This is a genomic window from Mesorhizobium sp. (assembly GCF_004962245.1).
Lineage (GTDB): Bacteria > Pseudomonadota > Alphaproteobacteria > Rhizobiales > Rhizobiaceae > Mesorhizobium.
On the sequence record NZ_SUHQ01000007.1, the window covers coordinates 115,343 to 171,674 of the forward strand.

Annotated in this window: 55 protein-coding genes (2 of these 55 cut by a window edge); 37 read left to right on the plus strand and 18 right to left on the minus strand. The window is 63.6% G+C overall.

Translation table 11 applies throughout. The annotated features are described in order from the left end of the window. The 8 genes from E5X88_RS09755 to E5X88_RS09790 all read left to right on the plus strand — a co-directional run. A protein-coding gene (locus tag E5X88_RS09755; protein WP_292160759.1) for a cell division protein FtsQ/DivIB crosses the window boundary here: on the plus strand, positions 1–465 show its 3' portion. Its footprint begins 477 nt before the window's first position; the window shows 465 of its 942 coding nt (coding positions 478–942); its start codon lies beyond the left edge, outside the window; its stop codon occupies positions 463–465. Beyond that, positions 462–1,769, plus strand: a complete 1,308-nt coding sequence (gene ftsA / locus E5X88_RS09760) for a cell division protein FtsA (RefSeq protein WP_292160763.1) — start codon at positions 462–464, stop codon at positions 1,767–1,769. The genes E5X88_RS09755 and ftsA overlap by 4 nt, the downstream gene beginning before the upstream one ends. Before the next feature lie 67 nt (positions 1,770–1,836). Beyond that, complete coding sequence (gene ftsZ / locus E5X88_RS09765) at positions 1,837–3,492, plus strand: cell division protein FtsZ (RefSeq protein ID WP_292160766.1); 1,656 nt, start codon at positions 1,837–1,839, stop codon at positions 3,490–3,492. Positions 3,493–3,771: 279 nt separating this feature from the next. Next, complete coding sequence (lpxC, locus tag E5X88_RS09770; RefSeq protein ID WP_292160768.1) at positions 3,772–4,719, plus strand: UDP-3-O-acyl-N-acetylglucosamine deacetylase; 948 nt, start codon at positions 3,772–3,774, stop codon at positions 4,717–4,719. A gap of 216 nt (positions 4,720–4,935) precedes the next feature. Further along, a complete protein-coding gene (locus E5X88_RS09775; RefSeq protein ID WP_292160771.1) occupies positions 4,936–5,805 on the plus strand; it encodes an outer membrane protein assembly factor BamD in 870 nt (289 codons plus the stop codon). A 14-nt stretch (positions 5,806–5,819) separates the two neighbouring features. After that, positions 5,820–7,493, plus strand: coding sequence for a DNA repair protein RecN (gene recN, locus E5X88_RS09780; RefSeq protein WP_292160772.1), 1,674 nt, complete (start codon positions 5,820–5,822; stop codon positions 7,491–7,493). A gap of 152 nt (positions 7,494–7,645) precedes the next feature. Next, on the plus strand, positions 7,646–9,850 hold the full coding sequence (gene ligA, locus E5X88_RS09785) for an NAD-dependent DNA ligase LigA (protein ID WP_292160774.1): 2,205 nt from the start codon (positions 7,646–7,648) through the stop codon (positions 9,848–9,850). After that, positions 9,850–10,542, plus strand: a complete 693-nt coding sequence (locus tag E5X88_RS09790) for a TIGR02453 family protein (protein ID WP_292160775.1) — start codon at positions 9,850–9,852, stop codon at positions 10,540–10,542. The genes ligA and E5X88_RS09790 overlap by 1 nt, the downstream gene beginning before the upstream one ends. Positions 10,543–10,592: 50 nt before the next feature. Here the strand turns inward: E5X88_RS09790 and E5X88_RS09795 are convergent, their stop codons facing one another. Beyond that, on the minus strand, positions 10,593–11,351 hold the full coding sequence (locus tag E5X88_RS09795; protein ID WP_292160776.1) for an SDR family oxidoreductase: 759 nt from the start codon (positions 11,349–11,351) through the stop codon (positions 10,593–10,595). A 155-nt stretch (positions 11,352–11,506) separates the two neighbouring features. On the opposite strand from E5X88_RS09795, the gene E5X88_RS09800 reads away from it, so the two are divergent. From E5X88_RS09800 to E5X88_RS09850, 11 genes are all read left to right on the plus strand, one after another. Beyond that, positions 11,507–12,916 carry an aldehyde dehydrogenase family protein gene (locus tag E5X88_RS09800; RefSeq protein WP_292160778.1) on the plus strand — a complete coding sequence of 470 codons (1,410 nt, stop codon included), beginning with the start codon at positions 11,507–11,509 and terminating at the stop codon, positions 12,914–12,916. Beyond that, on the plus strand, positions 12,894–13,712 hold the full coding sequence (locus tag E5X88_RS09805) for an N-formylglutamate amidohydrolase (RefSeq protein WP_292160780.1): 819 nt from the start codon (positions 12,894–12,896) through the stop codon (positions 13,710–13,712). The genes E5X88_RS09800 and E5X88_RS09805 overlap by 23 nt, the downstream gene beginning before the upstream one ends. Before the next feature lie 71 nt (positions 13,713–13,783). Then, positions 13,784–14,368, plus strand: a complete 585-nt coding sequence (locus tag E5X88_RS09810) for an XRE family transcriptional regulator (protein ID WP_292160783.1) — start codon at positions 13,784–13,786, stop codon at positions 14,366–14,368. 178 nt (positions 14,369–14,546) lie between these two features. Beyond that, positions 14,547–15,272, plus strand: coding sequence for an ATP-binding cassette domain-containing protein (locus E5X88_RS09815; protein WP_292160786.1), 726 nt, complete (start codon positions 14,547–14,549; stop codon positions 15,270–15,272). A gap of 49 nt (positions 15,273–15,321) precedes the next feature. Then, positions 15,322–16,476 (plus strand): ABC transporter substrate-binding protein, encoded by a 1,155-nt coding sequence (locus tag E5X88_RS09820; RefSeq protein ID WP_292160789.1) that lies wholly within the window; start codon positions 15,322–15,324, stop codon positions 16,474–16,476. 55 nt (positions 16,477–16,531) lie between these two features. Continuing rightward, on the plus strand, positions 16,532–17,236 hold the full coding sequence (locus tag E5X88_RS09825) for an ABC transporter ATP-binding protein (protein ID WP_292160792.1): 705 nt from the start codon (positions 16,532–16,534) through the stop codon (positions 17,234–17,236). A gap of 8 nt (positions 17,237–17,244) precedes the next feature. Next, positions 17,245–18,144, plus strand: a complete 900-nt coding sequence (locus E5X88_RS09830; RefSeq protein ID WP_292160795.1) for a branched-chain amino acid ABC transporter permease — start codon at positions 17,245–17,247, stop codon at positions 18,142–18,144. Between the two features lie 25 nt (positions 18,145–18,169). Then, the gene (locus tag E5X88_RS09835; RefSeq protein WP_292160797.1) at positions 18,170–19,231 is read left to right on the plus strand and encodes a branched-chain amino acid ABC transporter permease; all 1,062 of its coding nucleotides are present in this window, start codon (positions 18,170–18,172) and stop codon (positions 19,229–19,231) included. A gap of 33 nt (positions 19,232–19,264) precedes the next feature. Continuing rightward, entirely contained in the window at positions 19,265–20,659 is a 1,395-nt protein-coding gene (locus E5X88_RS09840; protein WP_292160799.1) for a glutamine synthetase family protein, read from the plus strand. 112 nt (positions 20,660–20,771) lie between these two features. After that, entirely contained in the window at positions 20,772–21,500 is a 729-nt protein-coding gene (locus E5X88_RS09845; protein WP_292160802.1) for an AzlC family ABC transporter permease, read from the plus strand. Then, a complete protein-coding gene (locus E5X88_RS09850; RefSeq protein WP_292160804.1) occupies positions 21,497–21,793 on the plus strand; it encodes an AzlD family protein in 297 nt (98 codons plus the stop codon). Before E5X88_RS09845 ends, E5X88_RS09850 begins: the two co-directional genes overlap by 4 nt. 116 nt (positions 21,794–21,909) lie before the next feature. On the opposite strand, the gene E5X88_RS09855 is transcribed toward E5X88_RS09850, so the two are convergent. Then, on the minus strand, positions 21,910–22,362 hold the full coding sequence (locus E5X88_RS09855; protein ID WP_292160808.1) for a cupin domain-containing protein: 453 nt from the start codon (positions 22,360–22,362) through the stop codon (positions 21,910–21,912). 247 nt (positions 22,363–22,609) lie between these two features. Between E5X88_RS09855 and E5X88_RS09860 the strand changes: the two genes are divergently transcribed. Further along, the gene (locus tag E5X88_RS09860; RefSeq protein ID WP_292160811.1) at positions 22,610–24,025 is read left to right on the plus strand and encodes a winged helix-turn-helix domain-containing protein; all 1,416 of its coding nucleotides are present in this window, start codon (positions 22,610–22,612) and stop codon (positions 24,023–24,025) included. 129 nt (positions 24,026–24,154) lie between these two features. Here E5X88_RS09860 and E5X88_RS09865 read toward each other — a convergent pair whose 3' ends face one another. Continuing rightward, the gene (locus E5X88_RS09865; protein WP_292160814.1) at positions 24,155–25,999 is read right to left on the minus strand and encodes an aminopeptidase P family protein; all 1,845 of its coding nucleotides are present in this window, start codon (positions 25,997–25,999) and stop codon (positions 24,155–24,157) included. 243 nt (positions 26,000–26,242) lie between these two features. Between E5X88_RS09865 and E5X88_RS09870 the strand changes: the two genes are divergently transcribed. Further along, entirely contained in the window at positions 26,243–26,428 is a 186-nt protein-coding gene (locus E5X88_RS09870; protein ID WP_292160817.1) for a hypothetical protein, read from the plus strand. Between the two features lie 35 nt (positions 26,429–26,463). Here E5X88_RS09870 and E5X88_RS09875 read toward each other — a convergent pair whose 3' ends face one another. Both E5X88_RS09875 and E5X88_RS09880 read right to left on the minus strand, forming a co-directional pair. Beyond that, positions 26,464–27,336 (minus strand): 50S ribosomal protein L11 methyltransferase, encoded by an 873-nt coding sequence (locus E5X88_RS09875; protein WP_292161035.1) that lies wholly within the window; start codon positions 27,334–27,336, stop codon positions 26,464–26,466. 66 nt (positions 27,337–27,402) lie between these two features. Continuing rightward, complete coding sequence (locus E5X88_RS09880) at positions 27,403–27,924, minus strand: SCO family protein (RefSeq protein WP_292160820.1); 522 nt, start codon at positions 27,922–27,924, stop codon at positions 27,403–27,405. A 280-nt stretch (positions 27,925–28,204) separates the two neighbouring features. Between E5X88_RS09880 and E5X88_RS09885 the strand changes: the two genes are divergently transcribed. The 3 genes from E5X88_RS09885 to E5X88_RS09895 all read left to right on the plus strand — a co-directional run bounded on the left by E5X88_RS09885 (position 28,205) and on the right by E5X88_RS09895 (position 29,952). Next, entirely contained in the window at positions 28,205–28,726 is a 522-nt protein-coding gene (locus tag E5X88_RS09885; RefSeq protein WP_292160823.1) for a CreA family protein, read from the plus strand. A gap of 70 nt (positions 28,727–28,796) precedes the next feature. Then, entirely contained in the window at positions 28,797–29,438 is a 642-nt protein-coding gene (locus tag E5X88_RS09890) for an antibiotic acetyltransferase (protein WP_292160825.1), read from the plus strand. Between the two features lie 85 nt (positions 29,439–29,523). After that, on the plus strand, positions 29,524–29,952 hold the full coding sequence (locus E5X88_RS09895) for a low affinity iron permease family protein (RefSeq protein ID WP_292161037.1): 429 nt from the start codon (positions 29,524–29,526) through the stop codon (positions 29,950–29,952). A 3-nt stretch (positions 29,953–29,955) separates the two neighbouring features. Here the strand turns inward: E5X88_RS09895 and E5X88_RS09900 are convergent, their stop codons facing one another. After that, entirely contained in the window at positions 29,956–30,822 is an 867-nt protein-coding gene (locus tag E5X88_RS09900; RefSeq protein WP_292160828.1) for an SDR family NAD(P)-dependent oxidoreductase, read from the minus strand. 136 nt (positions 30,823–30,958) lie between these two features. On the opposite strand from E5X88_RS09900, the gene E5X88_RS09905 reads away from it, so the two are divergent. Further along, positions 30,959–31,240, plus strand: coding sequence for a hypothetical protein (locus E5X88_RS09905; protein WP_292160831.1), 282 nt, complete (start codon positions 30,959–30,961; stop codon positions 31,238–31,240). Between the two features lie 15 nt (positions 31,241–31,255). Here the strand turns inward: E5X88_RS09905 and E5X88_RS09910 are convergent, their stop codons facing one another. Continuing rightward, entirely contained in the window at positions 31,256–31,831 is a 576-nt protein-coding gene (locus tag E5X88_RS09910; protein ID WP_292160832.1) for a TMEM175 family protein, read from the minus strand. Between the two features lie 82 nt (positions 31,832–31,913). Next, positions 31,914–32,939: a LacI family DNA-binding transcriptional regulator gene (locus E5X88_RS09915; RefSeq protein ID WP_292160837.1), complete on the minus strand. Its 1,026-nt coding sequence runs from the start codon at positions 32,937–32,939 to the stop codon at positions 31,914–31,916. A gap of 192 nt (positions 32,940–33,131) precedes the next feature. On the opposite strand from E5X88_RS09915, the gene E5X88_RS09920 reads away from it, so the two are divergent. From E5X88_RS09920 to E5X88_RS09940, 5 genes are all read left to right on the plus strand, one after another. After that, positions 33,132–34,169 carry a Gfo/Idh/MocA family oxidoreductase gene (locus tag E5X88_RS09920; protein WP_292161039.1) on the plus strand — a complete coding sequence of 346 codons (1,038 nt, stop codon included), beginning with the start codon at positions 33,132–33,134 and terminating at the stop codon, positions 34,167–34,169. Next, on the plus strand, positions 34,166–35,074 hold the full coding sequence (locus E5X88_RS09925; protein WP_292160840.1) for a sugar phosphate isomerase/epimerase: 909 nt from the start codon (positions 34,166–34,168) through the stop codon (positions 35,072–35,074). Before E5X88_RS09920 ends, E5X88_RS09925 begins: the two co-directional genes overlap by 4 nt. A 102-nt stretch (positions 35,075–35,176) precedes the next feature. Then, entirely contained in the window at positions 35,177–36,190 is a 1,014-nt protein-coding gene (locus tag E5X88_RS09930; protein WP_292160842.1) for a substrate-binding domain-containing protein, read from the plus strand. 64 nt (positions 36,191–36,254) lie between these two features. Beyond that, positions 36,255–37,052: an ATP-binding cassette domain-containing protein gene (locus E5X88_RS09935; protein WP_292160844.1), complete on the plus strand. Its 798-nt coding sequence runs from the start codon at positions 36,255–36,257 to the stop codon at positions 37,050–37,052. Continuing rightward, positions 37,049–38,098 carry an ABC transporter permease gene (locus E5X88_RS09940; RefSeq protein WP_292160847.1) on the plus strand — a complete coding sequence of 350 codons (1,050 nt, stop codon included), beginning with the start codon at positions 37,049–37,051 and terminating at the stop codon, positions 38,096–38,098. Before E5X88_RS09935 ends, E5X88_RS09940 begins: the two co-directional genes overlap by 4 nt. A 9-nt stretch (positions 38,099–38,107) precedes the next feature. Here E5X88_RS09940 and E5X88_RS09945 read toward each other — a convergent pair whose 3' ends face one another. Continuing rightward, positions 38,108–40,774: an ATP-dependent helicase gene (locus tag E5X88_RS09945; protein WP_292160850.1), complete on the minus strand. Its 2,667-nt coding sequence runs from the start codon at positions 40,772–40,774 to the stop codon at positions 38,108–38,110. A gap of 217 nt (positions 40,775–40,991) precedes the next feature. Here E5X88_RS09945 and E5X88_RS09950 point away from each other — a divergent pair, with 217 nt between their 5' ends. Then, on the plus strand, positions 40,992–43,304 hold the full coding sequence (locus E5X88_RS09950) for a glucose/quinate/shikimate family membrane-bound PQQ-dependent dehydrogenase (RefSeq protein ID WP_292160853.1): 2,313 nt from the start codon (positions 40,992–40,994) through the stop codon (positions 43,302–43,304). A gap of 65 nt (positions 43,305–43,369) precedes the next feature. Here the strand turns inward: E5X88_RS09950 and E5X88_RS09955 are convergent, their stop codons facing one another. Beyond that, positions 43,370–43,801, minus strand: a complete 432-nt coding sequence (locus E5X88_RS09955; RefSeq protein ID WP_292160856.1) for a hypothetical protein — start codon at positions 43,799–43,801, stop codon at positions 43,370–43,372. A gap of 22 nt (positions 43,802–43,823) precedes the next feature. Further along, on the minus strand, positions 43,824–43,985 hold the full coding sequence (locus tag E5X88_RS09960; protein ID WP_292160858.1) for a hypothetical protein: 162 nt from the start codon (positions 43,983–43,985) through the stop codon (positions 43,824–43,826). A 322-nt stretch (positions 43,986–44,307) separates the two neighbouring features. On the opposite strand from E5X88_RS09960, the gene E5X88_RS09965 reads away from it, so the two are divergent. Further along, complete coding sequence (locus tag E5X88_RS09965; RefSeq protein ID WP_292160861.1) at positions 44,308–45,213, plus strand: dienelactone hydrolase family protein; 906 nt, start codon at positions 44,308–44,310, stop codon at positions 45,211–45,213. A 16-nt stretch (positions 45,214–45,229) separates the two neighbouring features. Here E5X88_RS09965 and E5X88_RS09970 read toward each other — a convergent pair whose 3' ends face one another. Then, the gene (locus tag E5X88_RS09970) at positions 45,230–46,132 is read right to left on the minus strand and encodes a DMT family transporter (RefSeq protein ID WP_292160864.1); all 903 of its coding nucleotides are present in this window, start codon (positions 46,130–46,132) and stop codon (positions 45,230–45,232) included. An 89-nt stretch (positions 46,133–46,221) separates the two neighbouring features. Between E5X88_RS09970 and E5X88_RS09975 the strand changes: the two genes are divergently transcribed. After that, the gene (locus E5X88_RS09975) at positions 46,222–46,701 is read left to right on the plus strand and encodes an Lrp/AsnC family transcriptional regulator (RefSeq protein ID WP_292161041.1); all 480 of its coding nucleotides are present in this window, start codon (positions 46,222–46,224) and stop codon (positions 46,699–46,701) included. Positions 46,702–46,997: 296 nt separating this feature from the next. Here the strand turns inward: E5X88_RS09975 and E5X88_RS09980 are convergent, their stop codons facing one another. Further along, complete coding sequence (locus E5X88_RS09980) at positions 46,998–47,195, minus strand: hypothetical protein (RefSeq protein WP_023676715.1); 198 nt, start codon at positions 47,193–47,195, stop codon at positions 46,998–47,000. Positions 47,196–47,330: 135 nt separating this feature from the next. Further along, positions 47,331–47,825, minus strand: a complete 495-nt coding sequence (locus E5X88_RS09985; protein ID WP_292160866.1) for a thioesterase family protein — start codon at positions 47,823–47,825, stop codon at positions 47,331–47,333. Between the two features lie 204 nt (positions 47,826–48,029). Here E5X88_RS09985 and E5X88_RS09990 point away from each other — a divergent pair, with 204 nt between their 5' ends. From E5X88_RS09990 to E5X88_RS10000, 3 genes are all read left to right on the plus strand, one after another. Further along, on the plus strand, positions 48,030–49,448 hold the full coding sequence (locus E5X88_RS09990) for an FAD-linked oxidase C-terminal domain-containing protein (protein ID WP_292160869.1): 1,419 nt from the start codon (positions 48,030–48,032) through the stop codon (positions 49,446–49,448). Further along, entirely contained in the window at positions 49,449–50,006 is a 558-nt protein-coding gene (locus E5X88_RS09995) for a hypothetical protein (protein WP_292160871.1), read from the plus strand. It begins immediately after the preceding gene. A 122-nt stretch (positions 50,007–50,128) separates the two neighbouring features. Further along, the gene (locus E5X88_RS10000; RefSeq protein ID WP_292160874.1) at positions 50,129–54,127 is read left to right on the plus strand and encodes an AsmA family protein; all 3,999 of its coding nucleotides are present in this window, start codon (positions 50,129–50,131) and stop codon (positions 54,125–54,127) included. Positions 54,128–54,254: 127 nt separating this feature from the next. Here the strand turns inward: E5X88_RS10000 and E5X88_RS10005 are convergent, their stop codons facing one another. From E5X88_RS10005 to E5X88_RS10020, 4 genes are all read right to left on the minus strand, one after another. Beyond that, complete coding sequence (locus tag E5X88_RS10005) at positions 54,255–54,485, minus strand: ribbon-helix-helix domain-containing protein (protein WP_292161043.1); 231 nt, start codon at positions 54,483–54,485, stop codon at positions 54,255–54,257. Between the two features lie 20 nt (positions 54,486–54,505). Further along, positions 54,506–54,751, minus strand: coding sequence for a DUF4169 family protein (locus E5X88_RS10010; protein WP_292160876.1), 246 nt, complete (start codon positions 54,749–54,751; stop codon positions 54,506–54,508). Between the two features lie 18 nt (positions 54,752–54,769). Next, complete coding sequence (locus tag E5X88_RS10015) at positions 54,770–55,303, minus strand: SspB family protein (protein ID WP_292160879.1); 534 nt, start codon at positions 55,301–55,303, stop codon at positions 54,770–54,772. A 119-nt stretch (positions 55,304–55,422) separates the two neighbouring features. Continuing rightward, a complete protein-coding gene (locus tag E5X88_RS10020) occupies positions 55,423–56,112 on the minus strand; it encodes a TetR/AcrR family transcriptional regulator (protein ID WP_292160882.1) in 690 nt (229 codons plus the stop codon). 168 nt (positions 56,113–56,280) lie between these two features. Here E5X88_RS10020 and E5X88_RS10025 point away from each other — a divergent pair, with 168 nt between their 5' ends. Continuing rightward, positions 56,281–56,332, plus strand: the 5' portion of a protein-coding gene (locus E5X88_RS10025) for a multidrug effflux MFS transporter (RefSeq protein ID WP_292160885.1). 1,154 nt of this gene lie beyond the right edge of the window; 52 of the gene's 1,206 nt are visible here — the first part of the coding sequence; its start codon is at positions 56,281–56,283; its stop codon lies off the right edge, out of view.

The window sequence follows — 56,332 nt, forward strand, 5'->3', positions numbered from 1 at the left end:
CGTGAGCCCTTTGCGCTCTGGCAGCAGGGCAGCGGGCTTTCCGTCATCGAGCGGTCCGGCGCCGTGATCGCGCCGTTCTCCGGCGGCAAGCAGGCATTGCTGCCGCTGATCGTCGGCACCGGCGCGCCGGCCAAAGCGCCGGATTTCCTGGCCAGGATCGAAAAATATCCAGAGCTCGCCGCGCGGGTCAAAGGCTATATCCGCATCGGCGAACGGCGTTGGGATCTGAAGCTGGAGAATGGCATCACGGTCAAGCTTCCCGAGGATGGCGTGGATCAGGCGATCGCCGATCTCGTCAGGATGGACCACGAGAACGGGCTGCTGACGCGCGACATCGCCGCCGTCGACATGCGCCTTTCCGATCGCCTCGTCGTCCAGTTGACGCCGGAAGCGGTGACGCAGCGCGAGGCCGCGCTCAAGGAAAAGCCGAAAATGCCGAAGCGCAAGCCGGAGACGAAGATATGAGCTGGCTTGGCGGCAACAGCGACGCCTCGTCGCGCCGGTCAGGCACCTTGACGGTGCTGGATGTCGGTTCGAGCAAGGTCTGCTGCGTGGTGGCCAAGCTCAAACCGCGCGATGACGGCAAGCTGCTGCGCGGGCGTTCGCATCGCATCCAGGTGATCGGCATCGGCCACCAGAAATCGCAAGGCGTGAAATCGGGCGTCGTCATCGATCTCGACAGGGCCGAGCACGCCATCCGGCTGGCCGTCGATGCCGCCGAGCGCATGGCGGGCCTGACCGTCGATTCACTGATCGTCAACATGACGGCCGGCCGGCTGAAAAGCGAAAGCTTCTCGGCAACCATCAATCTTGGCGGCCATGAAGCCGACGAGGCCGACATCAAGCGCGTGCTTGCGGCCGGCGCCAAGCAGGCGCTCCGGGCCGAGCGCGAGGTGATCCATTCGCTTCCCGTCGGCTTTTCGCTGGACGCCGAGCGCGGCGTGCGCGATCCGCGCGGCATGGTCGGCGACCAGCTCGGCGTCGACATGCATGTGCTGACCGGGGACGCGGCGCCCTTGCGCAATCTGGAGCTCTGCATCAACCGTTCGCACCTGTCGGTCGAGCGCATGGTGGCGACGCCCTATGCCAGCGGGCTTGCAGCACTGGTCGACGACGAACTCGAGATGGGCGCGGCCTGTATCGACATGGGCGGCGGCACCACGACGATTTCGGTCTTTTCGGAAGGCAAGTTCATTCACGGCGACGCCATCGCCATCGGCGGCAACCACGTCACGCTGGACATGGCCAAGGGCCTGTCGACCTCGCTCGACGCTGCCGAGAGGCTGAAAGTGATGCATGGCTCGGCGCTGCCCGGCAGTGCCGACGACCGTGACCTGGTTTCGATACAGCCGATCGGCGAGGATGGCGAGGTGCCGCTGCAGATACCGCGTTCGATGATGACGCGCATCATCCGGGCGCGCATCGACGAGACGCTCGAAATGTTGCGCGACCGGCTGAACAGGTCCGGCTACGGCAACGCGGTGGGCAAGCGCGTCGTGCTGACCGGCGGCGCCAGCCAGCTTTCCGGCCTGCCCGAGGCGGCGCGCCGCATTCTCGGACGCAACGTGCGCATCGGCCGTCCGCTCGGCGTGGCAGGCCTGCCGGAGGCGGCCAAGGGGCCGGCTTTCTCGACGCCGGTCGGGCTTCTGATCTATCCGCAGATGGCGAGCTTCGAGAGCCATCCGGCGAAAGGAATTTCTGGTCTCAGGATGACCGGAACGGGCGGAAAACTGCATCGAATGAGTCAGTGGTTGAGAGACAGTTTTTAAATTGACGGGGACAGCCCCATAGGCGGCCGCAGCGGCGAAGCGGCGGGAAAGGCAAAGGACGGAGACAATGACCATCAATCTGCAAAAGCCGGACATCACCGAGCTCAAGCCGCGTATCACCGTGTTCGGTGTCGGCGGCGGCGGCGGCAATGCCGTCAACAACATGATCACCGCGGGCTTGCGCGGCGTCGAGTTCGTCGTCGCCAATACCGACGCGCAGGCGCTGACCATGTCCAAGGCGGACCGGCTGATCCAGCTCGGCGCACATGTCACCGAGGGCCTGGGTGCGGGATCGCAGCCGGAAGTCGGGCGCGCGGCCGCGGAGGAATGCATCGACGAGATCGTCGATCATCTCTCCAACACCCATATGTGCTTCGTCACTGCCGGCATGGGCGGCGGCACCGGCACAGGGGCCGCGCCGGTCGTTGCACGTGCCGCTCGTGAGAAGGGGATTCTCACCGTCGGCGTCGTCACCAAGCCGTTCCATTTCGAGGGCCAGCGCCGCATGAAGACGGCGGATATGGGCATCGAGGAATTGCAGAAATGCGTCGACACCCTCATCGTCATCCCCAACCAGAACCTGTTCCGGCTGGCCAATGACAAGACGACCTTCGCCGACGCTTTCGCCATGGCCGACCAGGTGCTCTATTCCGGCGTCGCCTGCATCACCGACCTGATGGTCAAGGAAGGGCTGATCAACCTCGACTTCGCCGACGTCCGCTCGGTGATGCGCGAGATGGGCAAGGCGATGATGGGGACGGGCGAGGCTTCCGGCGAGGGCCGCGCCATGGCCGCCGCCGAAGCCGCGATCGCCAACCCGCTGCTCGACGAGACTTCGATGAAGGGCGCCAAGGGCCTGCTGATCTCGATCACCGGCGGCCGCGACCTGACCCTGTTCGAAGTCGACGAGGCGGCGACCCGCATTCGCGAGGAAGTCGACCAGGAAGCCAACATCATCCTGGGTGCAACGTTCGACGAAGATCTCGAAGGCGTCATTCGCGTCTCGGTGGTCGCCACCGGCATCGACAAATCGGCGGCTGAAATCGCCGCCGCGCCGATCGCCATCCGCACGGCTCCGCCAAAGCCGGTCAGCCGCCCGGCCGCTCCGGTCGCGGAAAGCCGTCCGGCGCCTGTCCAGCAGGGGAGCTACGAGCCGCGCGCCGTCGATCCCGTAGCCGAGGCGATCCAGCTTGCCGAGGCCAATGCCGCGGCGATGACGCGTCCCGCGCCGGCTGCCCAGGCGGAAGATTTCCGTCCGCAGAGCAAGATCTTCCAGGCGCCGCCGGCCCAGCCGCAGCCGATCGTGCAGCAAGCGATGCAGCCCGCGCCGCAGCGTGAAGTGCTTCAGCCGGTCGCCGCGGCACCCCAGCGCATGCCGCGCGTCGAGGACTTCCCGCCGGTGGTGAAAGCCGAAGTGGAAGCCAAGGGCCGTCCGGCCGCCGACCACGAGAACAGCGGACCGATGGGACTGCTCAAGCGCCTGACGAACGGCCTCACCCGCCGCGAAGAGGAACCTGCACGGCTGCAGCCGGCGCAGCCGCGCGAGCCGAAACTGCGCCAGGCGGCGCCCGAAGTGCGTCGCCTCGCCAGCCAGGATCCGCAGCTTTACGCGCCGCGCCGTGGCCAGTTGGACGACCAGGGCCGGCTGACGCCGCAGAGCAGGGCTGTCCAGGAAGACGATCAGCTGGAGATCCCGGCATTCCTGCGCCGTCAAGCCAATTGATCTGTTAACGGGCCGTAATAATTGTTAACAGGCAGACAAGAGATTGTTTGCCTGTTAACGCAAAAAGTTCTTTTAAAACAGGATATTACGTGACCCTTCGTGCATCTGGAGGCGGTTACAGAGAGTAAGAAACCGTGATTTGGAGTCTCCTTGCCGGATCACTATCTTCGCCTCCGACCAACGTCGGTTTGCCGGGATTCGGGGGAAGTGACCTCTGCCAGCCGATCAAATCAAGAGCCGTGCCCTTTGGGCTGATAAAGCGGACTTGGGCAGTGGGCTATGGGGTTTGTCTTGCAGGACTATCAGACGACACTTAAATCGCGTGCGACGCTGACGGGTACCGGCGTTCACAGCGGCAAACCCGTTACCGTCCATTTCCTGCCGGCAGACGCTGATACGGGTGTCGTGTTTCAGCTTTCGAGTGGAAGCGAGGGCCGTGAGTTCCGCGCGCTTGTTTCCGAAGTCGGCGCCACCGATCTGTGCACCATGCTCGGCGATCCCGCGGGTGAGCATATCGCCACCGTCGAGCATCTGATGGCTACGCTTTTCGGGCTCGGCATCGACAATATCGTCATCGAGATCGACGGCCACGAGGTTCCGATCCTTGACGGCAGCGCCATGGCGTTCGTGGAGGCCATCGACCAGGCGGGCGTCGATACGCTGCCGGTCAAGCGCCGCTACATCCGGGTGATCAAGCCGGTTCGCATCGAGAACGGTGCCTCTTGGGCGGAATTCAGGCCCTATGACGGCACGCGCTTCGAGATCGAGATCGATTTCGAAAGCCCGGCGATCGGCCGTCAACTTTTCGCATCCGATATGAACGCCGACATTTTTCGCCGCGACATCGCGCGCGCCCGCACCTTTGGTTTCATGAAGGACGTCGAGCGGCTGTGGGCGGCCGGCTATGCGCTTGGCTCCTCGCTGGAAAACTCCCTGGTGATCGGCGACGACAACCGCGTCATCAACGTGGGCGGCTTGCGCTATCCCAACGAGTTCGTGCGCCACAAGACGATGGACGCCATGGGCGATTTGGCGCTGGCCGGCGCCCGGTTCATTGGCTGCTTCCGTTCCTATCGCGGCGGCCACAGGCTGAACGCGGCAGCGCTGCGCCGCCTTCTGTCGGACCGTTCGGCGTTCGAGATCGTCGAGACGACACGCCGCGAGCGCGGTCGTACCGCCGAGATGAGCGCCGTCTATGCGCCCGTTTACGCGCCTTGGATGATCTGATTCTTAACGTTTTTCGGGCTTTATAGCCGCCGGCCTGTGTTGCAGGAATGCATCATTGGCCGGCGAAATCAGGCAAGTGTGCAGGCTGCGCCAGGCCGCCACAAAAATGTGCGATTGGCCGGAGATAGCGTTGCCGGGCATGGCGGTTATGGTTTATGGCTGCTGCCCCAGAGCGAAATGACGACTGAAATGACGCCGAAAGGGCGGAATCCAATCATGTTTTTCAAGCGAGTTGGTCAATCGGAAGCGCCGCAGCGGGCTGTTTTCCTGGCGCTTTCGGTGGTTGTTCCATCGCTGTTCCTGTCGGCCTGCATGTCATCCGAGAAGGATGTCGACCTGTCGACCTATGTCGAGCAGACCGAGCCGGCCGACGTTCTCTACAATCAGGGCCTTGCCAATCTGAATGCCGGGCGCCTGCAGGAGGCGAGCCGCAAATTCGGTGCGGTCGACCGCCAGCATCCCTATTCGGAATACGCCCGCAAATCGATGGTGATGGGCGCCTTCGCCGACTATCGCCAGGGCAACTACAGCGAGGCGATCGGTTCAGCCAAGCGCTATCTCACGCTCTATCCGACGACCGACGACGCCGCCTATGCCCAGTACATCATCGGGCTCAGCTACTACCGGCAGATCAAGGACGTCACCCAGGACCAGAAGGAAGCGCGTCAGACCGTGCAGACGATGCAGGATCTGGTGACGCGCTGGCCCGATTCGGAATATGTCGACGACGCCAAGGAAAAGATCCGCTTCGCCAACGACCAGCTCGCCGGCAAGGAGATGCAGATCGGCCGCTACTATCTCGAGCGGCGTGAATACATCGCCTCCGTCAAGCGGTTCCGCACTGTCGTGGAGACCTATTCCAACACACGCCATGTCGAGGAGGCCCTTGCCCGTCTGACCGAAAGTTACTACGCGATGGGGCTGACCTCGGAAGCGCAGACTGCCGCGGCTGTGCTCGGCACCAACTACCCCGACAGCGTGTGGTACAAGGATTCCTACAAGCTCCTGCAGACTGGTGGGCTCGAGCCGCGCGAGAGTGCCGGGTCGTGGATCTCCAAGGCCGGGAAGCTGATCACCGGCGCCTGAAGCGGCGCGTCGCCATGCTTTCCAGACTGTCGATCCGCGATATCGTTCTGATCGAGAAGCTGGACATCGACTTTTCGTCCGGCCTTTCGGTGCTGACCGGCGAAACCGGCGCTGGAAAATCCATCCTGCTCGACGCGCTGTCGCTGGCGCTTGGCGCCCGCGGCGACGCTTCGCTGGTGCGGCATGGCGCGGCACAGGGCCAGGTCATCGCCGTGTTCGACGTGCCGCGCAACCATCCTGCCCGCATGCTGCTTGCCGACAACGCCATCGAGGACGATGGCGACATCATCCTGCGCCGCGTGCAGACGGCGGATGGCCGTACCCGCGTCTTCGTCAACGACCAGCCTTCCAGCGTGACGCTGATGCGCGATGTCGGCCACGCGCTGGTCGAGATTCACGGCCAGCATGATGAGCGCGCCTTGGTCGATCCCGGCGCCCATCGCGAATTGCTGGACAGCTTCGGCGGTCATCTCGGCGCTGTCCGGGCGACCGGCGAGGCATGGCGGCACTGGCGGGCCTGCGAGCAGGAATTTTCGCGACACCGCGCCAAGGTGGAAGCGGCGGCCCGCGAGGCCGACTATCTGCGCGCCGCGGTCGCCGAATTGACGAAACTCGACCCCCAGCCCGGCGAGGAAGCCGACCTAGCCGAATTGCGTGCCTCGATGATGCGGGCGGAGAAGATCGCCTCGGAAATCCATGAGGCGCAAGATGTGCTCTCGGGCCCGTCCTCGCCCTTGCCGCAACTCGCCAGCCTGTTGCGGCGGCTGCAGCGCAAGGCGACCGAGGCGCCCGGCCTGCTCGAGGACGTGGTCAAATCGCTCGATGAGGCGATGCTGTCGCTCGACGCGGCGCAATCGGGCGTGGACGCGGCACTTCGCGCCACCGAATATGATCCGCAGCGGCTGGAACAGGCCGAGGAGCGGCTGTTTTCGTTGCGCGCCGCCGCACGCAAGCACAGCGTGGCGGTCGACGACCTGGCGCAATTGCGCGACACCATGGCGGCCGATCTCGCCGATCTCGACGCCGGCGAGGAGCGCCTGCACGGGCTGGAAAAGCAGGCCGCCGCCGCGCGCGAAGCCTATGACATTTCCGCGGCGCAACTTTCGTCGCTTCGCCATGCGGCGGCGGTCGGATTGACCAAGGCGGTGATGGCCGAATTGCCGGCGCTGAAGCTCGAACGGGCCGCGTTCATCGTCGAGATGGCAAGTGAGGCCGAGAGCCGTATGGAAGAGGGCATCGATCAGGTCGAGTTCTGGGTGCGCACCAATCCCGGCACAAGACCGGGCCCGATGATGAAAGTAGCCTCCGGTGGCGAGCTTTCGCGGTTCCTGCTGGCACTGAAGGTGGCGCTGGCTGACCGCGGCTCGGCGCCGACTTTGGTCTTCGATGAGATCGACACCGGCGTTGGCGGCGCGGTGGCGGACGCCATCGGCCAAAGGCTGGCGCGGCTGTCGAAGGGTGTGCAGGTGCTTTCGGTTACGCACGCGCCGCAAGTGGCGGCACGGGCGGCGACACATTTCCTGATCTCCAAATCCGGCGGCACTGATCGCGTCGCGACCGGCATTGCCGAGATGGACCGGGCGGCGCGCCAGGAAGAGATCGCGCGGATGCTTGCCGGGGCGACCATCACCGACGAGGCGCGTGCGGCGGCCGAGCGGCTGCTGCGGGAGAACACCGCAGCGGCTTAGGAACAAGCCGTCCGACGCCGAAACCCGGCCTTTCGGACAGAGTCAGGATATGGCTCCATCCTGCTGTTCAGGATTGATTTTCCCGTGCCCGGTCTCTCCCTCATGAGAGAATCCTGTTCTATTGTGTCGCTCCACCGTGAAGGGAGCAGTGCATGGCCGAAAAACCAGTCGATTCGCTCAGCGAAAGCGAGGCCGCAAGCGAATTGAAGCGGCTGGCGGCGGAGATCGCCGAGCACGACCGGCGCTACCACACCGAGGATGCACCGATAATCACGGACGCGGAGTATGACGCGCTGACGCGGCGCAACCTCGCCATCGAACAGCGCTTCCCCGCCTTGGTGCTAGAGGATTCGCCGTCGCGCCGCGTGGGCGCGCCACCGGCGGAAGGCTTTGCCAAGGTGCGCCATGCGGTGCCGATGCTCAGCCTCGCCAAGGCCTATACCGACCAGGACGTCACCGACTTCATCGAGCGCGGCCGGCGATTCTTTGACCGCGACAAGGATCTGGACATCGCCTTCACGGCTGAGCCGAAGATCGACGGGCTGTCGGCGTCCCTGCGTTATGAAGGCGGTGTGTTCGTGCAAGGCGCAACGCGCGGCGACGGCACCGTCGGTGAGGACATCACTGCCAATCTCCGGACAATCGCCGACATCCCCAAGCGCCTGAAAGGCTCAGGCTGGCCTGATATCATCGAGATACGCGGCGAGGTCTACATGACCTATGCGGAATTCGAGGCGTTGAAGGAACGGTCGGCGGCGGTCGGCGGCCAGGATTACGTCAATCCGCGCAACACGGCGGCCGGGTCGCTCCGCCAGAAGGATCCGTCCGTTACCGCCAGCCGCAACCTCAAATTCTTTGCCTACGCGTGGGGTTACACGACGCAGGACCCCGCTCCGACCCAGTATGATTCGGTACAGAAGTTCAAGGAGTGGGGGTTCAAGGTCAGTCCGCTGATGGTGCGAGCAAAATCGGCCGAGGATCTGGTCGCACACTACCACCTGGTCGAGGCCCAGCGCTCGTCGCTTGGCTACGACATCGACGGCGTCGTCTACAAGGTAGATCAGCTGGAACTGCAGCGCAGATGGGGTTTCGTCACCGGCGAACCACGCTGGGCCATCGCCCACAAATTTCCAGCCGAACAGGCGATGACGACCGTGCTCAGGATCGACATTCAGGTCGGCCGCACCGGCACGCTGGCGCCTGTTGCGCGGCTTGCGCCGGTCACGGTTGGCGGCGTGGTGGTCGAAAATGTCACGCTCCACAACGAAGACTACATCAAGGGTCTGGACAGCAACGGCCAGCCGATCCGCGACGGCATCGATGTACGTATCGGCGACACAGTGGTCATCCAGCGGGCAGGCGACGTCATTCCGCAGATCGTCAGCGTTGTCATCGACAAGCGTCCGCCCGATGCCGTGCCTTACGAATTCCCGCACACCTGTCCGATCTGTGGCTCACCGGCGACACGCGAGATCAACGAGAAGACTGGCAAGGAAGATTCCCGCCGACGCTGTACCGGCGAACTGATCTGCCCCGCGCAGGCCGTGGAAGGATTGCGCCACTTTGTGTCACGCGGCGCCATGGATATCGAAGGCCTGGGCGCTGAAAACATAGACCTGTTCTTCAATGCTGGATTGATCAAGACAGCCGCCGATATCTTCACTCTCAGGGATCGCCGTCCCGCCGTCACCAAGGCGCTGGCGGAGCGGCGCGAGGAGCAGGCTAGGCAGCGCGAGGCCGCATCGGGCAAGACGCGCAAGAATGTGCGCAGTGTCGAGGAGCGCAATTACGAAGGCCTCGACAAGCTTTTCGCTGCCATCGACGCCCGTCGCGAACCGGAACTCGATCGCTTCATCTTCGCGCTGGGCATCCGCCATATCGGCGAAACGACGGCTGCAGTGCTTGCCCGAACCTTCTCGACCATCGAGGAGTTGATCCGCGTCGGCAAGGAGACAGCGGCGGCGGACGATCCACACACCGTTTTTCCATCGGTCAACGGTATCGGCGACACGGTGATAGGCGCGCTGCGCGATTTCTTCGGCAATGAGCGCAACGACGACGTGCTTGAAGCGCTGCTCGCGCAAGTCCACCCGAAGCCGTACATCGTCAACGTCTCAGCCGACAGCGTGGTCGCCGGCAAGACAATCGTATTCACGGGCACGCTGGAAAAGATGACACGCTCCGAAGCGAAGGCGATGGCCGAACGTCTCGGCGCGAAGGTCGCCGGCTCGGTTTCGGCGAAGACCGATCTGGTCGTGGCCGGACCGGGTGCGGGATCCAAACTGAAGCTTGCCACCGAACTCGACATCGAGGTGATCGACGAAGACGCTTGGTTGCAGCGGATCGGCAAGGCGTAATGGCCGGCGTATTCAACGGCTTCGGCCAAAAGGCCATTCCCTTCCTCAAGGCGCTCGATTTCCATCAAAGCCGGGAATGGTTCCAGGAAAACCGCGACCTCTTCGAACGCGAGCTGCGCGACCCCTTCGGCGATCTGGTCGAAACCCTCTCCGTGCGCTTCGCGGCAGCGGGGCTGGGCTTGCGCGGCGATCGCAAGAAGTCGCTGTTCCGGATCAATCGCGACGTGCGGTTCGCCAAGGACAAACGGCCCTACAACCGGCACCTGTCGGCAATCCTTTCGCCCGACGGCACCAAGATGGAGCAGGGTGTCTTCTTCGTTTATATCGGGCTCGAGCGCTGTTTTGCCGGCGTTGCCTGGTGGCAGCCGGGGCCGGCGCTGTTGCTGGCGATGCGCCAGACCATCGCCACGCGACCAGGCGAATTCCGCACCCTGATCGCGACGCTGAAGAAAGCCGGCCTCGAACTCGACACGGAAGGGTGCATGAAGCGCGCGCCGCGCGGCTTCGAGCATGTCACGGAGGCCGATCTCGCCCAAGCTATCCGCAACCGGCATTTCGCTGTCCGCCACACTATCGATCCGGCCGGGATCCACACGCCGGCCCTGGTGGACGAACTTGTCGATTTCACCATGCGCGCCAAGCCGCTGCTCGACTGGGGCAGGGCGATCGAGGGCAAGGTCCCCAAGGATTAGGGGTCGGTCGCGTGCGGTCCCGATCCGTGACGCGATTCGGATACAACAGGCTACATCCGCATCAAAAGCCCACCGTCGACGGCAAGTTCGATTCCGGTGATGTAGCTCGCCGCGTCGGAGAGCAGGAAGAGCGCGGCGTTGGCCATGTCCTGCGGGGTCCCGATCCGCCCGAGCGGTGCGTAATTCGCAGCAGCCGTTCGCTTCTCCTCGGTGTCCCAGCGTGCCTGCAGCGGCGTCAGCGCCATGCCCGGACAGATGGCGTTCGAGCGGATGCGGTCGCCGGCAAGCTGCATGGCCAGTGATTTGGAGAGGGCGCAGACGCCCGCCTTCGACGCCTGGTAAGCATCCTGCGGGTTCGGGTCGCCGCGATACCACTGGATGGTCGAGAAATGGACCATGGCGCCGCCGCGCCCGCCCGCGCGCATGTGGGGAACGACCGACCGCGCCGTGTGCACGAAGGACTTCAGGTTGATGTTGAAGACTTCGTCCCAGACGTCGAGATCCATGTCGAGAGCCGACCTGTCGCGGCCGAACCACAACACGCCGGCGACATTGGCAAGATAGTCGATGCCGCCGCGCTCGCGGCCCGCCGTGCCGATGACCTGTTCGACGAAAGCGGCGTCGGTGAGATCGCCCTGTGCGAAAGTGAGCCTGTCGTCATAGGAGGCGAGGGACGCCGGACGCGCTTTCACGTCGATGGCGGTAACGGATGCGCCCGCTTCGAGCAGGGCAATCGCGATCGCCTCGCCCATGCCGCCGCCAGCGCCTGCGACGACCGCATGCCTGCCAGTGAAATCGTAAACGACCATATGACCCTCATGTGCTTTCCGCAAACGCGCGATTGCCGGACAATAGGGGCGGACCAAAAATCCATCAAGCGGTATTAGAAAAAATTTGCCAAAATGGAAAATACCGATATCGTGCCGTGAACGACGACCTCTCATGTCAGATGGATTGCAAGACCATGAACCTGCGTTCCGACGTCCGGACGTTCTCCGTGACTTCTCCTGTCGACGGCTCGACCTACGCGACGCGCGCCTATACGGACGGCGCCGCGATCGAAGCGGCGCTCAGCCGTGCTCGCGCCGCGCTGCGGCCCTGGCGGCGGACGCCGCTTGCCGACAGGCTGGCAATCCTTTTGCGCTTCGGCGAAGAGATGAAGGCTCGAGCGGCGCCGCTGGCCGAGATGGTCGCATGGCAGATAGGCCGGCCGCTGTGGCAGGCCGACGAGACACCGCGCCTTGCGCTGGTCGGGCAGTTGCTCGCCGACATCGCTCCCGAAGCGCTGGCTGATGTGCCGTATCCCTCGGACGAGACTATCCGCCGCTATGCCAGGCCAATGGCCAGCGGCCTACACCTGTCGATCTGTGCCTGGAACTACCCGACCGCCATGATTGGCTACCTGGTCACCGCGCCGCTCGCGGCCGGCAATGTCGTGATCTTCAAACATTCGCCGCAGACGCCGCTCATCGCCGAATTGGCCGAAGAGGCCTTCCGCGCCGCCGGTGGTCCCGAAGGCGTGTTCCAAAGCCTGCATCTCGACCATGGGGATGCCGAGCGTCTGATCGCGTCGGGCGCGTTCAATGCAATGAACTTCATCGGCTCGGTCAATGGCGGCCGGCGCGTCCACGCCGCCGCCGCGGGCACTTTCACCCAGGTTCATCTCGAGCTCGGCGGCAAGGATCCGACCTATGTCCGCGCCGATGCCGACCTCGAAGCGGCGATACCGCAGATCGCCGAAGGGACTTATTCCAATGCCGGCCAGTCGTGCTGCTCGGTCGAGCGCATCTATGTCGACCAGGCGATTCACGACCGCTTCGTCGAGGCCTTCGTCGCCGAGACGGCGAAATGGACGATCGGCCATCCGATCGGCGAGAAGCCGATGATCGGACCGGTGGTGCGGGCGGCGGCCGCCGACACGATCCGCGATCTTACCGACGGGGCGGTGCGGGCAGGGGCCAGACGCCTGATGCCGCAAGACGGCATGCTCAGGGCATCGGACCTTGGAGCCGCCTATGTCGCGCCGGAAGTGCTGGTCGGCGTCGATCACGGCATGCAGATCATGCGCGACGAACTGTTCGGTCCGGTGGCATGCATCCAGTCCGTCGCCAATGATGACCAGGCGATCAGCCTGATGAACGACAGCGACTTCGGCCTGAGCGCCAGCATCTGGACGCAAGATATCGATCGCGGCATTGCCCTGCTCGACGAGGTCGAGGCTGGTACAGTCTATCTCAATCGCTGCGACCATGCCGATCTGCATCTGCCGTGGGGCGGCGTGAAGAACTCCGGCCTGGGCCGCACCAATGGCCGTGCCGGTCTCGTCGAGGCGACAGCCGCGAAGGCTTACCATGTCCGCTCCGTTATCGGTTAGTTCGGGTCTGAAAGGGCCTGACGATGCCGCCATCGCGGCGCTCGCCGCCGCTGCCGTCGAGCGGCTGCGGCCGGGCGTGGCAAGCCCATACCTGCTGATCGCCGAACACGCCGGCAACCTTGTGCCGCAGCCGTGGCATGATCTGGGACTCGCGCCGCCATTCCTCGATACCCATTTCGCCGTCGATCTCGGCATCGATGCCCTGACACGTCGGCTCTCGCAGACGTTGCGGGCGCCAGCCGTGATCGCGCACTACTCGCGTCTCTTTCTCGACTACAACCGGCCGGCCGGCGAGTGGGACTACATGCGCCCGGATCTCGGCGGCATTCCCGTGCCCGGCAACCTGGCCGTCGACGCGGCGGACCGCAGACTGCGCGACCTCATCGCCTGGGCGCCGCTCGAACAGGCAATCACCGAAGAGGCCGTGGGGCGGCAGGCGCTCGTCTCGGTGCATTCCTTCACCCCGGTCATGGGCGGCCAGTGGCGTGGCGTCGAGATCGGCGTGCTCTGGCGAGAACCATCGCCTTTCGTCACAGCGGTTCTCGAAACCCTCGGCACGCTTGGCGCCGCAGCCGGATTGAGGATCGGCGACAATGAGCCCTACGATTGGCGTCAGGCCGTCGGTTATACGTTGAACCGGCACGGACTGGAGCGCGGCAGGGACTGCCTCTATCTCGAAGTTCGCAACGACCTGCTTTCCAATCCGGAAAAATTCGAACGCGTCAGTCAAACCCTGGAGAATGTCTTTGCCGCTGTTGCGAGGTCACCATGGCCGGATCCCACGGTAATCGCCTAAAAGCTGGACGCTCCCACGCTGCATCGCTAGAGCTTGTCGAATTGGAAACACGACAGCCAAGGGCATGGGCGATGCAGGGCAATGTGGGCAGCAAGATCAGGGATGCGCGCAAGGAGCATAACATCACGCTGCGCGATCTCAGCGAACGGTCCGGCCTTTCGGTTTCGCAGCTGTCCAAACTCGAAAACGGCAAAGCTCGGCTGACGGTCGACGTCGCCTTGATGATCGCGGGCGTGCTGCACGTTCCGGTGGCATCCTTCCTGTTCAGCCCGAAACCGGGCATGCAGGCGCGGCGGTCGATAACGCGTGCTGGCAGCGGCGTCCTCCATGAGGGAAACGCCATGCAGTTCGAGGTCCTGTGCAGCGATTTTCGCGACAAGACCAATATTTTCTGGCGCGTCACGCTGATGGCGAGAAGCTTCGAGGAGAATGGCGGCTGGCGCAGCCATTCGGGTGAGGAATTCATCCATGTGCTGAGCGGCAGCCTCGAACTGCACACAATCCACTATGATCCGACGGTGCTGCAGCCGGGCGACAGCATTTTGTTCGACGGCGAAATGCAGCACGCCTATGTCGCGCTGGGCGAGGAGCCTGTCGTCATGCTGATGTCGAACACGGTTCCCCGCGACGGGCTTCCTGCCGGCGCCGGGATCTGACCTTTGTCTGCCCGCGTCGCCGGCAAACGCAGGCGTTCCGGCAGCGGTTTCCCGGCGGCCCATCAATATTTTTCTAAAATGGAAAAAAATACTTGTTATGGAAAAGTCGGAGGTCTAGCATCTTCCTGACCGGCCGATAGGAGAAAACAGCCATCGGCAGGAATGGGAGATGTGACCGATGCTGTCGGTTGAGGCGGTCAGCAAGACTTTTGGCGGCGTTCAGGCCCTGCGTAACGCCTCGCTGTCGTGTGCGGCCGGTGAAATCCTCGGCCTGATCGGTCCCAATGGCGCCGGAAAATCCACCCTGGTCAACGCCATCTCCGGTGTCCTCAAGCCCGATGCGGGTCGTGTCAGGCTGGAAGGCAAGGATATCACTGGGCGCGGTCCTGAGTTCTGCGCTCGTGCCGGCATCGGCCGCACATTCCAGACCATCCGACTCTTCAAGGATTTGACGGTCCGGCAGAATGTGGAGGTCGCACACATCACGTGCCGCGCCGTGCGCCCGGACGTGGCTGAACGCATCGACATTGACCGGCTGCTTGCCCAGTATGAGCTGGACGGCGTAGCCCATGCACTGGCAGGCACGCTTTCCTACGGCAGCCAGCGCCGGCTCGAAATCGCGCGTGCCCTGGCGCTAGGCCCGGCCCTGCTGCTGCTCGACGAGCCGGCGGCCGGCCTCAACGAGAACGAGTCGGAAGTGCTTGCCATCGCCATCGAAGGCATTCGCCAGGACGTCGGCTGCGCGACCATCGTCATCGATCACGACCTGCGGTTCATAAACCGCCTTTGCGACCGGCTCTGCGTCATGGATCAGGGACAGGTGATCATGTCGGGAGAAACGAGCGAAGTCTGGCGCGACCCACGCGTGGTCGAGGTCTATGTCGGGCAATCGCAGCCGGCATGACCGACAGGATTTGTGCAGGAACAACAAGAGAGAAATGGAGGGGTTCGAAATGAGAAGACTGACATTGGGTGCCGCCGTTTTGACGGCTGGATTGCTACAGGCAGCACATGCCGGGGCAGGAGACCTCAAGATCGGTCTTGCCGTCGCCATGACCGGCACCTATGCGCCCTACAGCGAAGCCGAAGGCGCGCGCTGCATGGCCGATAAATTGAACAAGGCGGCCGGCGCCGGGGATCCCAAGATCGAATTGATGATCGAGGACAACCGTTCCGATCCGCAGCTCTCGGTGTCGCTCGGCCAGAAGTTCCTCGATGCCGGGGCGCAGATCATCACTGGTGTCCCCTTTCCCGACGCTCTGATCCCGACCGCGCAGATTGCCGAGCCTTATGGTGCGACGGTCTTTTCGGCGCCGAACACCCAGGTTGAAATGCAGCAGGCCGGCCTCGATAATTTCATTGCCGGCGCGGTGCCCGATCCGATCAATGCGGCGGCCACCGCCAATGCTCTCTACGGGAAGGGGGCGCGGACGGCGGCACTGCTCGTCTCGCCCGACGCCGGTTCCTATTCGGAAAAGCTGCCGGAATGGTTTGGCGAGGTTTTCGAACATCTCGGTGGCAAAGTCGTCTCGAAGCTCAATTATTCCTGGGGGACGACCGACTGGTCGCCGCAAATCGCCAGCATCAAGGCGCTGCCCGAAAAGCCGGACGCCATCCATGTCTGCGGCGTGCTGCCCGATGTCGGCATTCTTGTGCGCCAGTTGCGCGCCAACGGTTATGATGGCTGGGTCGTGGGTTGCGATGCTTTCGACGACAAGTCGCTGGAGGGAACCGTCGGCGATCCGGCCGCGCTGGAAAAGGTAATGTTCGCGACCCATGGTGCAACCGGCGTGGATGGCCCGATCGACCATTTCCTGGCGCAGTGCAAGGCCGATGGCTACAAGATCAACGGCATATTCGACGCGCTTGGCGCCGATATGGTGCAGATAAGTTTCGAGGCGGCGAAGAAGGCCGGCACCATCGAGCCCGCCGCATTGCGCGAGGCCGTCCGGGCCCCCGGCGGGTATCCGGGCACGACCGCGCCGATTATCTCTTTCGCCGAAAAGAAGGGCTATCCCATCAAGGCCGTGCCGGTGATGGGGTTCTCGAACGGCAAGCGCGTCCTGATCACCGATGCGCCGCCAACTTTCGTCCCGGCATTGAATTGATCGGTGAAGCTGTTTCGATGACGCATCGAGCGACAATTCCAGTCCGGGCCGGTTCGTGCTGAAGGTCGAGAATCTCAGCGTGCGCTACGGCGCGGTCGCTGCCGTGCGTGACCTGTCGCTATCGGTAGGGCAGGGCGAGCTTATCGCCCTGCTTGGCCCGAACGGCGCAGGCAAGAGCTCGACCATCAACGCCCTGACAGGCCTTGTCACACCGGCAGCAGGGCGCATCGTCCTCGATGGGGTAGACATCTCGCGAAGCCGTACGGAGGACCGCATTCGCGGTGGCCTGACGTCGACGCCGGAAGGCCGCCACATCTTCGCCAATCTGACAGTTGCCGAGAATCTGCGGCTAGGCGCGGCGATCCGGCGCGACGCCAAGGGCGTGCGTCAGGACATCGACCGTTTCCTGGCGCTGTTTCCAGTGCTTTCGGAGCGTTATTCTCAGGCTGCCGGAACGCTTTCCGGCGGCGAGCAGCAGATGTTGGCCATCTCGAGATCGCTGATGTCGCGGCCGAAGCTTCTCTTGCTGGACGAACCGTCGCTTGGTCTTGCCCCCAAGATCGTTATCCAGATCTTCGATTTCATCGGCCAGCTCAAGGCGGAGGGGCTGACGCTGCTGTTGGTCGAACAGAACGCCAGGCAGGCGTTGCGCTTTGCCGACCGCGTCTATGTCATGAGTTCGGGCACCCTTCGCTTTGACGGACCGCCGACCGGTCTTGCCGACGAGCACGGCCTCCTCAATCTCTACATCGGCGGGTAAGCAGCGACATGGACTACGTTCTGCAGCAACTTCTGAACGCGCTGGCTTTCGGAGCGGAATATTCGCTGGTGGCGCTTGGCCTGGCGGTGGTCTTTTCGATCATGGGGCTGGTGAACTTCGCCCATGGCGAGATCATCGGCGTTTCGGCCTATAGTGTGTTTCTTGCCGCGGCGCTCGGGCTGACGTCGCCAATCGTCGCGGTTCTGCTTGCCATCGCGGCCGCGGCGCTGGCTGCGGTCATCTTCGAGCGCGTAGCGTTCCGACCGGTTCGCTATGCCCCGACGACGACCGGCCTGCTGACCGCTTTCGGCGTCAGCATCGTCGTGCAGAACCTGTTCATGCTGCTGATCTCGCCGAAGCCGCAATCGGTCTCGATCCTCAATGGCCTCAACCAGATGTGGTTCTTCGGCCCCTTTGCGGTATCGTCGCTCCAGGTCATGGAACTTGTCGTCGCCGGTCTCACCATACTGGCGCTGGTGCTTTTCCTCAATCGTTCGACGCTTGGCCTGGCCATACGCGCCGCGTCGCGGGATTTCGCAACCGTGCGCCTGATGGGCATCAGGGCAAATCGCGTGATTGCCACCGCCTTTGCCATTTCAGGCGCGTTGGCCGGTATCGCAGCCGTCTTCATCATCGCACGACGCGGCAGCGTCTCACCCGATCTCGGCTTCAGCCTGGTGCTGAAGGCTTTCGTCGCCTGCGTCATCGGGGGCTTCGGCTCGCTTCCCGGAGCGGCGGCCGGCGGAATGCTGCTCGGCTTCATCGAAGTCGGGCTGCTCGTCGCTCTGCCGCAGGAATATGGGGGCTTCAAGGACGCGCTCTCCTACGTGATCATCGTGACGCTCCTCGTCTACCGTCCGGAAGGTCTGCTCGGCCAGCGAGTGGAACTCGGCGACAAGGAGATCTGAGGTGTCGCACAGCGTGGAAAAAATCATGTCCCCGGCCGCCGGCCGGGTTGTGCAGCCTGACCGGCTCCTTGTCCGTTCCCTCGTCGGCGGGCTGGTTACGTCGCTGCCCGTCCTGGTGCTTGGATTGCTCGTCCTGAATCTTGCGCCGACCTACTACACCTATCTGGCGCTGGCAGCCTTCGTTAATCTGATCGTGGTCGTCGGCCTTCAGGTCTTCATGGGCAACAGCAACATTGCCAATCTTGGTCACAGCGCCTTTGTTGGCCTCGGTGCCTACGGGGTGGCAGTCCTGTCGACACCGCTGGCGATGAAGAAGCTGTCGATTCCCCATGCGCCGTTCGGGTTCGCTACCCTGCAACTCGATCCATTTTCGGCGGCGCTTGTCGCGTTGCTTGCCGTCGGCATTGTTGCCGCCGTCAGCGGCAAGGTCATCAGCCGCCTTTCGGGCGTTGCTGCAACGATCGTCAGCCTGGCCCTGCTCATCATCGTCCATTCGGTCTTTCTGAACTGGACGGACCTGTTCAAGGGCAATCAGGCCTTCTTTGGAATTCCCAAGGTCGTTGGCTTGCCCTGGATGATGGTGCTGTCGGTCGTGGTGATCGTGCTGGCGCGCCTGTTCAAGGACAGCCGCTGGGGCCTGCAGCTCAGGGCCAGTGCCCAGAGTCCGCAAGCCGCCGCCGCCCTCGGCATCGATGCCCGGCGCCTGCGCCTGATGGCCTGGATACTGTCCGCGCTGATATGCGGCCTGGCGGGTGTCCTCTATGCCTATTTCGCCGGCACGATCAGCCCGAAGCTCTTCTATTTCCAGCAGATATTCATCACGCTGGCCATGCTCATCCTGGGCGGCATGGCGACCGTGACCGGCGCGGTCACTGGCGTGATCGTCCTGTCGGTCGGGCTCGAATTCATTCGCAGCATCGAATCCGGCGTGACCATCGCCGGCATTCAATTACCCCAGCTCCTCGGCTTGTCCGGCGTGGCACTGGGTGTCGTGATCGTCCTTTGCATGGCATTTCGGCCAGGCGGCATCAGCGGACGCTACGAGTTGGACGAGCAGCTTTCGAGGCTTTTGAGGCGCAGCGCCTGATAGGTACCTGATTTTTTTTGGCGGAGGTTTGAAGTGCAGTTTGAGGAAAAGGTCGCGGAGTATGCGCCCAAACTGGAAGCGTTGCAGAGCAAGCTGGCATCCGACGGCGTCGAGTTCATCGAGGTCCACACCGTGGACACGTCCGGCGCCTTCCGCTCGAAGATCGCCCCGCTCAAACTGTCGGGCTACGGCGAGGCCATCAACGCCATTCTCTACTGTGTCACCCATGGCGATGGCCAGCCGATGGGCGACGTCGCCTTCGCCTCGGCAAGCGCCAATGAGGAGAACGGGTTTCCCAACATCAAGGGTATCATTGATCCCGCGACCGTCGTCCAGCACGGCTGGAAGCCGAAATTCGCCTCCGCCATCACCCGCGCCTACATGCTCGACGGCGCGGTCTGCCCGTTCGATCCGCGTGGTGTTCTGGCCGAGGTCGAGGAGCGGGTGAATGCGCTCGGCTACGAAGCGCGCTTCGCGCTCGAATATGAGTTCGGCATCTTTCACGCCGACCACGATTTGATGCGCGCCGGGCGTTATCGCGAGCTGAAGCCCTGGGGCCATTCGTTGGTCAACTACGATCTGGTTCGCAGCGGCGAGTATCAGGATTTCGCCGCCGAATTCATCACCCGCATGAAGAGCATCGGCATCGGCGTCGCCTCGCTGGTCACTGAATACGGCTTTGGCATGTATGAATACGCGCTGACGCCGAAGACGGCGCTTCAGGCTGCCGACGACGCCATGCGCGCCAAGCTGCACCTGCGCGAACTCTGCGCCGAGCGCGGGCTTGTCGCCACCTTCATGACGCGCTTCCAACCGCCGGGAAAGGAAAGCGCCTGCGGCGCGCATCATCATGTCAGCCTGTGGCGCGACGGCAAGCCGGCTTTCGCGGCCGGGCCAAACCGGCTGACTCCCGTTGCCGAGAAATTCCTCGCCGGCGTGCTGAACAGGATGCAGGAGACGCATCTCTTGTTTCGGCCGACGGTCAATTTCTACCGCCGCTTCGATCGTGGCGCCTGGTCACCGGAAGATGTCGCCTGGGGTTTTGAGAACCGGACCGCGCCGATCCGCGTCATCACCACGCCCAATGATGGCGCCTGCCGGCTGGAGCATCGCGCGCCTGGAGCCGACATCAATCCCTACTTGTCAATCGCGGCTGTCCTTGCTGCGGGATGTGAGGGGATCGAAAAGGACCTGCCGCTCGAGGCGCCGGTAACATCGAACCTGGCCAATCTCGACAAGCCCAAGCTGCCGCGCACGCTCAACGCATCGATCGAGGCCTTCGCCGGTTCCGATTTCTGCGCGCAAGCATTCGGCGAAGCTTTCCGGGACAACTACGCCGAGAGCCGGCGCGCCGAGCAGGCGGCGTTCGACGCCTGGCAGGCGTCGCATATCACCGACTTCGAATGGCAGCGCTATTTCGTCAGCTGAGGCGTGCGCCGGTGTCGTCGGGATCATTTCCGCTGATCGTTGGCTCAAGCGAATTGGTGTGACAAGGCAGGCGGCTCTCCCTACATACGGCCCATCCCGCAAAGGAGAGTCGATGTCGGCGGAAGCAATCTCCGAAAACCGCGCGAAGAGCGATTTCTGGCAAGGCGTGCGGCTCAGCGTGCCCATCGTGGTGGCGTCGGCGCCGTTTGCGCTGCTGTTCGGGACGATTGCCGTCGACAACGGCTTTTCCGTGCTTGAAGCCTTCCTGATGAGTGCCATGGTCTTCGGCGGCGCCAGCCAGATGGTCGGCATCGAATTGTTCGGGCAGCACGTCGCGCCATGGCTGATCGTGCTGTCGATCTTCGCCGTGAATTTCCGCCATGTGCTTTATTCCGCCGGTATCGGCCGGCGCATCGCGCACTGGCCTCTGGTCCAGCAAGCGATAGGCTATTTCGTGCTTACCGATCCGCAGTTCGCGATGGCTGAGCGCAAGGCGGAGGCCGGCGAGACGGTCGGCTTCGCCTGGTATATGGGGCTTGGCCTGCCGGTCTATGTGTTCTGGGTGGTCGAAAGCGCGCTCGGCGCGGTGTTCGGTAAGCTCATACCTGACACGCATGCGCTGGGCATCGATTTCCTGTTGCCGATCTATTTTCTCGGCCTGGTCATGGGCTTTCGCAAACGGCCGTTGTGGCTGCCGGTGGTCGTCGCAAGTGCTGCCGCCTCGATCATCGCCTACAAGACAGTCGGATCGCCATGGCACGTTTCCATCGGCGCCGTGGCTGGCGTGTTGCTGGCGGTCATCCTGCCGCCGCACCACAGCGGCGTGGAGACACGGCGATGAGCACGACCTTGTGGATCATCATCGCCGGTGCGATCGCGACCTATCTGACCCGCGTCGGCGGGCATCTGGTGATCTCGCGCTTCGAAAACATCCATCCGCGCGTCGAGGCCGGGCTGAACGCCGTGCCGGCGGCGGTGCTGACCACGCTGGTAGCGCCTGCGGCACTTGGCGCCGGACCGGCGGAATGGGCGGCATTGATCGTCGCCGCGCTGGTCTCGCTGCGCGGCGGGCTGATGACGATGTTCCTGGCCGGCGCCGCCGTGCTGATCCTGGCGCGGCAGTTCGTCGGGTAATCTGACCGGCTGAGCACGCCGCGCTCGGACTTTCCATCTAGAAAATCGTGACAACAGGCACGTCGCCAAAGCGCCAGGTGCGGACTCGCACGAAATGTTCCTGCGAGGTCGCCTTTCTACGGTATCCTCCCGTCCATCTCCGGGAACAGAATGACGCTTTCCTGTGCAGTCGGTTCGTTGCGGGCGCCGATAAAGGTGGCCGGCGTGCTTGCCCGGTTCACGGCAACGTGGAGCACATTGGCCGGAATATAGAGATAGTCGCCGGGATGCACGACGTCGCGAAATTGCAGTTCATCGCCACTCCACATCTCCAGTTCGTCTCCGCTCAGCATATAAAATGCCGTTTCGTGGCGGGCGTGAACGTGGGCCTTGGTCCGTTTCCCCGGCGGGATTGAGGCGACGCCAAGCCAAAGGTCCTTGGCTCCGACAGTCTCCGAGCTGATTCCCGGCAAATAGTCCGATCCCTGTTCGGCCCGATAAGCCTCGCCACCCCTGACGATTACAGCCTTTCCATCGCTGGGCGCAGCACTGTCTGCTGCTGCCGGTTGCTTCAACATTTCGACCTCCATTTGTGTTAGTCTGTACAAACGGCCAAAATGACCGCAGGTCCGGCCGAAGTCTTTAAAGGGAGGCGAAAAGTTCCGAATTCTTCCGAAGTCGGTAAGCGGAATGTCCCAGCACCGCGATGCTTAGCGTTCGGCCCGTTCGTACTCGACATGCTGCGCGGGGCGCTTGTTCGCGAGGGTCGGCCAGTTGCGCTCGGGCAAAAAAGGCTTGTTGTTGCTTCAAGCCCTGCTGGAGGCGCCCACTCAAGCTTTGAGCAAGACGGCACTCATGGAAGCGGCTTGGTCCGATGCCGTTGTCGAGGAAAGCAATCTCACTGTGCAGATCGCCGCCATGCGCAAGCTGCTCGGGCCACAGCCGGACGGCGGCGCGTGGATCGCCACGGTTCCTCGCACCGGGTATCGTTTTGCCGGCAGCGTTCGCGTACTGGACAGTGCTGCAGACGGCGAGCTTCCCAGCCAGCCGACGAGTCTTCCCGAAAGACCGTCCATCGCGGTCTTGCCGTTCGCCAATGTAAGCGGCGACAGGGAGCAGGCCTATCTGGCTGACGGCATCACTGAGGACATCATCACAGCGCTGACGAGGTTCCGGTGGTTTCGGGTGATCGGGCGCGGTTCCAGCTTCGTCTACAAGGACAAGCCCGTCGACTCCAAACAGGTGGCCCGCGAGCTTGGCGTCCGTTATGTGCTGGAAGGCAGCGTGCGCCGGTCCGGCCATCACATCCGGGTCTCGACGCAACTGGTCGATGCGGCCTCGGCCAATCAGATCTGGGCCGAACGATACGAGATGGAACTGACGGAGGCGTTCGCCGTCCAGGATGCAATAGCCGAGCGGGTGGCTGGGGCGATCGAGCCCGAACTGCTCAAGACGGAGTCGCTTCCAGCCGCTGCCCGCAGCAGCGGAAATGCGACGGCCTGGGACCTGGTGCGGCAAGGTACCTGGCATTTTCATCACGTCGGCCAGCAGACGCACTTGAGTGCCCGCAAGCTATTCCGGGAGGCATGCAGGCTCGACCCTGAACTCGCCGAGGCCCATCTCTGGCTCGGCCGCGTCAGCGCCGGCATCGTCGCTTACGGCTGGAGCGACAAACTGGCACAGGATATCCGGGAAGGCCTGGATGCAGCCCTGAAGGCGATTAGGCTCGACGAGAAGAACCCCTATTCGCATTACGCGCTGGCCATCTGCAGCATCTACGCCAATGCGCCGGAGCAGGCCATTCTTGCCGCGGAAAGGGTGATCGAGATCAGCCCAAGCTTCGCCCTTGGCCATCTGGTGTTGGGAATGGGGCAGTTTTTTCGCGGCAGCGCATCCGAAGCGATAGCGCCGCTCGAACACGGCCTTATGTTGAACCCTCACGATCCTCAGAACTTCGTCTGGTTCAATGTTCTGGCGCTCGCCTATCTGTTTGCAGGACAGACAAACGAGGCGCTTGCCGCAGCCGTCAAGGCGCGCAAGATCGCTCCGGCATGGCGGCCTACTCAAGAAACACTCGCCTGCTGCTACGTTTCGCTCGGCCGCCTGCCGGAGGCCGAATCGTGCGTCGAGCTGATGCGGGACATGGAGAATCCTGCAGGCGATGCCTTGGCGCCGCTCAGGCTGCGCAATCCACATTGGGCAGACGAGATAGCGCATCTGCTGCTGGAATGCGGGAGGGCAGCGCCGAACTGAAGCGATTGCCCTGGGCCTAGCACATTTGTTCTTGCTTTGTGCTCTCATGGTGCTGATTTGCGCCGATGACCCGCCGCCGAGGCGGGTTTTTGTGTGCTCCCCCAATCTCAACGAAGGTCGCCACCGCCGCTACTGCTTGAGGTCGTGCGGCAGCGGTGCGGTTGCCTGTTCCAGCCAGGCCAGTGTCTCGCCGTCGAGCATCGGTCCGATCTCGGCCAGCACGCGCGCGTGGTATGTGTCGAGCCAGTGCAGTTCGTCGCGGGTCAAAAGGTCGGACCGCACCAGCCTGGTGTCGATCGGCGCCAGCGTCAGCGTCTCGAAGCCGTGCATGGCGATGTCGCCGCCCTCGATCGGCTCAGCCGGTGTCACCAGGACCAGGTTCTCGATGCGGATGCCGTAAGAGCCTTCCTTGTAGTAGCCGGGTTCGTTGGAGACGATCATGCCGGCGAGCAGCTTTTCAGTGCCGGTCTTGGCGATGCGCTGCGGCCCCTCGTGCACGGCCAGATAGGAGCCGACCCCGTGGCCGGTGCCATGGGCGAAATCGCAACCGTGTTTCCACAGCGCCAGCCGCGCCACGGCATCGATCTCGGAGCCGCGCGTGCCCGGGGGAAAGCGCAGCATGGAAATGCCGATCATGCCCTTCAACACCAGCGTGAAGCGTTCGCGCATTTCCTCTGTCGGCTGGCCGATCGGCACGGTGCGGGTGATGTCGGTGGTGCCGTCCTGGTACTGTCCGCCGGAATCGAGCAGGAACAGCTCGCCATCCCCGAGTTTTCGGCTGGTGGCGCGGGAGACGCGATAGTGCATGATGGCGCCGTTCGGACCGGCGCCCGAGATGGTGTCGAAGGATACGTCGCGCAGCGGCATCTGCGTTTCCTCGCCGGTGCTGCGGCGGCACTTCTCGAGCTTGGTGACGACGGCGATTTCGTCGAGCTTGCCGGGCCTTTGGCGGTCGAGCCAGCAGAGGAGCTTGGCAATGGCGGCGCCGTCGCGGCGATGCGCGGCGCGGGCGCCGTTGATCTCGGCCTGGTTTTTCGTTGCGCGTGGAATGCGGGCGGGATCGGGCGCTGATATGACGGTGCCGCCATTGTCCTCGACCAGCATTCTGAGCTTCTCCGCCGCCAGCACCGGATCCAGTGCGATTCTTGCGCCGCCCTTGGCCAATGCGGCGATCGCTGCTTCGAATTCACCGGGGTCGTGCAATTCGGCGAGCTGCGTCAGATAGGCCGCGACGGTGCGCGAAAATTTACGCTGGTCCATGAAAAGCAGGTGCGATCCATCGGCGGCGAGCACGGCGAAGCCGAGTGCCAGCGGCGTATGCGGCACGTCGCCGCCGCGGATGTCGAAGGCCCAGGCGATCGAGGATGGGTCGGTCAGCACGGCATGGGTGGCGCCATCCTTGCCGATGGCCGACGCCAGCCGCGCCAGCTTGTCCTTGGCCAGTTCGCCGGCAAAGGCGATCGGATGGAGCTCGACCGGTGCCAGTGGCGGTTCGGGCTGGTCCTCCCAGATGGCGTCGATCGGATTCTTCTCGAGCGGCACCAGTGTCGCTCCCGATTTTTCGGCCGACGCCTTCAGCGCTTTCACGTCGCCGATCGTCTGCAGCCAGGGGTCGAAACCAAGCCGCACGCCCTTGCCGAGATTGTCCTTGATCCAGGTGGCGGGCGGATTGTCGACCAGGCTTTCGATCGAAAAGATGTCGAGATCGACCTCCTGGCGCACCTGCAGCGTGTAACGCCCGTCGACGAACATGAAGGCGCGCTCGCCAAGCACGATGGCGACGCCGGCCGAGCCGCTGAAGCCGGTCAGCCATTTCAGCCGCGCCGAGCGGTCGGCGACATATTCGCCCTGATGCTCGTCGGCACGAGGCACGATGAAGCCATCCAGCCCGTTGGCCGCCAGCCATTGGCGCAGCAGCGCCACACGCGGCTTGCCGACGGCGGGATCCCCGGCGGAATCAAAGGTCTGGAACATGGGGCCTCCTCGGATGCTGGTGTGACCGTAGCGCATGAGTCCGATTTTTGGAAAGGATCACGCGCAAATCAAAGCGCTGCGGTTTTTATGCCAATGGGATGTGCGGTGCCTGCTGAACGCGGTCCAGCAGCATCGCTTTTGCGCATAGACGCCATGCAGAAACAGCGATTTTCAAACCGGCCAGCAGGGCCTACCTTTTTGGCGTGGAGGAACGAGTCTTATTGCCCTGCAAAGGAGACCATCATGTCCACGATTTCAGCCAGACGCGGATTTTTCAGAAGCGCCATGAACGCTCTTATCGAATCGCGCCAGCGCGAAGCGAGCCGATATGTGAGCGGCGTTCTGCTCGGCTTTGACGACAAAACGTTGAAAGCGCACGGCTACGATCGCGAAGAACTGAAGAAGACGGCAAGGTCGCCCTACGTCTGAGCGAACTTGCGGCTTGCGTTTGAAGGCGCTGCGCGTCACCGCTTGAGGTGAATCGTCACCCAGCCCTCGCGATGCAAGGTCCTGATGTGGCGGAACTGCTGGCCGACATAGGCCGAGACCACCGCGTCGCGCTGCCGGTCGAGAATGCCCGACAGCACGATCGAACCACCCAGGACGGTATGCTTGGCCATTTCGGGCGCGAGCCGCATCAGCGGCCGCGCCAGTATGTTGGCGACGATGAGGTCGAAGGGGCCCCGCACGGCAAAGATCGGACTGTGGAAGCCCGGCGCCGTCACCGTTTCGACGAGTGCCTTGACGTGGTTGAGCCGCGCATTGGCGGCGGCGACCTTTATGGCGACCGGATCGATGTCGGTCGCCAGCACCGGGATATGCGCGAGCTTGGCCAGTGCAATGGCCAGCACCGCGCTGCCGGTGCCGAGGTCGAGCGCGTTGCACGGGCGCTCGCGCCGCACGACCTGTTCCAGCATCTCAAGGCAGCCGGCGGTGGTGCCGTGATGGCCGGTGCCGAAGGCGAGGCCCGCTTCGATCTCGATGGCGAGTTCGCCGCTGTGGCGCTTCCTGCGGTCATGCGCGCCGTGAACGAAGAAACGGCCGGCGCGCACCGGCTTCAGTCCCTCCAGCGAGCGCGTCACCCAGTCGATATCAGGCAGGGCCTCCCGCGCGATCGGCCTCGACAAGTCAAGCCCGGCGAGAATGTCTCTCACGCGCGCCTCGACGGCATCGACGTCGCCGTCGGCATAGAGCGACACTTCGTGGATGTCGCGATCCTCGTCGACCTCCAGCACGGCGATCGGCAGGCCCTCGTCCTCGAAGGCCGTGTCGAACGCCGCGAAGATACGGTCGGCCTCGATCTTGCCGGTGGTGAAATAAAGCCGCGTCTGGGTCATCAAAGGATGGTCTTGTTTGAGCATGATCTTATCCGAAAACCGGTTCCCACTTTTCGGGATCATGCATCAACCTTCCGCCGCCAGCCGCTTGAGCTTGGCGATGGCGGCGTCCGGGCTTTCGCCATAGGCGATGGTGCCGGCGAAATCGCCCCTGGCGTTGAGCAGCAGCACCGAAGCGGTGTGGTCCATCGTGTAGTCGCCGTCGCCCGTATCGACCTTCTTCGAGTAGATGCCGAAGGATTTGGCCATGGCGTGGACTTTGTCCGGATCGCCTGTGATGCCGAGGATGCGGTCGGAGAAATTGCTGATATAGGCGTTCATCACTTCGGGCGTGTCGCGCTCCGGGTCGACCGAGACGAAATAGGCGCGCAGGTTCTTGCCGTCGTCCCCCATCGTCTTCAGCCAGCCCGCCAGTTCGAACAGCGTGGTCGGGCACACTTCCGGGCAATGGGTGAAGCCGAAGAAGACGACGCTGGGCTGGCCGCGAAACGCGGCCTCGGTGACCGGAGCGCCCTTTTGGTCGACCAGCGTGAACGGCGCGCCGAACGGCTCGCCGCTGTAGAAAGGCCTATACGACCAGATGGTCATTGCACCGATCCCAACAGCCATCGCCACGAGGATGCCGACAAGGATAAAGCGCATTACAGGGGAGGCATCGCTGTACATCTAGCGTGCTGCTTTTGAACTGAAGACCAATGAAAAATCTGGGCCTGAAAACGACGACATGCTGAATGCTACTCCGATCTAACTACGGGCAACCATAGTGCTCAAGAGCGCTCACGCAAAGATGCCGCGTTGCCGCAACCGGGGTTATCAAGCGCGGCTGCCGCGACATTGGCTTGTAACCAACCCGCTCCTATCCCACCTGATGTCGGCAAAACTCGAACCGCAGGAGGCTTCCTTGCTAAAACTGATCGGCGGCGCTTTGGCCGCATGCCTTGTCGTCGGTGCCGGTGCGGCTGTCGCCCAGGAGGTCGGCAAGGTCGGCGTCGACTGGCTCGGCAACGACATTATCGTCGAGGCGATCAAGGACCCGAAGGTCGAAGGCGTGACCTGCCACGTCTCCTATTTCGACCGCGGCGTGATCGACCGCCTGCAGAAGGGCAACTGGTTCGAGGATCCGTCCGATTCCTCGATCTCCTGCCGCCAGACCGGGCCGATCACCATCGGCGACATCGACATGAGCGAGGCCGGCGAGGAGGTGTTCAAGCAAGGCATTAGCCTGATCTGGAAGAAGCAGGTGGTGAACCGCATCTACGACAAAGCCAATGAGACCCTGATCTATCTGTCGCATTCGCGCCAGGTGCAGGACGGTTCGGCGAAAATGTCGGTCACCACCGTACCGCTCTACGGCCAGAACGTTGTGTGGACCAACGGCAAGCCCAAATAAGCTCTGGCAACAGTTCACGGACGATTGGTCCCGCTTGCGGGACCAATCGCTCGGGCGTAAAGCCGCCGGCATGGATCGTCCCGAAAATCTCGTCGCCAAGGATTCCGAGCCGCGCATTCATCCGACCGCGGAATTGAAGGGGTGCAAGCTTGGGCGCTACGCCTCGATCGGCGAAAGGGTCATCCTGCGCGAGGTGTCGGTCGGCGACTTCTCCTATTTCGAGCGCCACGCCGAGGCGATCTACACGACAACAGGCAAGTTCTGTTCTATCGCCGCCAACAGCCGCATCAACGCACTGGAGCATCCGGTGGAACGGCTGACCCAGCACAAGGTCAGCTACCGGCCGAACGAGTATTTTCGCTGGCTGGGCGTCGACGCGGCGTTCCGGGAGCGGCGGCGGGCGCAAACCGTCAGCATTGGCCACGATGTCTGGATCGGCCATGGCGCGGTAATCATGCCTGATGTAACCATCGGCAATGGCGCGATCGTCGGCGCCAACGCGGTGGTGACGCGCGATGTGCCGTCCTATGCCATCGTCGCCGGCGTTCCGGCCAGCCCGCTGCGGCAGCGTTTCGCCGCGGATGTTGCCGCGCGAATCGAACGTCTCGCCTGGTGGGACTGGCCGGTCGAAAAACTGGCCAGGGCCATTCCCGACATGCAGGCAATGCCGATCGAGGCCTTTCTCGATCGTTGGGAAAACGACAGCCCGTGATTTTTTGCGGCCGCGTGCACGTCTGTGTCGGTGAAATCCGTCCATTCAGGGAACCTGGAGCGGTGGCCGGATGTTTCTACCTGCCATGATCGAGAAGCATTTCACGAAGATCGCCAACTACGTCGCCCATCTCGCCGGTCTGCCGTCGACATTTGCCATCTGCTGCCTGATCATCACAGCCTGGGCGATAAGCGGGCCGATTTTCGGCTTTTCGGACACCTGGCAGCTCATCATCAACACCGGCACCACGATCGTCACCTTTCTGATGGTATTCCTCATCCAGAACACCCAGAACCGTGATGGCGCGGCGATCCAGACGAAACTCGACGAGCTGATCCGGGCCGGCAAAGCCCACAACACCTTTATCGGCATCGAGCACCTGACCGAATCCGAGGTCGAGGAGATTCGCGCCAAGTGCGAAGAAGCGGCGAAGCGCCATGACCGGAAGATCGCGGAGAATGCCGTCAGGAAAGCCGCGGCGCGAAAACGCGGATCGAAGACGCGCGCGGCGTGAGCGTCAGCTTTCCATGAACGCCGCGAAAGCCTCCTTATGGTCCGGGTGCCAGCGCGACAGAGCAGGGCGGTTTTCGATGATGTCGCCGATCGCCCAGGCCATGCGCTTTTCGTCCATAGGCCGCGTCGCCTCGTTGTCGGGACACAGGATGTAGAAATCGCCACGCACCAGCGCGGCCAGCATGAAGTCGACCACCTGCTCGCCGGTCCACGCGCCGGGGGGCTTTTCGGTCGCACCCTCGGTCAAGCCGGTAAAAGTGAACCCCGGAATGAGCAGATGCGCCGCGACCTTTGCGCCGGGCTCGTTGCGCAGCGCGTGTGCCAGGCCTTCGGTGAAGGTCTTCACGCCGGCCTTGGAAACGTTGTAGGCGAGGTTGCCGGGCGGCGTGGTGATGCCTTGCTTGGAGCCGGTGTTGACGATCAGGCCCGGCCCTCCGGCCGCCAGCATGCGTGGCGCGAAGGCCTCGACGCCATGGACGACGCCCCAGAAATTGATATCCAGCAGCCGCTTCCAGGCGTCGCGGTTCTCCCAGGGCTTGCCGGGATTGTTGCCGACGCCGGCATTGTTCATCAGCAGTGACACGCTGCCGAAGGTGCCGAATGCCTTTTCGGCCAGCCGGTCGACTTCGTCGGCCTTCGCGACGTCGGTGGCGACAGCGAGCACCGCGCTGTCACCGGTGATCGCCGCGACGGCGCGGCCAGCCTCATCGAGCCGCGCGCCGCCAATGTCGGCTAGTACGATTTTCAGGCCCATTGCCGCCAGCCGCTTGGCCGCGGCAAGGCCGATGCCGCTGGCGCCGCCGGTGATGACGGCGACATTGCCGGAGGTAAGCGCGGGCAAGGCGGTCTGGATTTCGACGTCGGCGGTCATGGGCGTAGTGTCCTCGTTCAAGCTGCGCCGAACTTAGCGCGGAGAGGGGCTCGCGCAAGCCCGCTTCGGCGTCCCCGGGTTGACCGCATCGGCAGGCGCTGCGCATGCTGTCCGCCTAAGCAAGGAGATTTACCGATTGACCGACTGGATCGAGATCCTGAAAGAACAGACCGCCACCGGCGACCAGATGAGCCGCGACGTGTCGCAAATGCTCGCCAATCCCGACATCAACGAAACGCAGGTGAAGACGCTGTTTTCGGCGCTCGAAAAACAGGCGGAGTTCGTCGAGAAGCTGCGCATGGCGCTGGAAAAATTCGGTCATGATTTTTCGGTGATCAAGGCTGCCGAGCGGCTGGAGGAGCGCTATGCCGACCTCGCGGCCTCGGTGGCGGAAAAGCTGAAGGCGATGCGAGGATAGGGAGGATAGGAGAGCCTATTTTCCGATCTGCCTCTCGAATCTTCTGTCCGGTACGAACCAGATCATGGCGACCAGGACATAGATTGCTACACCGATCCATTGATTGACGAAGGTCAGCAGGACGGCGGCGATGTAGAGGACCACCGAGATCTTTCCCTTGCGGTCGGTGCCCAGCGCTCTGTGGAAGGCAGTTTCGTTGCTATGCAGCCGGTGCAGCGTGACGACCAGAATGAAGTAGGCGACCGCGCAAAGCCCCAGGACGACACCGTAAACGGCGACAGGTATCGGCGCGAAATGGTTCTCGCCCATAAAGGCAGTGGTGACGGGCATCAGCGACAACCAGAACAGCAGATGCAGATTGGCCCACAGCACGCGGCCATCGACCCGCTGCACTGTGTGGAACATGTTGTGCAAATTGTTCCAGTAGATGCCGACATAGATGAAGGACAGCACGTAGCTGAGGAAGATCGGCCATAGAGGTTCCAGGGCGGAAAAATCCTCGCCATGCGGCACCTTCAGTTCCAGCACCATGATGGTGATGATGATGGCCATGACGCCATCGGTGAATGCCTCGACCCTGCCTTTGCCCATGGTTTCTCCCGCTGCGCCTCACCCAATCGAGGGCATCTTTTTGCTCTAGACCCCACAGGTGGAGAAGGCAAATACGCCACGATCAATCACTGTCGCGCGCGATCAGCTCCAGCGGCCAGACCTCACGGATGATCCGCGCGCCTTCGGTGCCGGCGAAGGCCGGGATCGAGGCCAGCAGCATTTCGGCCAGCCGGCGTCCCATCGGTTCCAGGGGAGGGCGGAAGGCGGTCAGCGCCGGTGAAAAATAGCGGCACAGCGGCGTGTCGACGATGACGATCACCGCAATATCGTGACCGGGCTTGATGCCCATCTCGGCCAGCGCCTTGCAGCCGCCGAGCGCCATGGCGTCATTGTTGAAGATGATGGCGGTCGGCGGGTCTTTGGAGCGCATCACCTGCGGCGTCACTTCGTAGCCGCCGGCCTCGTTGATGAAGCCTTCCGCGATCAGCCCGGGGTCGACCTCGATGCCGTGCCGCCGCAGGGCCTTGCGATAGCCGGCCAGGAACAGATAGCCGAAATTGAGGTTGAGGGACGGGCGGATGGCGGCGATGCGGCGGTGACCGCGCGCCACCAGACGGTCGACCGCCTCGGCTCCGGCCTTTTCGAAATCGAGATCGAGCGACGGATAGGATTTGCCGCCGGAGCGGCTGCGGCCGAGCGTGGCGAAGGGGAAGCCGACCCTGGTCAGATAATCGATGCGCTCGTCCTCGCGTCGCGTCCAGGCCAGCACCACGGCGTCGGCCCGGCGTGTCTCGACGACACGGCGCAGGCGCTCCTGCTGATAGTCGCCCGGCGCGCCCATCACCACGATCAGGTCGAGCCCGCTTTCGGCGAGTTTCGCCTGCAGTCCCGTCAGGAACGGGATGAAGAAGGGCTCGCCATATTGCTGGTCGCCGGGATGCGGCTGCAGCATGAAGGCGATCGAATGGGTCGAGCCGCGCCTTAGGCTGCGGCCGGACTGGTTCGGCGAATAGTTCAGCTTTGCCGCCGCGTCGAGCACGCGCTGGCGCGTATCGGCATTGACATCGGCGCGGCCGTTGAGCGCGCGCGACACGGTGCCGATCGAAATGTTCAGGTGACGCGCTAGGTCGTGGATGCTGGACGCCAAAGGACGGTTCTCCCCCTTGCTTGGCTAGCACCGGCAGCCGCACAGGCCAAGGATAAAGACGATTTTTCGCGAGCGGCCAATTGACATTCTATCCCATCGGGTGTGTTGTCGTAAACGTTTACGGAAAAACGTTTACGGCGATGCCGAAAATGCCGTGACTTCGGTCTGGAGGGGCCGAACGGGAGGAGTTGGATAATGGATGTCGTCCTGGTCGGCTGCGGTGCGATGAGCAAGCAGTGGCTCGACGCCGCAAGGCAGGTCGAAGGGCTCAGGATTGCCGGCCTTGTCGATCTCGACGTGGAAAGGGCGAAGGCGAGGGCGCGCGAATACGAACTCTCCGGCGCCGTCATCGGAACCAGCCTCGACGCGGTGCTCGACCAGACCAAACCCCAGGCCGTGTTCGATGTGGTGGTCCCCGCCGCCAGGCGCGATGTCGCGCTTTCCGCCTTTGCGCATCACTGTCATCTGTTGACCGAAAAGCCGCTGGCCGACAGTCCGGACAATGCGCGCGCCATCGTCGAAGCCGCGCGCCGTGCCGGGCGCATTCACGCCGTTGTCCAGAACCGCCGCTACGTCGCCAATGTCAGGCGCATCAGGCGCTTTCTCGACTCGGGAGCCATCGGGAAGCCAACCAGCATTCATGCCGACTTCTTCATCGCCCCGCATTTCGGCGGCTTTCGCGAGGAAATGGCCCATGTCCTGCTGCTCGACATGGCGATCCACACTTTCGACGCCGCCCGCTACATGGTCGGCGGCGAGCCGGTGAGCGTCTATTGCCAGGAATGGGAACCGACGAATTCCTGGTACCGGCAGGGGTCGTCGGCCAGTGCTGCCTTCGATCTCGGCGGCGGGAAGGTCTTCACCTATGCCGGCTCCTGGTGCGCAAATGGCTTCCGCACCAGCTGGGAAGGCAGCTGGCGCATCGTCGCCGAGCGCGGCAGCCTGCTCTGGGACGGCCATGACGATCTGAAGGCTGAGCTCGCGCTGTCCGTCCGGGACGGGCTTTTCGACAAAACCGAGCCGGTGGACGTGCCGCCGCTCGATCCGGTGGATCGCGTCGACGGCCATCTCGGCATCATCAGGGATTTCATGCACGCCATCGAGACCGGCACCGAGCCGGAAACGCGCGGCACCGACAATATCAAGAGCCTGGCCATGGTCTTTGGCGCCATCGAAAGCGCCGAGACCGGGCGCCGGGTGGCGATCGCAGCGCTTGAGGACGCACAATGATGCCAAACCCGCTTCTCGATATCAGGATCGGCACCATGGTGCGGGCCAACCTCGACGACCCGGCCGCCTATATCAAGGCGATCCTGCCGCTTGGCTTCGAGAGCATCCAGCCCTTCTTCTGGCAGACGCTGGGCGGCAAGGATCTGCCAAGGCTCGCCGGCCAGATCCGCGACGCCATTGGCGATGCCGACGTCGTCGTCTCCTCGCTCGGCGTGTTCGGCAATCCGCTGGAGAGCGGCGATGTCGATCAGGGCGTGCTCAAGGCCTGGGAGACGGTCATCGACAATGCGCATCTGTTCGGCGCTTCCACGGTCAGCGGCTTCACCGGCCGCATCCGCGGCAAGCCGCTGCCCGACAGCCTGCCGCGCTTCCGCGAGGTCTGGGGACCGCTGGCCAAACGCGCCGCCGACAAGGGCGTGCGCATCGCCTTCGAGAATTGCGCCATGGACGGCAACTGGGCCAGCGGCGACTGGAACATCGCCCACAATCCCGACGCCTGGGAACTGATGTTCAACGAACTGCCCGATGAAAATCTCGGCCTGGAATGGGAGCCCTGCCACCAGCTTGTCTATCTGATCGACCCGATCCCGCAGATCCGCAAATGGGCGCCGCGCATCTTCCATGTCCACGGCAAGGACGCGACGGTGCGCTGGGACGTGATCCGCGAGCACGGTGTGTTCGGCCGCCTGCCATTCGTGCAGATGCGCACGCCGGGCTTCGGCGACAGCGACTGGACGCGGGTGATCAGCGAATTGCGGCTCGCCGGCTATCACGGCGCCATCGACATCGAGGGCTGGCACGACCCGGTCTATCGCGGCGATCTCGAGATCACCGGGCAGGTGCGGGCGCTGGACTATCTCAAGCAATGCCGGGGAGGTGCCAGCTACTTGCCGAATCCGGCTTAATGGATCGGCTGGCGGGAGGAGCCGGCCAGCGAGGCATTGCGGCGGAAAGCCGAAGCATTCGAAACCCCCTCGGCTTGCGAGGGAACAAAGGGAGGAACGTGCATGAGCATCGCGATGAGAACGACAGTTCTGCGCTCGACCGTCGTGGCCGCCGCCACGGCGCTCGCCGCCGCAATCTCCACCTTGCCGGCGCAGGCGCTCGACGCGCAATGGTGCAAGGACGTCCATATCCGCTTCTTCGTCGGCGGCGCCGAGGGCGATGCCTTCGGCACCATCGTCTACAATGGCGCCAAGCAGGCGGCGGCCGACCTCGGACCCAAGGTCGACTACATCTTTTCCCAGTGGGACGTCGAGAAGATGGTGCAGCAATTGCGCGAAGCCGTCGCCGTGAAGCCCAACGGCATCGCCATGATGGGTCATCCGGGCGACGCTTCGATCATGCCGCTGGCCGAACAGGCGCACAAGGACGGCATCAAGATGATGTACCAGAACGTGCCGGTGCCGAAAGTGGTGGAAGCGTTCGGCGGCGGCTATGTCGGCGCCCAGCAGGAGCAGCAGGGCCGCGCGCTCGGCGCCGAGGCGTTCAAGCTGGCCGGGCTCAAGGCCGGCGACAAGGCGATCATGATCGGCCCGTTCGAGAACGAGAACCGCGGTGCGCGCGAGCGTGGCACGGTGGCAGCATTGAAGGAGGCGGGTGTCGAGGTCATCCAGCTCTCCTCGCCGCCGAGCGGCGAATGGGCTTCCGACCCCAATCTGGCCATTCCGGTGATCACTGCAGCACTGCTCAACAACCCTGATGTCAAGGCGGTCGGCTATCCCGGCGGGCAGATGTTGGGCAATGTTCCGACTTACATGCAGGCGGCGGGCAGGAAGCCGGGCGATATCTTCAATTTCGGCTTCGACACCAGCCCGCAGATCGTCGAAGGCTTCAAGGGCGGCTGGGTGCAACTGACGGCCGACCAGCAGCCGTTCCTGCAAGGCTATCTGCCGATCCTCAGCCTCTGCCAGCAGGCGGTGCTGGGCCTGGCGCCGATGAATGTCGACACCGGCGCCGGTTTCGTCACGCCTGACAATTACGAGATCGTCGCCGAGCTCGCCAAGCAGGCGCTGCGCTGACCTGTAACCACGGCATGCCGGCCGGGCAGGCCCGGCCGGCAGCCGGAACCAAGCGAGGACAGTCATGGCCGAACGCCTCATCGAACTGCGCGACATCAGCAAGTCCTATGGCCAGGTCTATGCGCTGGGCGGGGTCAATCTCAGCGTCGACCGTGGCGAGGTGGTCGGCCTCATCGGCGACAACGGCGCCGGCAAGTCGACGCTGATCAAGATCCTGTCCGGCGTAGTCAAGCCGACCAGCGGTGAGATCCTCATCCGCGGCAAGCCGGTAACCGGATGGAGTGCCGCGCGCTCGCGCGACGCCGGCATCGAGACGGTGTTCCAGGACCGGGCGCTGGCCGTGCAGCAGACGATCGTGCGCAACATCTTCATGGGCCGCGAGCTCACCGGCTTTATGGGCTGGCTGAAGGTCGGCAAGGAGATCGAGGAGGCGAGCCGGCTGATGCGTGAGATCGGCTTCACCTCGAAAGTGTTCACGCCGCAGTCGATCGTCGGCCAGCTCTCGGGCGGCGAACGCCAGGGCGTCGCGATCGCGCGCGCCATCTACAAGCAGGCCGATCTGATCATTCTCGACGAGCCGACGACGGCACTGTCGCTGACCGAAACCGCCAAGGTCTTCCATTTCGTGCGCCAGGTGCGGGCCAGCGGCCGCTCGATCCTGTTCATTGGCCACAACATCCACCACGTCTTCGACATTGCCGACCGCTTTGTGGTGCTCGATCGCGGCAAGGTCGCGCTCACCGCTGACCGCAGTGAGGTCAAGTCGGCCGAAGACCTGATCAACTTCATGGAAGACGTGGCACATCCCGGCGGATTGCCCGGGTTGCACGACGCAAACGATGCGGGGAGGGCGGTGCGATGAGCAAGACCATGGAACCCGATTTGCAGAGCCCGCTCGGCGGCGCGCATGGCGAAGCCGCCGGGAAAGAGTGGAAACACCCGTCCGACAATTGGCTGCGCGGTTTCATTCTCGACAATCGCGCCGCACTCGGCACGCTTGTCGTGTTCGTCGTCATGATGGCGGTGTTCATGATCGCCAACCCGGTGGTCTTCACCACCTGGTACCTCTACAGTTCGGTGCTGACCACGCTGCCGGTGGCGCTGTTCGTGGTGGTGCCGCTGGTGTTCGTCGTCACCTGCGGAGAGATCGACCTGTCGTTTCCGGCGACGATGGGCTTTGCCTCCTGGGTGTTCGCGCTGGTCGTGCAGGCCGGCTACGATCCGTTCCTCGGCATCGCCGCCGCCATTGCAACGGGCACGCTGCTCGGTTTCCTGGTCGGATCGCTGGTCGTCTATGGCGGGCTGTCGTCGCTGATCGCCACGCTCGGCATGAATTTCCTGCTGCGCGGGCTGATTCAAATCATCAACGAGGGCAAGTCGACCGCGCTCACCAGCCTCGCCGACAGCTGGGCCTACAAGATCTTCTCCAGCCAGATCTATGGCATCCCGGTGCAGATCTTCTGGGCCATCGGCTTCGTCGTGCTGTCGGCGCTGCTCTACAACAGGCATCGTTTCGGCGCGCAGGTGAAGGTGGTCGGCGACAATCCCGACAGTGCCCAGCAGATGGGCATCGACGTCAAGCGCGTGCGGGTCAAGGTGTTCGTCTTCGTCGGCATTGGTGCTGCGATCGCCGGCACGTTTTCGGTGATGATCAACTTCACCTGGTGGCCGACGGCCGGCGATGGCTATCTGCTGCCGGTGCTGGCATCGGTGTTCGTCGGCGGCACGCCAACCTGGGGCGGCATCGGCACTGTGGTTGGCGGCGCGATCGGTGCGGTTACCGTGTCCTTCATCCAGACCGGTGTTGTGGCGGCAGGCCTGAGCGGCTTCTACGTCCAGTTCTTCAACGGGCTGATCATCATCCTGTCGCTGCTCGGCCACAAATGGAACCAGGCGCGGTATCGGTGAGAGGGTTGCTCACACTCCGGTGACAAACCCGTCCAGCACGCGTTTCTGGCCGGCCTTGTCGAAGTCGATGGTCAGCTTGTTGCCGTCGATGGCGGCAATGTTGCCGTTGCCGAATTTCTGGTGGAAGACGCGGTCGCCGACGCTGAAGGCGGACGGCGTGTCGGCGACGGATTTGGCGACCAGCTCGCCCTCGATGGTGCGGCCCTTGATGGACGTGCGACCGGCACCGTAGCCGGAGTCGGTCTCGCCATAGCCGATGCGCTCGACCTGGTGGCCGGAGCGCGAGCCCCAGTTGCGGTCGGTCGCTTCGGTGCGGTTGGCTTGCGCACGCTGCCAGCCCGGCGTCGCATAGGTGCTGGAGAAGGCGCCGGATTTCTCAGTGCCGACATTGTCAAAGCGCGAAGCGCCATAGGGGTTCTGCCTTCCTGCCCCCTGGCCGCCGCGACCGGGGGCAAAGGAACCGCCGCCATAGGCATTGCCATAGCCGCCGTAGGAGTTGCCGCTCTCAGCGACTTCGACATGGGCTTCCGGCAGTTCGTCGAGGAAGCGCGATGGAATGGTCGATTGCCATAGGCCGTGGATGCGGCGGTTGGAGACGAACCACAAATGCAGGCTCTTCTTGGCGCGGGTCAGGCCGACATAGGCAAGGCGGCGTTCTTCCTCCAGACCGGAGCGGCCGCCCTCGTCGAGCGCGCGCTGGTGCGGAAAAAGACCTTCCTCCCAGCCAGGGAGAAAAACGGTCTCGAATTCGAGACCCTTGGCCGAATGCAGCGTCATGATGTTGACGGCGTCGAGCTCGGCGTTCTGCTCGGCATCCATCACGAGTGCTACATGTTCGAGGAAGGAGCGCAGCGACTCGTACTCCTCCATGGAACGGATCAGTTCTTTCAGGTTCTCCAGCCGGCCGGGGGCCTCCACCGAGCGGTCGTTCTTCCACATGTCGGTGTAGCCGCTCTCCTCCAGGATGGTCTCGGCGAGCTCGGTATGCGGCGTTGTCTCCAGTGCCTTTTGCCAGCGCTCGAAATTGGCGGCGACTTCGCGCAGCGCTGCGCGCGGCTTCGGCTTCAGCTCGTCGCTCTCGGCAAGTTTTTCTGCAGCCTCCAGCATCGGGATGCGCAGCGCCCTGGCGGTGTCATGGATCTGGCGGATGGTGGCTTCGCCCAACCCGCGCTTCGGCACGTTGACGATGCGCTCGAAGGCGAGGTCGTCCGCGCCTTGCGCGACGACGCGGAAGAAGGCCAGCGCGTCGCGGATTTCGAGGCGCTCGTAGAAGCGCGGGCCGCCGATGACGCGGTAGTTGAGGCCGAGCGTGACGAAACGGTCCTCGAATTCGCGCATCTGGAAGGACGCGCGCACCAGAATGGCCATATCGTTGAGATTATGCTTCTGCCGCTGGTAGGCCTCGATGGTCTCGCCGACGGCGCGGGCCTCCTCCTCGGAATCCCAGGCGGCGTGGACATGCACCTTCTCGTCGTCCTCGGCGACTTTTTCGGTGAACAGCGTCTTGCCGAAACGGCCTTCGTTGTGGGCGATGAGGTGGGAGGCGGTGCCGAGAATGTGCGCGGTGGAGCGATAGTTGCGCTCCAGCCGGATGATGGTGGCGCCGGGGAAATCCTTGTCGAAGCGCAGGATGTTGTCGACCTCGGCCCCGCGCCAGCCATAGATCGACTGGTCGTCGTCGCCGACGCAGCAGATGTTGACTTTGTTTTCGCTCACGGGCTGTTCCGCGCCTGCCGGCGCGGGCCCTCCGCGGGGGCCTCGCAACGGCTCGGACGGACGGTCGTCCTTGCGGCCGTCGGCCGATTGGAGATTCGTTGCCGAAGGCTTGCGGCCGGCCTCCGGCCGCTGCGCCAGTAGCCGCAGCCACATGTACTGCGCGGTGTTGGTGTCCTGGTACTCGTCGACGAGGATGTATTTGAAGCGCTTGTGGTATTCCTTCAGCACATCCGGATAGGCGCGGAAGATGCGGATCGGATGGCACAGGAGATCGCCGAAGTCGCAGGCGTTCAGCGTCTTCAACCGCTCCTGATAGGCCTTGTAGAGCTCGCGGCCCTTGCCGTTGGCGAAGCTGCGGGCATCGCCCTCGGGGATGTCGGCGGGGCCAAGCCCCTTGTTCTTCCAGCCGTCGATCATCTGCGCGAATTGCTTGGCCGGCCAGCGCTTGTCGTCCAGACCTTCGGCCTGGATGAGTTGCTTGATCAGGCGCACGACGTCGTCGGTGTCGAGAATGGTGAAATCGGATTTGAGCCCGGCAAGCTCGGCGTGCCTGCGCAGCAGCTTCACACCAATTGAGTGAAAGGTGCCGAGCCACGGCATGCCCTCGACATTGCCATCACCGATCAAAAGGCCGATGCGCTGCTTCATTTCGCGCGCGGCCTTGTTGGTGAAGGTGACGGCGAGAATCTGCGAGGGGAAAGCCTTGCCGGTGGCGAGGATGTGGGCGATGCGGGTGGTCAAGACGCGTGTCTTGCCGGTGCCGGCGCCGGCCAGCACCAGAACCGGGCCCTCGGTGGTTTCCACCGCCAGCCGCTGTTCGGGGTTGAGGCCGTTCAGGTAGTCGGGCGCATTGTTGTGGCCGCTGCGGGCAGCCATGGCGCGCGCGGCGATGCCGGACGGGGCCGTGGGCCGCGCATTCGGTTCGTCAAAAAAGGGCATGTCTTCCGAAAAGCCGGACATTATCCCCGAATGTAGTGATTCGGGGACGAAAGGCCAGAAGTGTCTCCGTTTTGTTCTCGATCCAGGCCGCGACTGACAAATCCGGTAGAACACAACCTATAGCGCCGGGCCTGCTTGACAGGCCCCGCGGCCCGGAGAAAGTTGCGGTGGGGTAGGAACGCAATGCGGGGTTGCCCATAGACGCGTCGCGGAGCGCATCAGTCGAAGGAGTATCGTCTTGGCTGTCGTCATCACCTCCCTCATCCTTCTTCTCATTGGCCTGGTGCTCGGCGGCGGTGGCATCCGGCTCGCGATGCTGGGCGGCAGCTGGTACTATGTTATTGTCGGCATCGCCTTCCTCGTCGCCGCCTGGCTGCTCTACAGGCGCAAGTCGATGGCGCTGTGGCTCTACGCGGCGATCGTCATCGGCACGCTTTGCTGGGCGGTCTGGGAAGCCGGCTTCGACTGGTGGGAGCTCGGCCCGCGCGGCGGCATCATCGTGCTGCTGGCACTGTGGATGCTGACGCCGTGGGCGCGGCGGGGCCTCACGGGTCCGGACGGCCGGGCGCCGCTCATCCTCGCGGTGCTGGCATCGATCGGCGTTGCCGGTTATTCGATGACAGCCGATCCGAAGGACATTGCCGGACAACTCAACGCCGACAAGATCACGCCGACCGCCGATCTCGGCGGCAATGTGCCCGCCGGCGAATGGCACTATTACGGCCGCACTGAATACGGCCAGCGCTATTCGCCGCTCGACCAGATCACCGTCGATAACGTCGCCAATTTGCAGCCGGCCTGGACCTACCGCACCGGCGACGTGAAGGGGCCGGACGACGTCGGCGAGACGACCTATCAGGTGACCCCGCTGAAGGTCGCCGATACGCTCTACATCTGCACGCCGCATAATTTCGCCATCGCCATCGACGCCGCGACCGGTGAGGAGAAGTGGCGCTACGATCCACAGGTCAAGCTGGATAAGGACCGCCAGCACCAGACCTGCCGCGGCGTGTCCTACTATGCCGACGCCAAGATCGCCGCCAGCCAACCTTGTGCTGTGCGTATCTATCTGCCGACATCCGACGCGCGATTGATTGCGCTCGACGCCGCGAACGGGCAGGTTTGCCCCGCCTTCGCCGAGGGCGGCACGCTGAACCTGCTCGCCAACATGCCCTATCCGAAATCGGGCTATTACTATTCGACCTCGGCGCCGCTGATCGTTGGCGGCAAGATCATCGTCGGCGGCGCGGTCAATGACAATTATTCGACGGAGGAACCGTCCGGCGTCATTCGTGCCTTCGACGTCGACACCGGCGCTTTGGTGTGGAACTGGGATTCCGGCAATCCGGACGAGACAACGCCACTGGCGCCGGGTCAGACCTATACCCACAACTCCCCCAACATGTGGTCGACGGCGAGTGCCGACGAGAAGCTCGGCCTGCTCTACGTGCCCCTTGGCAACCAGACGCCGGACCAGCTCGGCGCCGGGCGTAGCGCCAATGTCGAGAAATTCTCCTCCTCAATCACCGCGCTCGATCTCGCCACCGGACAATTGCGCTGGGTGCGGCAGACGGTGCATCACGATCTGTGGGACATGGACGTGCCGGCGCAGCCGACCCTGGTCGACATCACCACGCCCAGCGGCGTGGTGCCGGCGCTGGTCGGGCCGACCAAGCAGGGCGACCTCTACGTGCTCGACCGGCGCAGCGGCGAGCCGATCGTCCCGGTCAACGAAGTCCCGGCGCCGGGAGGCGCGATCGAGGGCGACCACACATCGCCGACGCAACCGGATTCGGACCTGAGCTTCAATCCAAAGCCGCTGACCGGCGCCGACATGTGGGGCATCACCATGTTCGACCAGCTGGCCTGCCGGATCGAATTCCAGGGCCTTCGCTACGAGGGTCGCTATACGCCGCCTTCGGTTCAGGGCTCGCTGATCTATCCCGGCAATTTCGGCACCTTCAACTGGGGTGGCGTCGCCGTCGATCCGGTGAGGCAGGTGATGTTCGGCATGCCGACCTATCTGGCGTTCAAGTCGCAGCTCATCCCGCGCGATCAGGTGCCGCCGCCGGACGAGGGGCGCGGCAGCGAGCAGGGCTTGAACCGCAACGAGGGCGCGCCCTATGCGGTGGTGATGGGACCGTTCCTGTCGCCGCTCGGCATTCCCTGCCAGGCGCCACCCTGGGGCTATGTGGCAGGCGCCGATCTCAGGACCGGCAAGATCGTCTACAGGCATAGAAACGGCACCGTCTACGACATGACGCCGCTGCCGCTGCCGTTCAAGGTCGGCGTGCCGGGCATCGGTGGGCCGATGATCACGGCCGGTGGCGTCGCGTTCCTGGGCGCCGCCGTCGACGACTACTTTCGCGCCTATGATCTGACGACCGGCAGGCAGCTCTGGCAGGCCCGGCTGCCGGCCGGCGGTCAGTCGACGCCGATGACCTACACGGTCGCCGACGGACGCCAGTTCGTGGTCATCGTCGCCGGCGGCCATGGCTCGGTCGGCACCAAGCCGGGGGACTATGTGATGGCTTATACGCTGCCGAAGTAGGGCACCTACAAATTCTTGTTTTATGCATGTCGTCCCAAAACCTGCGCACTTTTGGGCGACATGCATTAAAGCCCGAGATGGCCTTTCAGGCTGGGCACCGACGCAAGCACCTCATTGGTCAGCTGAGGACCGGCTGCGGTTTCGGCCTGCTGGATCAGCGTCGTGCCGGCCTGACGGACCTGCGCCATGTTGAGGCCGGACGATTCGAGCGCCGCGACGCCGTTGACCAGCGCGCCGGTCTTTGCGCCGAGAACGCCGCCGAGCGCGCCCTGCAGCGACGACAGGAGGCCGCCACCCGAGGCCGCGCCGGGAGCCATGACGTCATATTTCTGGGCCAGGGCGTCGGCGCCCGGGATCCTGGCGAAGAAGCTGGACAGGGTCGTGCCTTCCGCTTCGTGCTCGAGCACCGAGAAAATCGTGCCGACAACCTTTTCCGCTGCCGCCTGGTCGAGGCCGGCCTCCTGGGAGACGGCGTTGACGATATCCTGGACGTTCATGGTCTTCCGCTCGGCCCTGGTTTCAGCCGTTGGTTTTCGAGCGGCTGCCGGCAGGCCGGTGCTGGTTGCTGCGGACCTTGACCGTCGATCGCCTGGTGGCAGTGAGGGCGGCGAACCGCAACGCCAGCAGGGCGGCGCCGACAAGCGTGAACGCGGTTATGAGGATCGGAGTGGGGAAGGTCATGGGCGTTGTTCCTTCTTGTCAGGACCAGCCAGGGTAGGCGAGACCGGCAGCTTATATTGCGGCAGGACCATCAAGAACCATCGATTGCAAAATATGATGAAAGCTTGGTGCATTGGCGTCACGGCGTTCGTGCAGAGACCAGCAGGTAGGCCTTGGCGCCGGTGCCGAAATGACCGGCAACGAGCCGGCAGACGATGTGACGCCGAGGCTGGAGACCGACCGAATTTGCGGAGCGCGCTGCTCACTCATCCGTGACTGGACCATGCGGGCTTCTACCCTATCTTGCGCGGCGGGGGTGTTTCCCGAAGCCGAGGAGAGCGCCATGACAAAATCGACCCCTGCCAGCCCGGCCGTCACGAGACCTACCATCACCCAGGCGATGATCGATGCCTATGACGAATACACGCATCTGACGTTCGACCGGCGGCGCTTCATGGAACAGTTGACCAGGCTTGCCGGATCAGGCGCGGCGGCCGCCGCAATCGCACCGCTGCTGGCAGCGAATTCGGTCCAGGCGGCGATCGTCGCCGAGGACGATTCACGCGTGACGGGCGAGGACATCAGCTATCCCGGCAGCGGTGGCGAGATGAAGGGCTATCTGGTCAAGCCTGCCGGCCAGTCCGGCAAGCTCGGCACCGTCATCGTCGTGCATGAGAACAGGGGGCTCAACCCGCATATACGCGATGTGGCGCGCCGCGTTGCGCTGGAAGGATTCGTGGCGCTTGCCCCGGACTTCCTGTCGCCGCTCGGCGGCACGCCGGCCGACGAAGACAAGGCGCGTGACCAGTTTTCCAAGCTCGATCCGGCACAGACCGTTGCCAATGCGGTCGCAACGGTCGCTTTTCTCAAAGGATACGAGGATGGCAATGGCAAGGTCGGGGCGGTCGGCTTCTGCTGGGGCGGCGGCACCGTGAACACACTGGCTGCCAACGCGCCGGATCTGGCCGCCGCTGTCGCCTATTACGGGATGCAGCCGAAGGCCGAGGATGTGCCGAAGATCAAGGCGGCGCTGCTGCTGCATTATGCCGGGCTCGACACCCGCATCAATGCCGGTATCGACGCTTTCAAGAAAGAACTCGATGCAGCCAAGGTCGATTACACGGTCTATGTCTACGAAGGCGCCAATCATGCCTTCAACAATGACACGTCCGCGGCCCGCTACGACAAGAACGCCGCGGATCTCGCCTGGGGACGGACGAGCATCTTCCTCAGGCAGAAGCTGGCCTGATCAGTCGTTCACCGATCTATGGCGCCGGTCTGTGAAAAGCGACGCCGGCCACCACCAGCGCGATGCCGAGGCAATCGGTAGGGCTGGGAATCTGGCGGAGCACAACGACGCCGATCAGCGTGGCGGTGACCGGCAGCAACGACAGCATCAGCGCGTAGCTCGATCGCGGCAGCCGCGACATGGCAAGCTGGTCGCAGATGTAGGGGATGACCGACGAGCAGATGCCGACGCCAATGGCGGCGACGAGCAGCGGCGGCGCCGAGAAAGCTGGCAGCGCATCGGTGAAACCGATCGGCAGCACGATGAGGAAGGCGACCGCCATGGCGGCACCCAGGCCGGCAATGCCGTCGCTGGCACCGGCACGGGCGACGCGATGGCCAAGCACGATGTAGCCAACGAACAGCGCGCCGTTGAGAAAGGCCCAGAACAGGCCGATCGGGTCGCTTGACCATTTGACATCGATCAAAAGCAAGGTGCCGATGACGGCGACGGCAAGGGCCGCGAGATTGCGCGGGCTTCTGACGCCGACAAGCGCGACACCGATGGTGCCGACGAATTCGATCGCCGCAACCAGCGAGATCGGCAAGCGGTCGAGCGCCAGGTAGAAGGAGCAATTCATCACGCCGAGGCAGGCACCAAAGGCGAGAAGCAGCCGTCGCGTCGGCCGGTCGGCGCGGACGAAAACCGTCCACGGCCGGGTCATTGGCGCGAAGACGAGGGCGGCCGTGACGATGCGCAGCCATGCCATGCCGAGCACGCCGACATGCGGGAAGAGCAGCACGGCGAAGGCCGGCCCGAGATAGTGGAACACGGCGCTGACACCGAACCAGACATGGGGCGGCAGCGAGGTCGCCAGCTTGCCAAATGCCGGGCCGGCGAGGGCCGGGATTGCTGCTGGGGCTTGCGCTTGATCATCCATAGGATCATTATCGCAGGCAGTTTTTCAGCTTTATATGGCTGATGGCCAACCAAATAGATGGTTTTGTTTCCAATACAAAGGAGTTTTCGCTGAAACGCCTTCGAAGCGAAAATATCGACCTGGATGCTGCGGATTTGAAAATCCTGCGCCTGCTGGAAAAGGATGCACGCACCAGCACCGCCGTACTGGCGCGCTCGGTCGGCCTGTCGGCACCGAGCGTTGCCGAGCGCATCCGGCGGCTGCATGAGAGCGGCGTGATCGAGGCCTATACGGTGCGGATCAGCCCGGCCGCGCTCGGCATGAAGCTGTCGGCATGGCTGCGGATCAGGCCGGTGCCGGGACAACTGGCCGTGGTGGCCGAGATCATCCGCGACTTGCCGGAGATCGCGCAATGCGACCGGGTGACCGGCGAGGACTGTTTCATCGCGCTGGCGCATGTCAGCTCGGTGGCCGAACTCGAACGGGTGATCGACCGCATCATTCCGTTTGCGATGACCAATACCGCAATCATCCAGTCGTCACCGGTGGTGGCGCGTTCGCCGCTGGAGGCGGTGAAGCGGCTGCCTTGACGCTTGAGATGAAGCGGTCTTTCGTCAACACATCATCATCTTAATTTTAATTGGAAATCGTCACGCCGCCCCTCATCGCCCTGCCGGGCACTTCTCCCCGTATAGGGACGGGGAGAAGGACGCCTTCGCGACGGATTTCGCCAATCTCAAGCGTTGCAGAAAGAGCGCCAAGGCTGCGGCAAGCTCCCTTCTCCCCGTCCCTATACGGGGAGAAGGTGGCGGCAGCCGAATGAGGGGCGGCGCAAACATCCCAGAAAAATGCAACCGAAGGACGAGCCTATTTCTTCCCGCACCGATCAAGCATGCCCGCGTTTCATCCGCGCCTGCTTCAGGATGGCGCGCCAGCGAATCATGGCGAAAGGGATCGGCTCGTTGTTGTTGGCGATGTGAAAAATCTCGTTGTTGAGGTTCTTCAGCGAGCGCCAGAAATCATAGTCGGTGATGCGTGGGTCGGCCGCCAGCCTGTCCGCCTCGACTTTGATGTCGGTTTTCATGCACCTTCCCCGAACCGCTTCAGCTCTGCCCCCCGTATCAATCCGATGCGGAGGGTTTTCCAACGCCGCGCTGAGTCGTTCAACGCCTCAATTCGGCTTGTTCACGTTAAAACCTTGGTAAGGTTAACGGCGGTCCTACTGCGGTTCAAGCGTCTTGCGGCGAATACCGATGGAACGGCCGGCGCGCTCGGGCATCGGCAGCGCCGCGTGGGCGGCGCGCATCGCCTCGACCTTGGCCAGAACATCGGCGGGGAAGGGCGCTACCTTCGGTCCGGACATGTCGACATGCAGCGACAGTGATTCGGACGTGGCGGCGAGCCAGCCGTCGATGTGGCGGATTTCCTGGTAGGCCCTGAGCCGCTTGTCGTCATGGTCGAGAAGCTGGAAGGAGACGTTGACCTTATGGTCGAGATGCAGTTCCTGGACGTAGCACACATGGACTTCCGCCGTGTAGATGGTCAGCCGCCGCTGCTTCACATAATCCAGCCCCATTCCCATCATCTCGAACGCTTCGTCGGAACAGCGATCGAACAGCACGTTGTAATAGGCCATGTTGAGATGGCCGTTGTAGTCGATCCAGTCTTTCTCGATGCCCATGGCACGAGAGACGAAGGGGGCGGGGATGGACATCAAGAAACTTCCTTCCGGCTGGACAGAGCGTGGTTGGTGAGACCTAGAGCGACGTGCGTCCAATTGGACGCACAAAGTACGCTCTAGGACTTTTGAATCTTCGCATCGTGCTTTCTGAAAATCGATTCCGATTTTCAGGCCGATGCGATAAGCATCCATAAATCCATAACAAGGGTGGGCGCTGGTCCATTCGCGGAGGAATCGATGGCTCTGAGCGACCTCAATCCGGTCGAACGCAACGAGGAAGGGATTGCCGCGGTGCTCGGCATCCTCAAGCAGCGGCTCGGCGAGCGGTTCCAGACCGGCGAGGCGATCCGTGCCCAGCACGCCCATACCACCACCTACATCCCGACCCAGGCGCCGGACGGCGTGGCGTTTCCGGAGACGACGGCGGAGGTGCAGGAGATCGTGTCGGCCTGCGCCGCGCACCGCGTGCCGGTGATCGCCTTCGGGGTTGGTTCCTCGCTGGAAGGCCATACCAACGCGCCGGGCGGTGGCATCTCCGTCGATACGTCGCGGATGAACCGCATCCTCGCGGTCAACCCACAGGATCTCGATTGCACCGTCGAGCCCGGCGTGACGCGCGAGGATCTCAACCGGCATTTGCGCGACACCGGCCTGTTCTTTCCGATCGATCCGGGCGCGAACGCGTCGCTCGGCGGCATGGCTGCGACGCGGGCGTCGGGCACCAATGCGGTGCGTTACGGCACGATGCGTGAGAATGTGCTGTCGCTGACGGCGGTGATGGCCGACGGCGAGACGGTGACGACCGGCAAGCGCGCAAAAAAGAGCTCGGCCGGCTACGATCTGACACGGCTGCTGATCGGCTCTGAAGGCACGCTCGGCATCATCACCCAGCTAACCCTGAAGCTGCAGGGCATTCCGCAAGCGATTTCCGGCGGCGTTTGCCCGTTTCCAAGCGTCGAGGCGGCGTGCAACGCGGTGATCGCGACGATCCAGATGGGCATTCCGGTGGCGCGCATCGAACTGGTCAATGCGCTGCAGATGCGGGCGATGAAGAGCTATTCGAAGCTCGACTATCCCGAAAGCCCGTGCCTGTTCGTCGAGTTCCATGGCAGCGACGCCGGCGTTGCCGAGCAGGCCGAGACCTTCGGCACGATCGCCGAGGACTATGGCGGTGGACCGTTCCTGTGGACCAGCGTCGCCGAGGAGCGGACGAAACTGTGGAAGGCCAGGCACGACGCCTACTGGTCGTCGCTGACGCTGCGGCCGGGCGCCAAGGGGCTTTCGACCGACGTCTGCGTGCCGATCTCGCGCTTTGCCGAATGCGTCACGCAAACCGAGGCCGACATCGCCGAAATGGGGCTGATCGCGCCGATCGTCGGCCATGCCGGCGACGGCAATTTCCATGTGCTGGTGCTGATGGACGCGGACGATCCGAAGGAAATCGAGATGACGGAAGCGTTTGTCGCACGGCTGAACATGCGGGCGATCGGCATGGATGGAACCTGCACCGGCGAGCACGGCATCGGGCAAGGCAAGGTCGGCTTCCTGCGTCATGAACTCGGCCACGGCGTCGACATCATGCGCACGATCAAGCAGGCGCTCGATCCGCTCAACATCATGAACCCTGGGAAGATCTTGCCGGGGGCCGGCCACTAGATGCCGACGGCCGAGACGCTGCTGGCGATAGACTTACCGCTGTCATCCGCCGGCGCCCCTCTGCCTCACGTCTTCGCAGATGAAGGCAAGTTGCTCGTTGCCTATCTCATCGACAGACCGAATCCATCGTTCGATGGCACGAATCCGCGTTCGGTTTCAGCTGTGACAACCAACCAGTCCGTCGCGATACTGACGGCAGACCCCTACCTGGCCTTTCAGTTCGGCCCGCCGAATGACGAAGCCATCAGCGGGCACCGTCTGTATGGGCAAGGCTTGCGGCCAAATGGGGCATTCGAAGTTCTCAACTCATCGTGGATCGCTTCCCTGGAAGATGCAAATCGGGTTCACTCGTCCCACAGGCCAGAACTGTTTTCAGACTACCGGCATCTCATCCTGACGTTCCACGACTCGACGCTTGAGTTCATCGCTGAGAGTTTTTCGAGCAGCCTTCACGAAGGGGCGGTCTTGCCTACGTTGATGGAGGCTGTCGGACACCGTGCTCCGGTGCACCACATCAACCCGGTTCGCTTTCTTGACCGACTTTGGCGACGCAGTTGATCCTTCAAGGATTTTCCCTGCTTCGATCGCGCCCGCAAGCGCGTCCAAAGGGAAATTGCCACTTTATCGACACGCGGATGCAGGTAGAGTGCGGCTGATTTCAATCAACTGTTCCGGAGCTGATGCTCGCACGCCTGTTCGTGATCTTTGGTGGCCTTTTCGTGCTGGTGCTGTGTGCGGCGCTGGTGGTGCCGTATTTTATCGACTGGACGGGCTACCGTGCCGATTTCGAGCGTGAGGCGAGCGCCATTCTGGGCCGCAAGGTCACCGTTCAGGGCGACGCGACGGCGAAACTGCTGCCGTTTCCCTCGGTGACCTTCTCGAACGTCACTGTCGCCGGCGGCCCCGGTGGCCAGCCGGCAATGACCGTCGAGACCTTTTCGATGGATGCCGAACTGGCGCCCTTCCTGAGCGGCGAGGTGTTGATCTTCGACATGCGGCTGGTGCGGCCGAAGGCGACGATCGACATCGCCGCCGACGGCACGGTCGACTGGGCGATACGCCCGTCCTCGCCCTTCGATCCCAGCCAGATCTCGATCGAGAAGCTGACGGTGACGGACGGACAGATTGCGTTGCGCCATGCCGCCGGCGGGCGCAGCCATCTCCTTTCCGAGATCAATTCGACGATCTCCGCCAAATCGCTGGCTGGACCTTGGCGGATGGATGGTTCGCTCCGGCTCGACGGCCTGCGCAGCACGGTTATCGCTTCCACCGGCAAGGCCGGTGGCGACGGGCAGATGCGGGTTCGGCTCAAGGCCGATCCGGACGCCTTTCCGCTGGTCATCGAGGCCGACGGCAATGCCGGTATCGTCAACGGTGCCGCGACCTATTCGGGCCAGTTCAAGGTCGCAGGTCCCGACAAGGATGGCGCCGACAGGGGCTCGGCGCAGCCTAACGGCATCGACGGTAAGGCGATGAAGGCCAGCGCCAGCAAGCCGGAGCCGGGATTCAGGCTGAACGGCAAGTTCTCGCTCGACCACCAGAAGCTTGGCGTCGACGAATTCCGCTTCGAGACCGGGCCGCTCGACAATCCCTACACCGCCGACGGCAAGGCTGCTGTCGACCTTGGGCCGAACCCCCACTTTTCGATCGAGGCCGATGGCGCGCAGGTGCAGTTCGATGAAGCTGTCGGCGCCGCAACCGGATTGACTCTGTCCGAGCGTGTCGCGGCGCTGGAGCAGGCACTGCACGATCTGCCCAAGCCGACCATGCCAGGTACCGTCGAGGTGAAGCTGCCGGCGGTGTTGGCCGGCGATACAACGGTTCGCGATGTGCGCCTTTCCGCCGAACCGGCCGACGGCGGCTGGTCGGTGAAGTCGCTGGCCGCGACGCTCCCCGGCCGCACCAAGCTGGAAGCAAACGGCATGCTCAGCGTCGAGGATCATTTCGGCTTCACTGGTTCGCTGCTTCTGGCCGTGGGGCAGCCTTCCGGCTTTGCCGCCTGGTTGTCGAAGGATGTCGACGAGGCGATCCGCCGGTTGCCGGCCGCCGGCTTCAAGGCCGAGGTCGAGCTGAGCGAAAAGCGCCAGGCCTTCAGCGACCTCGAGCTCGTTCTCGGCAAGGCGAGATTTTCCGGCCGCATCGATTCCAGCCAGCCCGACGACGCCAGACCGTCGGTGCTGATGCGGCTCGAAGGGGGCGAGCTCGATGTCGACGGCCTCGCCGCCTTCGCCTCGATCTTCATCAGCGACAAGGGCGCCAACCGTTTTTCCGACCGCGATCTCGATTTCCAGATCAAGGCCGGGCCGGTCAGTGCCGGCGGGCTGACCGCCGATACGGTCGACACGGCGCTGAGATTGCGCGACGGGCTGCTCGAAATCGACCGGCTTTCGCTCAGTGGGCTTGCCGGCGCCTCGATCAGCGCCACCGGCCGGATCAAGGATTTCCCGGCGAGCCCGACCGGTAAGCTCGATGCCTCCGTGGTTGCCGTCGACCTCAAGCCATTGGTGGACGTGGCGGCGCAGCACTATCCCGACAATGCCGTGCTGAAGGGACTGGCGGCACGCGTGGCGGCCTATCCCGAGCTGTTCCAGGATGCGCGCATCGATCTGGTGACGAGTGCCGCTGCCAATGGCGATGGCACGACAGGGCTCGCGGTCAGCGCGCAAGGCAAGGCCGGCGGCTCGGCGTTTTCGGCGTCGCTGTCCGGCAAAGGGGTGGCCGATCGGCTTCTCGAGGCGCCGGTAGCGCTGACCTTCAACGCCAGGAATGCCGACGCCACAGCACTTCTGGCGCTTTACGGTCTGCCGGCGCTGCCGCTCGGCATGCTTGGCGAGGCGACCACCGATGTCTCGGCCAAAGGCACGCTTGGCGGCGGCATGGCGACGAGCTTCGACCTCGCCGGCGACGACTTCAAAGCCAGCTTTGACGGGACGGTCGCCGGCACGCCACAGGGCCCCACCGCCAAAGGCAAGGTTAGCCTGGAAGCCGCCGACATCGAACCGTGGCTGATGACGACAGGCGTCGGCCTGCCGAGCATGGGGACAGGCATGTCGACGTGGCTTGCGGCCGACGCCGACTTCGGCAGCGGCCTTCTGGTGCTGTCCGGTCTCAGCGGCGCCATCAACGAGGCGGCGGTTTCCGGTGACGTCAATGTCGACATCAAGGACGGGCTGCCGCACCTTGCCGGCGCGCTGGCGCTCGATGAACTGGATCTTGACCCGATGGCGGTGACGCTGTTCGGCGACCAGGCCTTCCTGGGCGCCGGCCGAGCCTGGCCGACTGCCCCATTCAGCCAGAAGTCCAGCCTGCCGTTCACCGCCGACCTCGACCTGACCGCGGCATCGCTGGCCGTCGGCCCGCTTGCCACGGTCTATGACGCGGCGCTGGCGCTGAAGCTCGACCTGGAAGGCATCCGGGTTTCGGACCTCAAGGCAAAGTTCTCCGGGGGCTCGCTTTCCGGGTTGTTCGAGCTGAAGAACAATGACGGCACCGGGCTTTTCTCCGGCCAGATGAAACTTGCCGGCGCCGATCTGGCGACCGTGCTGCCGCAGGCCGGCATCAGCGGCAGCGGCGATTTCTCGGCGGCGCTTTCGACCAGCGGCAAATCGGTGGATGCGATGGTTGCGGCGCTGTCCGGTTCCGGCACGGCAGCGCTGAATGGCCTGACCATTGCAGGCGTCAATCCCGACGCCTTTGGTGCCTTCATCGCCAAGGCCGATGCGATCGGGCGCGATATCGATGCGGCCAAGACCGCCGGTTTCGCGCCGCAGATCGCCGCGGACGGCAGTTTTCCGGCCGGGGATACCGACGTCGCCTTCACAATTGCCGGCGGCACGCTGAGGGCGCCGCCGGTCAAGCTCGAAAATCCGGCGGCGGCGCTGTCCGCCGACATCACGGCGGACCTGAACGCCAGCACGGTCGCCGCCAGTGGTTCGATCACGTATCGGCCCGGCGACGAAGCGCTGGTCGGCTCCGATCCGACTGTGAATTTCAGCGTCGGCGGGCCATTCGGCGCCGCGAGACGGAAATTCGACAGCGAACCGCTGGCCCAGTTCCTGACCCAGCGCGCGCTGGAAAAGGAGCAGCTGCGGGTCGAGGCCATGCAAGCGGCGCTGCTTGAAAAACAGCGACTGCGGCGCGAGGTGCGTTACTACGCGGCCCTGCAAGCCGAGCGTGACAGGGCAGCCGAGGAATTGCGCAAGCAGCAGGAAGCGGCGCGGCTGCAAGCCGAGGCCGATGCCAGGGCGAAGGCAGAAGCCGAGGCAAGGGCTCAAGCCGAGGCAAAGGCTCGGGCCGAAGCAGAGGCAAAGGCTCGGGCCGAAGCCGAGGCGAAGGCCAGGGCGGATGCGCAGGAGAGGGCTGAAGCCGAGGCCAAAGCCAAGGCCGAGGCGGACGCAAAGGCCAAGGCGGATGCCGAAGCGAAGGCCGAGGCGGCGCGAAAGGCGGCCGACGAGGCGGCGAAGGCCGAAGAACAGCAACGCCAGAGGGCGGAAGAGGCGATGCGGATCGCTTCGGAAGAAAAGGCAAAGCTCGACGCCGAGCGCAGGGCTGCCGCGGCGCGAGCGCAGGAGCGCGCGCCTCAGCCGCCGGCCAATGACAGCCCGCCGCCAGCAGAATCCGCGCCAAAGCTTGAACCTTCGGCGATCGACAATCTGCTGAAGTCGCTGGGCGGCGGATAGCTCGGTCTAGAGCATGCGCCGTTCCATCCCGACAGAAACGGATGGGCTCTATCTGCTTGTTTGACCATGATCTTATCCGAGGCTCCCACTCTTCGCTGACGCGGGGCCTTCGGTTCGGGATCGTGATCTAGAAAGAACTTTTCGTCCCTCGCTTCGCCCAATCCAAGACGTAGAGCCGGAGCGCCGAGGACAGGTTGGCATCGCGCGGCCGGGCCTCGTCGATTTCGGCGACGAGGCCGGCGAGCGTCAGTTTTCGCGCAGCCGCAATGGCGACGAGATCGTCGAAAAAGGGCTTTTCGAGCGAATAGCTGGTGCGATGGCCGCGAATGGTCACCGAGCGCTTCTCGACCGGGCTCACCGGACGCTGCTCATTCCATTTCAAGCATCGGATTTATCCGAAAACCGCAATGCACTTTTCGGTCCGATGCTCGGGGGATCCGGATCGCTCGAGGGTTCGCGGCGATGGCCGGCGACGAATTTTTCTGCCTTGTCGGCGATCAGACGGTCACGCTCCCGATCAGCCCTGGAACGGCCGTGCGACGCCCGGTTCTGTTCGGCCAGGCGCTCCCTCTCCGCTCGTGCCTTCTGCTTGCGGGCCTGGCGGAGATTGACGATATCGGCCATGTCGCGCGGCTCGTCGGATCACTTCTTGCGGAAGGCGTCGAGCGACACCACTTCGGCGCCCTTGGCGGCGGCGTCGGTCACGGCAGGCTTCTTTTCGGCCTCAGCGGTCTTCTTTTTCTCAGGCTTTTTCTCGGCGACGACGGCCAGCGGTTCGGAAGCGGGCTGGCCGGCCGGTTCCTCGTCTGCCGAGGTCTCCGTCTTCACGTCGAATTCAAGCTCGAAATTGACGGACGGATCGTAAAAGCCGCGGACGGCCGAGAACGGGATTTCCAGCTTTTCCGGTACGTCGGAGAAGGATAGCCCGACCTCGAAGCCGGTGTCGCTCACCTTCAGGTCCCAATACTGGAACTGGATGACGATGGTCATCTGTTCGGGATAGCGCTCGCGCAAGCGGGAAGACACGCGCACGCCCGGGGCGCCGGTCAGGAACGTGATGAAGAAATGATGGTTGCCGGGGAGGCCGGTGCGCGCGACCTCGGCCAGGACCTTGCGCATGACGCCGCGCAACGCCTCCTGGGCCAGAATGTCGTAGCGGATGTGGTCGTCGGCCATGTGGCTGTCGGGTTCCGTTGAATCGTCCGCATAGCTGTAATCAAGCTTGAGGGCGGCGTAAACCGGATATAGAAGCCGATCGCGCAGATGCGAGGGGGCAATGTCCGAGATTTGATCGCTCAGGCGCCAGTGAGGGGGCTGTGCTCTTGCGCATCGGCTGCCGACTGCCGCTTGCCGAAGGCGCGCAGGAAGGTGCGCACGCCATGTGTCGCCGATTGCAGCACCTCATCGTCATCAGGTGTGCCGCCGAGCATGAACGTCGTCTGCAATTCGGCATTGGCGAGAGCCAGGAACTGGCGTGCCGCGACATCGGGATCCTCGATGTCGAGGAAACCGGCATGGGCGAGGCGGGCGAAACGGGCGGCGATCGCCGGCCATGTCTGGCCCGGTCCCTGTTCGCGCCATTCGGCGAAGAGCTCGGGATAGCGCTCGCCCTCGGTCTGGATCAGCTTGCGCAGGAATTTTCCATCGCGGTTGCAGACACAGTTGCGGTTCATCCGCACGGCGAAGGCGATCAGATCGGCCTCGAGATCCTTCGGCTGGTCCGGAAAGGTGGAAATGGTGGCGAAGATGCCGGCATTGCAGCGCTCGGTGAGGTCGCGGACGATGGCGACGAAGAGGTTCTCCTTGTCGCCATGGTGGTTGTAGATCGTCTGGCGCGAAACGCCGGCCTCGGCGGCAATCATGTCAATGTTGGCGCCGGCGAAGCTCTCGCGGCAGAACACCTTGCCCGCAGCGTCCATAATGGAGACGCGCTTGGCCTCATGGCCGCGTGGCGGGATCGTGTCAGGAGAAACGTTGAGCTTCATGAAAACTATATAGAGGTGATTGACGAATTAGACAAGAGTGTCTAAATTTGTGGACTTAACACGAAGGGATTTCGACTCGGTAGTAGAGTCTGAATTTCACGGGATGGAATGTCCTAGGGTTTACGCCGGTCGGTGGCGGCAAACCAGATCTGAAAGAAGCCTGCTATCATGAGTCCTCAATTCTTCCGCATCGCGGTCGTGCTCGGCCTGTTGACCGCCA

What these genes read in the sequence shown, in the direction of transcription:
- ftsA (WP_292160763.1), top strand. Translation starts at nt 462, where the DNA reads ATGAGCTGGCTTGGCGGCAACAGCGACGCCTCGTCGCGCCGGTCAGGC.
- ftsZ (WP_292160766.1), top strand. Translation starts at nt 1,837, where the DNA reads ATGACCATCAATCTGCAAAAGCCGGACATCACCGAGCTCAAGCCGCGT.
- lpxC (WP_292160768.1), top strand. Translation starts at nt 3,772, where the DNA reads ATGGGGTTTGTCTTGCAGGACTATCAGACGACACTTAAATCGCGTGCG.
- E5X88_RS09775 (WP_292160771.1), top strand. Translation starts at nt 4,936, where the DNA reads ATGTTTTTCAAGCGAGTTGGTCAATCGGAAGCGCCGCAGCGGGCTGTT.
- recN (WP_292160772.1), top strand. Translation starts at nt 5,820, where the DNA reads ATGCTTTCCAGACTGTCGATCCGCGATATCGTTCTGATCGAGAAGCTG.
- ligA (WP_292160774.1), top strand. Translation starts at nt 7,646, where the DNA reads ATGGCCGAAAAACCAGTCGATTCGCTCAGCGAAAGCGAGGCCGCAAGC.
- E5X88_RS09790 (WP_292160775.1), top strand. Translation starts at nt 9,850, where the DNA reads ATGGCCGGCGTATTCAACGGCTTCGGCCAAAAGGCCATTCCCTTCCTC.
- E5X88_RS09795 (WP_292160776.1), bottom strand. Translation starts at nt 11,351, where the DNA reads ATGGTCGTTTACGATTTCACTGGCAGGCATGCGGTCGTCGCAGGCGCT.
- E5X88_RS09800 (WP_292160778.1), top strand. Translation starts at nt 11,507, where the DNA reads ATGAACCTGCGTTCCGACGTCCGGACGTTCTCCGTGACTTCTCCTGTC.
- E5X88_RS09805 (WP_292160780.1), top strand. Translation starts at nt 12,894, where the DNA reads ATGTCCGCTCCGTTATCGGTTAGTTCGGGTCTGAAAGGGCCTGACGAT.
- E5X88_RS09810 (WP_292160783.1), top strand. Translation starts at nt 13,784, where the DNA reads ATGCAGGGCAATGTGGGCAGCAAGATCAGGGATGCGCGCAAGGAGCAT.
- E5X88_RS09815 (WP_292160786.1), top strand. Translation starts at nt 14,547, where the DNA reads ATGCTGTCGGTTGAGGCGGTCAGCAAGACTTTTGGCGGCGTTCAGGCC.
- E5X88_RS09820 (WP_292160789.1), top strand. Translation starts at nt 15,322, where the DNA reads ATGAGAAGACTGACATTGGGTGCCGCCGTTTTGACGGCTGGATTGCTA.
- E5X88_RS09830 (WP_292160795.1), top strand. Translation starts at nt 17,245, where the DNA reads ATGGACTACGTTCTGCAGCAACTTCTGAACGCGCTGGCTTTCGGAGCG.
- E5X88_RS09835 (WP_292160797.1), top strand. Translation starts at nt 18,170, where the DNA reads ATGTCCCCGGCCGCCGGCCGGGTTGTGCAGCCTGACCGGCTCCTTGTC.
- E5X88_RS09845 (WP_292160802.1), top strand. Translation starts at nt 20,772, where the DNA reads ATGTCGGCGGAAGCAATCTCCGAAAACCGCGCGAAGAGCGATTTCTGG.
- E5X88_RS09850 (WP_292160804.1), top strand. Translation starts at nt 21,497, where the DNA reads ATGAGCACGACCTTGTGGATCATCATCGCCGGTGCGATCGCGACCTAT.
- E5X88_RS09855 (WP_292160808.1), bottom strand. Translation starts at nt 22,362, where the DNA reads ATGGAGGTCGAAATGTTGAAGCAACCGGCAGCAGCAGACAGTGCTGCG.
- E5X88_RS09865 (WP_292160814.1), bottom strand. Translation starts at nt 25,999, where the DNA reads ATGTTCCAGACCTTTGATTCCGCCGGGGATCCCGCCGTCGGCAAGCCG.
- E5X88_RS09870 (WP_292160817.1), top strand. Translation starts at nt 26,243, where the DNA reads ATGTCCACGATTTCAGCCAGACGCGGATTTTTCAGAAGCGCCATGAAC.
- E5X88_RS09875 (WP_292161035.1), bottom strand. Translation starts at nt 27,336, where the DNA reads ATGACCCAGACGCGGCTTTATTTCACCACCGGCAAGATCGAGGCCGAC.
- E5X88_RS09880 (WP_292160820.1), bottom strand. Translation starts at nt 27,924, where the DNA reads ATGACCATCTGGTCGTATAGGCCTTTCTACAGCGGCGAGCCGTTCGGC.
- E5X88_RS09885 (WP_292160823.1), top strand. Translation starts at nt 28,205, where the DNA reads ATGTCGGCAAAACTCGAACCGCAGGAGGCTTCCTTGCTAAAACTGATC.
- E5X88_RS09890 (WP_292160825.1), top strand. Translation starts at nt 28,797, where the DNA reads ATGGATCGTCCCGAAAATCTCGTCGCCAAGGATTCCGAGCCGCGCATT.
- E5X88_RS09895 (WP_292161037.1), top strand. Translation starts at nt 29,524, where the DNA reads ATGATCGAGAAGCATTTCACGAAGATCGCCAACTACGTCGCCCATCTC.
- E5X88_RS09900 (WP_292160828.1), bottom strand. Translation starts at nt 30,822, where the DNA reads ATGACCGCCGACGTCGAAATCCAGACCGCCTTGCCCGCGCTTACCTCC.
- E5X88_RS09910 (WP_292160832.1), bottom strand. Translation starts at nt 31,831, where the DNA reads ATGGGCAAAGGCAGGGTCGAGGCATTCACCGATGGCGTCATGGCCATC.
- E5X88_RS09925 (WP_292160840.1), top strand. Translation starts at nt 34,166, where the DNA reads ATGATGCCAAACCCGCTTCTCGATATCAGGATCGGCACCATGGTGCGG.
- E5X88_RS09930 (WP_292160842.1), top strand. Translation starts at nt 35,177, where the DNA reads ATGAGCATCGCGATGAGAACGACAGTTCTGCGCTCGACCGTCGTGGCC.
- E5X88_RS09935 (WP_292160844.1), top strand. Translation starts at nt 36,255, where the DNA reads ATGGCCGAACGCCTCATCGAACTGCGCGACATCAGCAAGTCCTATGGC.
- E5X88_RS09940 (WP_292160847.1), top strand. Translation starts at nt 37,049, where the DNA reads ATGAGCAAGACCATGGAACCCGATTTGCAGAGCCCGCTCGGCGGCGCG.
- E5X88_RS09945 (WP_292160850.1), bottom strand. Translation starts at nt 40,774, where the DNA reads ATGTCCGGCTTTTCGGAAGACATGCCCTTTTTTGACGAACCGAATGCG.
- E5X88_RS09955 (WP_292160856.1), bottom strand. Translation starts at nt 43,801, where the DNA reads ATGAACGTCCAGGATATCGTCAACGCCGTCTCCCAGGAGGCCGGCCTC.
- E5X88_RS09960 (WP_292160858.1), bottom strand. Translation starts at nt 43,985, where the DNA reads ATGACCTTCCCCACTCCGATCCTCATAACCGCGTTCACGCTTGTCGGC.
- E5X88_RS09965 (WP_292160861.1), top strand. Translation starts at nt 44,308, where the DNA reads ATGACAAAATCGACCCCTGCCAGCCCGGCCGTCACGAGACCTACCATC.
- E5X88_RS09970 (WP_292160864.1), bottom strand. Translation starts at nt 46,132, where the DNA reads ATGGATGATCAAGCGCAAGCCCCAGCAGCAATCCCGGCCCTCGCCGGC.
- E5X88_RS09980 (WP_023676715.1), bottom strand. Translation starts at nt 47,195, where the DNA reads ATGAAAACCGACATCAAAGTCGAGGCGGACAGGCTGGCGGCCGACCCA.
- E5X88_RS09985 (WP_292160866.1), bottom strand. Translation starts at nt 47,825, where the DNA reads ATGTCCATCCCCGCCCCCTTCGTCTCTCGTGCCATGGGCATCGAGAAA.
- E5X88_RS09990 (WP_292160869.1), top strand. Translation starts at nt 48,030, where the DNA reads ATGGCTCTGAGCGACCTCAATCCGGTCGAACGCAACGAGGAAGGGATT.
- E5X88_RS09995 (WP_292160871.1), top strand. Translation starts at nt 49,449, where the DNA reads ATGCCGACGGCCGAGACGCTGCTGGCGATAGACTTACCGCTGTCATCC.
- E5X88_RS10000 (WP_292160874.1), top strand. Translation starts at nt 50,129, where the DNA reads ATGCTCGCACGCCTGTTCGTGATCTTTGGTGGCCTTTTCGTGCTGGTG.
- E5X88_RS10010 (WP_292160876.1), bottom strand. Translation starts at nt 54,751, where the DNA reads ATGGCCGATATCGTCAATCTCCGCCAGGCCCGCAAGCAGAAGGCACGA.
- E5X88_RS10015 (WP_292160879.1), bottom strand. Translation starts at nt 55,303, where the DNA reads ATGGCCGACGACCACATCCGCTACGACATTCTGGCCCAGGAGGCGTTG.
- E5X88_RS10020 (WP_292160882.1), bottom strand. Translation starts at nt 56,112, where the DNA reads ATGAAGCTCAACGTTTCTCCTGACACGATCCCGCCACGCGGCCATGAG.